The organism is Alkaliphilus transvaalensis ATCC 700919 (assembly GCF_000621485.1).
Lineage (GTDB): Bacteria > Bacillota > Clostridia > Peptostreptococcales > Natronincolaceae > Alkaliphilus > Alkaliphilus transvaalensis.
Map to the genome: position 1 here is coordinate 1 of NZ_JHYF01000021.1, position 40,523 is coordinate 40,523.

Sequence of the window (40,523 nt, forward strand, 5' to 3'; positions counted from 1 at the left end):
CTAAAATTAGCCTTTTGATAAGGGTCAAAAAAGGAAGTTAATCCTGCATAAAAGAGTAACTTCCGTGTAACTGGAATTTAGTTTTTCATTCAACGATATAAACTCAAAGGCATGGCTCCAATAGAAGATCAGATTCAGCCTTGGTCGCATAACTTTATGGTTTTTCCAAGGTCTACTTAACAGGGATGGTTCAAAGCAGAGTTTAATCCTTGTATTTTTTTATCAAGCCTACTTTACCGTTAGACTTATTAGATTTATTCTAAGATAATATTATTGGTTAAACTATTAATTCGTTTTTGTTTCTCTATTGTATTTATATATTTTTCTAAGTTTAATTCTATAGTTTTTTCGTAAACGACATTAGATACTTCTTCAAATTTTTCCTCGATTATTATTTCAATAGTCTCAGACTCAAATTTTTTATCAAACTTATGATTAGCTAAATAAATCACTATTTCACAAAACATATCCTTAGATTTTGGAGTAATATGGAATTTATTAAACTGAAAAAAGTTGCTTTTATTAATATTGTCTATCAATTCATTTTTAATAGATGAAGGGTACAATTTATTATTATAAATCGAAATACTCTTTTGCATATTTAAAAATCCATACGGTAAATTATACTTAGTAATGTATTTATAATAAAATCCTTCGGCCTTTATAAAAGTATTAATCATTTTACCAAATGCTTTCTCTGAAAAATCTATTCCAGTTATACTTCTAATCTCATTAAATAAAACTACAGGGTAAAACTTAATTAATGATACAATTTCGTTTCTTAATTTCTTATTCCTATGCTTCTCATTTCCTCCAAACTTGTTTGGATTAGCCATTGGACAATTATCATATGCTTCTTGTAAGTAATCAGCAACACCAATTACACTCCTTTTAACATGCTTTGCATATAACGGTAATTTATTATTATTCTCATCAAATTTTTTATCTACATAAAGATTAATTACTTGTATAGGATTTTTACAAGCAGGACAAATAGCATAGTATTTTAATTTATTATTCTCAATAATATAAAATGGATCTGATTTTTTTGTATATCTTTCGTAATTTTTAACATTTAGCTGTATAGGACGATCATCATCAATCTTTATTTGAAATACATCCATAAATAACCTCCTTACCAATAATAAATCATGATGCTAAAAGATTTGTCTTATTTTAGTTATTATAATCAATTAGCTTTTCATATGTTATCAATAAATAGAAACAGAAAGAACCCTTAATAGGGTTCAATAATAATTACTTACCTTGCTATAATACTTACAAATTGTTCATGAAGATTTCTTACTACATCAACACCTATCTGGTCAATGCTTTGTTCTTCATATTGATAGTTACTATCAATGAAAGTATCAATTAAAGTTCTTGTTTCTATACTTGCATTAGGATATATTGTTGCAAAACCAATTCTAAAAGCTTCTATAGGTCTGCTTTCTATACTATCAGAATTGACGTAACCCCCAAGTCCAAATCTTTCACATTGGAATAAATTACGTAATGTCAATTCTATGGATATTGCAAGTGAATGGCTTTCTGCTGACATTATCTCGCCCCCTTTCTATTCTTCATTATAACATTTCATCGTTTTTATCTCTTATTATATCTTGTAGAATCCCTAGAGACCACCCTATGAGTATACACAGTCCATTGTTTTCTATTCCCCATTTTCGATTTTCTTGCCCAACATAAGCACTCCAGAAACTTTCAAGTTCATCATGCAAAAATTTTCTTTCTGCCACACCAAACATACTAAAATCTATCCCATTATCACTCCCGAATGGGAATTCTGCTTCCAGCCAATCTATTACATCCTTCTTTTCTAAATGTTCGTTCACTTCATCTATTGAGTAGCAAGTCCCTTTATCTATCAAGAATGATATATCGTTAATAAAGTGTATCACTGTTGTACTTTTCTTCATTTTATCACCGCCTTCATTTTTTAGTTTTGTACTACATTCTAATAAACTGTTCCATCTCATATATTTTCAATATAATACATTGACAATCCTTTAAATCCTTTAAAATTTTTCTTGTTTTTTATCAACAATTTATGACATAAATTTTATAATTTCAACATATGTTCGTTTTGTGGTTACATTGGCATTTAAGTATACATGTCAATGCTCTCATTCTTTTTACCCTATCCCCCACTCCCTAACAACCCCTACCATACCATACCTCTACACCCCTTGCAACCACTAGCTTTTATTATCTACCCTTTATATAGCTTTACTATACACTCCACAGCCCTTAAGAGGGCAACAATTCCATATTCCCCCATACAACCCTACTCCTGTTTATTCATCTATGGCAACATATTTATCAACACATGAAACCTAGTATTTACAACCCTTCTAATCCCTTCTCAGCCCTACCACACACTCCACATGGCTCGAGAGGACAGAATGAATGTCTTTCTAACTGTCTGTTCTCGGAAACATATCCACGGCATTTTTATCGCTATCGGTAGGAGAGAACATATCGATATAAAAATATGCAAACATTTTCTTAGTATTTTGCCTAGATCAATCTTTCTCATCTTTTGTATTTGAGAGATTCCTATCTGAATATTTTTCTTCAAAAGTCTGCACAATCGTTTCACACAAGGGTGCTTTTAAAATCTATAAAGCAAGAAAAAATAGAGTTTGCTACACTATTTGCATTTAAGATTAGTGTTGTGTGGCTATCGTTATTAGAAGAGTATTTGCCAGCCTTGGCATTTGCAATAACTTTACTTGTTTTTACCGTATTTCTTTGCCCCAAGATCATCAAAAGTCATTTCAAATTGAATATTAAATTCTAGACTACTCCATTTGTCTTTCCATGTATCTCCGGTGAATGGTTTTTGTGTTAAGGTCTTTGTATAACGACCAATACCTAGACAATCGCTATTAGCCTTTTGAAGTTTTTTTATCAATTCTTTTGCTTCTTGTTCCCAGGAAGATTGAATTTTCTCTTCTAGTTTCAAATAATTCTCTTGTATATTAGATCTCACCCCATCTTTGTATTCTCCTAGATGCGACGATAATTTTACAGATATATCAACTTCGTCATATGAATCTGAGAACTCAATCTTTGTAGTAGTTACAGAGTCTAATAAGACTATGTCGGATATGTTAATGACGGGTAATACCTTATGATATTTTACTAAGGGATGTAATAACCTAAAAATCCGTTCCTCTTTAAGTGTTAATGTATCTGTCAATACATCATCATTAAATACTGCCATCCCCGAGTAAACCAATTTACTATTTTCTATTTTGTAGTAGGGCAGATAAGGGTCTTCATATGGTGAATAGTAAGTCCTTAGAAAAAAATGCATGTTTTGTGTTAAGATTTCTCCTTGAGATTCATTAAAACTCATTTTTTCATAGAGAAATATATCTATATTTTCCTTAAGTGTAGTATTCAAAAAACTTTCCATATCGCCCTCTACTACTGCTAAATAAAGTCTGTGAGAAATGGAAGGGTCTCTGAATAAAGGATTGATTATATCAAAGATTCCCTCTTCAGCTATCTTCTTATCAATAAATACTATTCTCAACTGACCAGTTTTTATCTCTCTAAAATAGCTTGTGCTTAAGTTTAATCTTGCACCTGTCAAGGTTCTGTCTTCTGCTTTTATAATTTTTCTTTCTTCTTTTTTTATGGGAGGTACGATTGTAATAACTTCGATATTGTCATTATCATCGGCGGGTCGAATATGAAATAAAACCGAAGGTGCTATATTCTCAATGTAGTTTTCGTTTGGTATCCTATGTTTTTTACAACCGGTCAAAAGTAAACACACTAACATAGTAAAAATTAAATATCGTTTTGCAAAAGACATTATTTTCCCCTCCGTGACTTACCTAAAAATGCAATGAGCATCATAGTAGGAATTATGGTATAAGTAAATATGGATACGTACAATAAAATCTGGTTCCAAAAGAGTGCTTGAATTTCAGTTGTAGCAACCTTTAGTACAAAAGAAATACAGGCTGATGCGAAAATAAGGCTTATTATTATAAATAAAGGTGTATTTTCTATTGGTTTATTTTTGCTGCTTATAATATACAGAACTGCTTTAAAAGAAGAAAGAAGAATGATCGCTAAAAAAAGTGCAAAGCTTACAATAAGAACTGGCAGTATTATCATATCAAGCCTTTGTATAGACCTAAACTGCAGATAGCCCATGGCACTAATATAAGAATGCTGTACATATGGTAAAAAATCTGCCCCATAAAAGATAAATGTACCCAAATAAAAAATTACATATTCAGTAACAGTTAATAAGTTTCCAATAAACATTGACTTTGGAATGTTAACATCGGAACGAATATAAGGGCCAATAAAAATAAGATATTCTGGACCGCTAAATATTCCCCATATTAATACTATGGAGATAAGAAAGTTAGAATTAAAGATGTTCCCGAATAATGGAAAAACATCTTGAACACTAACAAAAGAACTAATGATTAAAGATATGAACAAAAATAAAACCCCAATAGAAAAAACAAATGTAATAATAGTAAATTTTAATGTATTTGAGAAACCTTTACTTGCCAAATAGACGATTATCATGGTGAAAATAAGCATCAAAGTTGTTTTAGGGTGCTGCGTCATTAAGTATTTGTGTAACAGATAAATATAGGCTGAACTAATAGTAATGAATTTTATGAACATAAAGCACAACCAAACAAACAAAAAGATTTTAGAAAATACATCTCCAAACATGTCAAATATACCAACAATACCCTTTTTTCCCATATGACTTGAAAGCCATCTAGACAATATATAAATGTTAAGTTGTGAAATAACTCCACCAAGAATAATCAACCATACCATATGAGGATATTGTAATCTTTCAGTTGAAAATATAATTAAATGAATAACTTGGACTCTATTTATAAGCAAAGCTAGCATAACAGAATCAATTTTATGCTTACTTGAAAAATAAGATTTTTTTGAGTTGATAATGTTAACCCGATCCATCTATTTTATGTTCTCCTTTGTGCTAGAGGTTCTATTTTTATTTTGTGTTTGCAGATATTCAGGTCTTGTTTTCATAAGTTGTACAGGTGAGCGAATAATAACATCTTTCCAGTCTTTTAAGTAAAAGGGGGCTAGGGGAGCAATATACGAACGATCTAAGGAAGTAAGTGAATTCAAATGAATTGCCAAAAATACCAATCCAATAATCATACCAAAAGATCCCCACAAACCAGCTAATCCTATAAATATAAATTGAATTAGTTTACTAGAATTTGTCATTAAGTAGTTTGGAACAAGAAAGGAGGCCAATCCAGAAATAGCTATGCAAACAACCAAAACAGGACCAGCGATTCCACTGTCTATTGCAGCTTGACCTATTACTATACCCCCAACTACTCCAAGACTTGGCCCTATTTTTTGTGGCATCCTTAAACTAGCTTCTTTTAGTATTTCCAGTATTAAAGACATTGCAAAAGCTTCAATCATAGGGTTAAATGGTACATTACTACGGTAGGTTAGTACGATTATCAATGATTGGAGCGGTAGAATTTCGTAATTGTATGTAGCAATTGCTACATAAGCCGGAACTAATAGCAAAGTAATTAAAAAAGCAACAAAACGAATAGTTCTTAAAAAAGAACCTACTAGCCAGCGATGTACATAGTCTTCTGGAGATTGAAATAATTCAAAAAAAGTTATAGGTGCAGCTATAACAAAAGGAGTTCCGTCTAAGATAAGTGATATTTTACCCGATGAAAGAGCTGAAACAATAACATCAGGTCTATCACTTAACTGATATTGTGGAAAAAGACTGTTTTTATTATCATCTAAAAATGAAGTTATCTCAGATGAATTTAAAAAAACATCATAATCGATATTTCTAATTTTTTCTTCCATTGTTTTTAGTAATTCAGAATCTACTAGACCATCTATGTAAATTAAATAAAGCTTTGTTTTACTCATAGAACCTATTGTAAAGTCTTTGCATTTTAATTGTGCAATAGGTAGTCTTCTTCGAATAAGTGTTATATTTTGATCAATTTGTTCAACAAAGCTATCATTTGGCCCATATAAAATGCTTTCCTGCTGAGATGTATCAATAGAACGACTCAAATCCCTAGGAATTACTATACTCCAATACTTTTCTTGGACAATATCTTCAATCAATATTGAGCCAGTTAGTAAATTCTCCATTGCCTTATGTAAAGTATCTATTTCTGTTACTTCGATAGAACCAATGCTTGAAGGGACACTGCCTTTGTTTCCGTGTAATAATGGCAAAATCACAGTTAAATTTAATTGGTCAACATTGATTAAGGATTTTAAAAAGTAAAGAATATATTCGTTACCACCAGGTGTGTTTAAATTTATCTTGTTGAAATCAGCCATGTTAGAAAACAGGTTTTCTATTTTTTCAGCTGTTAGATTCTCAGTGACGTTATCTGAATTTAATTTTTTTTTTGAACTTTTATTATTTCTTCTAAAAAACATTTTCAAAGGCTCCTATTATTTGTATTTTTACTAACTATTTTTTAGGTTTTCCAATAAATTATAATATATTCTCCTAATTAGACTATAAAAAGACTCTCCATAAAGATGTTGTAAAAGTGTGATTTTAAACTTTTATAAAAAAAGATTTCCTGGTCTTAAGTTTTATTATTATACTTCAATTTGTTTTAAATATTTTTTCAAAAAAGTATTGACGTTAATACAATTCTATGATATATAATAATTAGCACTCATCATTAGAGAGTGCTAATAAAATAATACGAAAAGGAGTTGTTAATTATGGCTGGATTAGTACCTTTTAACAGAAAAAACAAAGAAATTTCAACCAATACTGGTATTGGGGACTTCTACAACTTGCTTGATGACTTTTTTTCAAATGATTGGCCATTTAGAAGAACCCTCTCTTATGATACTTTCAAAGTTGATGTAGAAGATAATGGCAAAGAATACCTTATTGAAGCTGAAATGCCAGGTGTAGATAAAAAAGACATCAACGTTGAACTCAATGATGGGAAGCTAACGATTTCTATTACTAGAGATGAAAGCAGCGAAACAAAGAAAAAGAATTTCATTCACAAGGAGAGACGTTATAATTCTATGAGCCGTTCTATTTACTTAGAAGATTCCAAACCCGATGCCATTAAAGCAAAACTTGAAAACGGGGTGCTAAAAATTATAGTTCCAAAAGTAGAAAAGCCAAACAATAGTATTACAATTAATGTTGAATAAGATAAACCAAAGCACATCGGGATAAAATGACCGATGTGCTTTGGTTTTCAAAATATTAATATTACTTATTTTTCTTGCTACTTTCTTGAATTTAATAAGATTAGTCCATAAAAATGCATCTCCTGATTGATGGTCGGTCAGAAAAGCTATGTCCATACATCTATTTCAACACCCGACTTAAACTCAACAGTAATTTTCTCTTCAAACACCGTAACCTTCTCAATAAGCCTCCTTACCAGCTGCTCATCATATTCATCCAACTCGTGGGACTGCTTATTCAAGAATTCTGTCATCTCATCAATCCTCTGCCTTCTTCCTTCACGTTCTGCGTTTTCTATCAGCACATTTTGCTTTAGTTCCCTTAGGCGGTATATCTCATCAGCCACATCGTTGTAGTCATTCTTGGATTTTGCTTGTTGAAGTAGCTGTTGCTGTAACTCTTCCAGTTTGCCATCGATATCAGTGATGGCTTTTTCATTTTCCTCATTAAGAACAGTAGTTATGTTTTTCTGTAGTACTTGGAGAAAAGGGTCTTTGTTAGCTAGGAGTTGGTTAATAGCTTTGATGACTGCTGTCTGCAATGTTTCTTCGTTTATGGTTGGGGAGGTGCAGTCAGACCCCTTTTCCTCCAAGCGACTAACACATCTCCATACAATGGATTTGCATCCCCTGTTATTCCAGTGGACTCTCCGATAAATATCACCACACTGTCCGCAGTATACTATGCTTGATAAAGCATACTTACTACTATAAACTCTCTTTTTACCGCTCTTGCCACTTCGGATGTTTGTCCTTCTCACCATTTCTTCTTGAACCTGCATAAAAAGGTCCCGTGGGATAATAGGTTCATGGCTGTTCTCTACATAATACTGAGGAACAATCCCGTTATTCTTGACTCTCTTTTTAGAAAGGAAATCTACTGTATAAGTCTTTTGCAGAAGGGCATCTCCGATGTACTTCTCATTCTGAAGTATCTTTTTCAGTGTTTCAGGTCTCCATTTTGCTTTTCCTGCTGCAGTTAGAATCCCATCTGCTTCTAAGCCTCTTGCTATCTGCAAAAGGCTGGCTCCCTCAAGGTATTCCCTATAAATCCGTTTTACTATCTCTGCGCCCTCTGGGTCAATCACCAGCCGCTTATCTTCATCCTTCGTGTACCCCAAGAATCGATTGTGGTTGACTTGGATTTCACCTTGTTGATATCGGTACTGGATGCCTAGCTTTACGTTTTGGCTTAAGGACTGACTCTCCTGTTGGGCAAGGGAAGCCATGATGGTAAGCATAATTTCTCCCTTAGAATCCATTGTATTAATGTTTTCCTTTTCAAAGAATACTGGGATGTTTTTATCTTTAAGCTGCCTGATATATTTCAAACAGTCTAAAGTGTTTCTAGCAAATCGGCTGATTGACTTGGTAATAATCATATCAATTTTACCTTCCATGCACTCTTCAATCATCCTATTAAATTCTTCACGTTTTTTTGTGTTGGTTCCTGAAATACCATCGTCAGCGAAAATACCTGCCAGTTCCCATTCTGGATTCTTCTTTATAAACTCTGTGTAATGAGAAATCTGAACTTCATAACTGTTGGCCTGTTCATCACTATCCGTAGATACACGGCAGTAGGCAGCTACTCGTGTTTTAACTTTGCTTTCATTTGTCTTTTGATTACCCACCCTCTTAAATGCTGGAATAACCGTGACATTTTTACTTACTCCCATTCGCTACACCTCACTTTCTATCAAGCTGTATGCATATTCTGCCTGTTTAAATGGGTTATCATATTTTTGCTCTAGGGGTTTTGCCTTAAACTTCATATCAAGATCCATTTTAGGTTCTTCTTTTGGTTCCCATACCCTGCCTAGCTTTTCAGCTCTTTTTTGTCTTTCAGTTTTAACTTTTTCAAAAGTCTCCTCATCCATAATCGGAGGATAGAATTCATCACCAAGGTAGTGCTTGTTCTGTAGCATTTTAGCCGCAGTGGCATGGTAGCAGTCTATTCCAGCTTTTTTAGTAGCATCCTTCAAAGATAGTCCTTCCAAATACCCTCTATATAAATTCTTTACTTGCTCTGCCTCTATTTCATCCACTACAGCCTTACCCTTTACAATTTTATAACCGTATGGCGTGTGAGCCATCTAGTTCACCATCCTTTCCCTTAGTGTAATTCCACACTTTAATGCAAAACCAATCTCCTCCCGTGAATAAACTATAATTCGGTCCACATAGCTTTCAAATAACTCATCCTCGTAAGTTGCGAGCATTTTAGATTTAGAAACAAACTTAAGTAGTTGATTGACTTTCTCTACTTTAGCAAGGTTACCATTAACTGAATGGGTAAGCTGCTCCTTTTCTGCTATAAGCCTCGTACTCTCTGCTTCAAGTGCATTCTTCTCTTTAGTAAATAAAGCAGGTTCTAGGTAGCCCTTAGTCATTAAACCAGTCAACATTTGGCTCTGCTCCATGTTTTTTTCAATCTTAGTTTCTAATTCTTCAATTCTAAGGAAATTATCTGCATTATTCTGATTACGTAGTCCATTAAGTAGTGGTCTTAATATGAATTTCTGACCGAAAATTAGTTTATTTATCATCGTAACAAATGTCATTTTTATATCTTCATCTCGTATGAACTGCATGGAACATTCAGTTATCTGCTTTATATGCTTATTGCAGCACCAAGCTATATATTTTCTTGCCCCTGATGAATGAATACGCCTTTTAAATGTGCTACCACATTCTGAGCAGATAATTTTACTTGAGAAAGCATATCTATTTTGATACTTATTGTTGTGCTTTTCTATGCCTTTTTCTTTTGCCCTTTGGCTCATAACAGTTTCTACTGCATCAAAAACTTCATGGGTTATAATTGGCTCGTGGTGGTTTTCAACCAAATACATATTTTTCTCACCGTAGTTGATGTGTCTATTAAAACTACTGTCTGTATAGGTCTTTTGCAAAAGAGCGTCACCTGTATATTTTTCATTTCTAAGGATCCCTCTAATTGTTGTAGAAGTCCACCTCCCACCTTTTTTTGAAGGGATGCCTTTAAAATTAAGGTCATCTGCAATTTTCTGTGTACCCTTACCCAATAATGCCTCTGCAAAAATATACTTTACAGCTTCTGCTTGTTTGGGGTTTATAACCATCTGTCCGTCAATGTTTTGATAACCATATGGTGGATATGAAATTTTGAAGGTTCCATTTTGGAATCGTCTTTGAATTGACCATTTATTATTTTCCGAAATGGAAATTGACTCACTTTCTGCAAGTCCACTTAGGATGGAGAGCATTAGTTCACTTTCCATTGATTGGGTGTTGATGTTTTCCTTCTCAAAATAGATGTAAACACCGAGGTCTACCAGCTTACGAACCATCTCCAAGCAGTCTGTAGTATTTCTGGCAAATCTGCTAATAGACTTTGTAATAATTAAATCGATTTTCCTGTTTTCACAATCTGATAACATTCTAAGCAGTTCAGATCGCTTTTCTTTTTTCGTTCCACTGATCCCCTCATCGTAATACAATCCTACATACTCCCATTCTGGGTTCCCCTTTATGTAGGTTTCGTAATGAGCCTTTTGTGCCTGCAAGCTGACCAGCTGTTCATTGCTATCTGTAGAAACACGGCAATAGGCAGCTACTCTTAACTTTGGCTTGATAAAAGCATCGGTATTATTTGCTTCTATTTTTGTTATCTTTTTCATCCTCTCACCTCCTTCTTTGTAGGTCACATATTACCTCTAAAACCTATATATATCAACGATTTTAGGGCATTATCTTTGCTAAAGATGGAGAGAAAGTTTGACGATTTAATTCATTTATTTTTTGGAGTTCACCTTCAGTAATTAACCCTTTCTCCTGCATTTTCCTGAGTAATTTTTCAGCCATTAAATAATCAAATTCACGCTGTAGCTGCTCAGTTGATATGGCTTTTAACTTAACTTTACCTTCTATGCTTTCATCCGTAAGCTTTGTAACTTTCTTTTCCTCATTATGATTCATAAATCATCACCTCCTACCTAATAGCCGTGGGAACAGGTCGAAGTTGAGGATTTGAAAAAATTAGTTTAAATCAGAACAAAAAAAAGCCTGCAGGAGAAGATTCCCCACAGGCTACATAATAGAAATAGATTAATATTTTATTTGTTGTTTAATCGTACCTAATAAATGCATCGGTAAAGCCTACTTTCTTTGCCCTCTCAAGTTGTGCCTCTGCATTAGCTTTTACAGAATATGCACCTATTTGAACACGATATAATTTTTGAGATGTTGAAGGGTTCGGTTGTTGATTCCCTTCCAGTGCTTTCTTAACAGCAGTTCTAAAGGTATCCATACTCTCTCCATGTTGTGGAAACCAATGATTGGGGTCTGCATGATTACTAGCAATCCCCTGTCTATGCCCCTCAGCATGACCGATGATATCCTTCTCCGTCAGACCATATTCCTTACAAAGAAAAACACATAGGTTTACTGCATTCTGCCAAACTGCTCGGAAGTAGGCTTCATTCTTTTTTACGTCATAGTTCACCATTGTAGACCCTCTATAAGAGTGCCCTCTCGGCTCACATATCTCAAAACCGATGTGGGTATTATTCGCAGCACCACCTGCATGCCAACCTCGATGATTCCAAGGTAGGTACTGCCAGATCTCTTTATCATCTAAAAAGGCATGAACACAAACCTGTCTGTTGATTTCTCCTGCTCTAAAGGACTTATTCCACCGACTAAACCAAGCTCCTGCCATAACTCCAGATGTTGCTGTGGAATGGACCATAATGCCTTTAGGAGTAATCTTCCGATTAGCTGTGTAACAATCATTTCTAGTCATATATTTCGTTTTCAAATTATCTAGTACCATCTTTATCTCCCCCATCTTTTAATTGTTCAAGTACATCCCTAAGCTTTGATGGAATCGGCAACCCAAGCCTTGTTGCATTTTCAATGATGCTGATTCCTTCATTAGAAAGATAAAAGAAAATTACAGCTGTGCGAATTGCACTACCACCACCGATAATATTCTGATCAATGATATGAGCAACACCTACTAGGGAGAAGATCACTACTTTTTTGAAAATGCCCCGAGCACCTATATCGCTAGATAAATGCTTCTCAACTACCGCACACATTACTCCCAGAACATAATCAACAACTACAAAAACAATCAGTGCATATAAAAAGCCATCTAGCGCACCTAAGAAATATCCTAGATAGCCGCCGATGGCTGTAAAAATAACTTTTAAAATATCTACCCAATCCTTCATCCATTTTCACCTTCCTTTAATATAAGTCATTTAAGTAATCAATTAAATCTATCTCAAACATGTACTGCACTTTCATGGTGTTAGCATCTGTCTTCTGTACAGGGTTGGCCAACTTTGTATGGGCTCCACTAGGTCTTGAAACTGAAGCAAAGTGGATACCGTAGTAGTATCGCTGCCATCCTGTTCCTGAACTATAACTTCTATACTGATAAAGCCATTTGTCGGTTCCTCTAATATTTAGAAAGTCAGATGAAATTCCTTTTGATCTATATGCTTCTAGTAGGTTACCTTCAGGTGTAATAACTTGATAAAAACTGCTACCACCACCAGTACCTACATAATAGAGGTATATCCTATTTTTAGATCTGTTAATAGAAGATAGATAACATCTTCTATCTATATTCCCACTATGCATGCCTCTGGAAGCAAACCATGTTGAACTGCCTATCCTTGGTTTTAAATCCATTACACTATGCACTGTAGCATCCACATTTAGACGTATGACTTTACTTGCATATAGTTGTTCATTACTAGCTAAATCTGTTCTGGTGTTGTGACCGTATATTTCAATAAGCCCTCCCCATAGAACTGGAGTTACTGCTATATCTCTATAAGTGAAATTTGCTCCATATTCATCTTGGAACTGAGTCTGCATGTTATCAATAGTTGACTCAGATATAAACACACCTACCCTCGTCCATCGATATAGTTTAAGGAGATTACTAGACCTATAGTAACCAAAAATATAATCAATTTCTCCATTTTCTTTGAGTACAGGAAAGGCACCAGAAAGCTGATTCGATGGAAAGCTATCCCCAGATGCATCTAAAAGAATTATAGCGTTATTCCATTCAATAAAACCTGTTTCTAATCTATTCATGTCAAAGGGAAGTATAAGTTGATGCCCTTTTAGATGCTCTGGAAACTGAATATGGGTTGAGTTGGTAGAACTTGAGTGAGTACCATCAAAGTTAACATATCCTCTAGTATAGTCAGTAAAAACTCTAAACTTCGCAGGACTGCTCCCACCCATTATGAAACTAATAGTCCAGTAAAGGGCCTTTTGGTTATCTGTTTCCGTTGTTCTTGCATGTATATAGCCATCTCCGTTATCAATCCCTCGTCCCAATATAGGTGGTCCGATATAACTCTCGTCCAAATCATCATAAGAGTCACTCCAGAATAGACTTTCAAACTCCCCGTTTGCCGCATGAGTGGGAAAGTCAAAAACAAAATTAGTCCTAATCTTATTATTTCTTATCTCCATCCTCGTTTCTGCAGTATTGATGGTCCCTCTTAAAGGATCAGTACCGGAATAGGTGCTGTTGCGGTGAGCATAACCGATAATGTTTCCAAATACTCTTTCAGTTGTCATCTGCTCGGGTTTCATAGAGTCTGTTAAATATAAATGGCTAAATAAATTTTTTGTGTGATTATGATTCGTATTACCAATTCCCATTACTTCTCCAGCAAAGTACCTTAGGAAAATATCTTTGAATATAACATCAGGGATGATGTTTTCAGTATATGCCTCTGTAACCTTCTCTGATGTCTTAGCATCGAAAAGCTCAATGAGCACTTTACCTTTAATACCAGTGTTTTCTTTTGATTTATTTTTGTTTACAGTCTCACCAGTTATTAGATTCTTATTGTAGCTTATGGTTTCTCTAATAGACAAAATCTCTCTCCCCCTCTCAAACTGTCATTTCTATGGAAGATACATAATTGACCCTTACAGCTTTAAACTTAGACTCATCAGTAAGTTCACTTTTGAAAAATCTAAAGGCTAAATAGAGATAGTCATTTTTATTAAATAATTCTTCATAATTTTCTTCCCCAATAAAGCTAAAATCAAGTTTCCTCATTCCTTTTTCAGCAAAATCAATATCACTTGAAATATCTACTTGCTCCCATTTCATATTTTCAATATCATATACAAACCAAGAACTTCTATCCTTACTTAGCGCATACTGTAAATCCCCTAGCCCAGTAACGACATCTTCTATATTTATAGAACTAATCTTTTCTTGAAGCTCTCTCCCTATATCTTCTACTGCAATTTTAGGTAAACTACTTACTGTCTCTGTAATTTTTAATTTAAGATTTTCTCTATCACTTACAATGTCCTCATCATTTGTATAATAAAGAATTTTAGGCTTTAAGTCATTAAGGCCAGCTTTACTTCTCGGCAATTCCTCCATACCAAAACTGAGAATCAAATCTTCTGATAAGTTATCAGGTGTTACATCAACTAACTCTCCATTAATTTCATCTTCTACCATGAGGGTCTGAAAGCAATTATCTTCATTGCTCCATATTTTTACATAGCCACTGTCGACTATTAAATATCTGTGTTCTCCTAAATTAATCACCAAACAATCAATATATGCCCTGTCATCTCCACGATCTACTGAACCATCTTTTGTATATCTCCACCTAAAGGTGTGCTCTCCCTTTGGTAGTCCTTTTGAAAACTTCGTCCAAGTATTATTAGTGCCTGATTCTCTGATTTCCCTTATTCCATCAATATAAAATTCAAACCAGTCATATCCACTTTCTGAACTAACAAACCAATAAAACTCAACATAATCTGTTGTTACAGTAAGGTAGGCATTGCTCTGTTGGTTATGGGATATGACTTTACTACCATAAGAAAAATTCCCTTCATAGGCTCTTTGATTAGTTCTAATCCAATCGCCCGTAAAGGAATATCTCAGTTCCTCCTGTTCAAAACTTTCTTTATTTGCCATATAGTCACTTCACCCCTTAACCCTCACTAACTTCTAGTTCAAAATCAATAAGTTCTCTGTATAGGTTTGGATCAGAAAAATTCACAGTAAATAAAACGCCTCCACCAATCGCCTCTCCACTACTTCCTATAGTTACTGGCCTTTTTTCTTGGATAGTAATGTACTGATCTGTTCCCCATATCCCAGGTGTTATCTCTTGAAATTCACTGAAGTGTTTTATCCATTCATCACAAATTAGATTATAAAAGAAAGATTCATCGGCTATCTGACTAATGCCTATAATCTTCATATTTATTTCTGTTATAGTATCTAAATCAATTGCCTTTCTTTGAAGCATTTCTTCATAAGTTGTGCTCTGAGAAAAGAAATTCATTTCTGGAGGTTTTGCTTCCAAAGTAACCGTTTCTTCTAGTCCACTTTTATAGCTTTTTATTTTATTTGAAAATAAAGAGTAGAGGATGAACTGCATTACTTCTGCTCGAGGTAGACTTGGACTAAGTCCCCCCTCTAAGTGTCTCCCCTCAATCATTACTTGAAGGTTATTCTTATCTATGTTAAGTACCCCATTTGATGTTTGAAGTTCTACTACAAAAGCATGCTGCCCTGCTGTCACTTGTGGCATTGGTATGGTAAGGCTAATGACATTTTCCCCTCTAGCTACATGTTGATTTGGCTGAAACTCATAATAATTCCCATCCAGCGAGAATTTCATATACAATGTTAAATCATCCGAAGCACTAGCATGGATTAAAAGGTTGCAAGTTAAGTTAGTATCAGCAAGAGCAGATATCCCTACAGCTATAGCTGCATAAAAAGATGTGGATGTAATCGTTAAAGCATCTGAATTTTTCTTTAGTATGACTGCATTTTGACTACCCTCAATTCGACTTTCTAACCTTTGAACAAGATGGCTAAAATCCAACTGATTGACGATGGTATTAAGAGAGTTTCCCAGTTCTATTATTGTGTGAATAGGCTGAAGAAGATCCTTTACAATCTTTATAACCCTTAACTTTGCATGTATTCCTAACCTTTCATGCTCCACTTTTACGGTGTCGCCAAGCTCAAGTTTGATAAGCTTATGATAGGCTGAATATTCATCTGTTTTACTTAGTTCTAGAAAATCTACTTTCACATTGACGAATGGATTGGAAATCTTCTTTATATATTCATTAGCTAGTTCCCTTAACTCATCTTGATCCTTTACACCAGAGAACTCCACTTTTCTAGTAACGGGATAGGGTAGTAAATTTATAACAGAGCTGTCGGCTTCAACATATCTTTCTGGAAGAATTAAATCGTTTTCTCCCATCGGATAAATTCTAGTAGCAAACTCCGAAGTGTCGATAATTGCTTTAAGACCCTTCAAGTTCTTTCCATACTTAACTGAAACTCCAGTTTCTCTTCCACGTTCTTCTACTACTTCTACATGATAATTATCCCTTATCAGTTCTCCACCATAAATTTCAAGAAGTCTAAATACACCTTCTAAGGCATTAAAGTTTCTAAAGCGAACAGGGTATATATTTTTCTCCGGTGCTTTGAAGGAAAATATAGCTTGTGCTTCAGGAGGAATCATGCCTTCCAAAGCTTCTTTCATATTGGCATTGATAAGGTTTACGGCTTCTATAAAATAAAAAGCAAGGTCATAAGAAATATGCCTCGCCCAAACTTTGATTTTTCTAGTCGTTTCCTGTTCCCTCTCTACCTTATAAATTCTAAAAAGCTGATTGTCTGCCTTTATAATATTAAATTCCATCAAGTGTTTTGCTTTTTGCAGGTCTGCTGGATACTCTAAATAAAGGCTGTACTCCCCATTTAATTCTTCCGTAGTTTCCGCCTTTATACATTCGTTTAATATCCCTAGACCGTTACTTTCGAAGTTTTCCAAGCCAACGTTACGTTTATCATAAACAATAATCACTACAACCACCTCCAGTTAGGCAAAATTTCAAGTTTATTAACATTGCCTGTGAACTGGATCTGATTCTGCCCTACCTTTAGCAATGGGAAAATACCTACCATTTTGTGATTTAAATTTTCAAATGCATCATTATAGCAGTCTTCTAGTGTTGAGTTTAAAATAATCTTTCCTCTTATATCTATTAAATTTATTTCATTGTCATTAATCTTGAGGGTTATATCTCCCTCCCCATAGACCTTTAGAATTGGTTCACTTTCAATACTGCCAGGGTTATTCATAAAAGTCGTAGGATTTGTTATTGTTACTTCTTGGTTATGGCTAGCATATTTAAAGGGTCTACAATTAAAAACTACAGGAAACCTCGAGGTATATTTAAAAGCTTGCGTAAAATCAATGGCATTTACCACTTGAGCAATGTATTTTTTATTCGGAGCAAAACTAAAAATTAAATCACTTTCTCCTGTGTTAAAAAGCCAAGCTTTAATCTCATCCATCTGATTTATCAAATCTCCTATTGACTTCACTCCACACTCTATTAAGAGAGTAATATCCTCATAGGTTTTTTCGTCATAACGTACACTTGAGTTTCTTCCAGGGGTTTCGATATATGAAACCCTTCTTTTAGGAGAGGGCAGATTAGGTCTTTTGGCAATAACTATCCCGTAATCTTCATAACTGTTCTTGCCACCAAATGTAAAACTTAACATTAACCTCTCCCCTTTCCTAAAGACATCCTTTGACGATAGAACTCAAGCTCATAAGCAAGCTGTTCAATATCTTTTTCACTGTTATTTACAAATTTATCGATATTAAGGGTAAGACCGCCACCCTTATCTCTATCCTTTTGCCCCATGATTTGATTGGTCTGATAGTCGTTATAAATCTTACTTCCTCTAGGAAGTTCTATAAGCTCGGGCCCGAGTTCCCCTACCATTGTAAGTCCTCCTTGAAAGAAGGATGTCCCTGAGAAGTTCTTCTTAAAAGGTGCTGTGATTGTACTAACGATGTTTTCTGTAATATTTTTTATACGATTGGTGAAAGTTGCTTCTTTGTTTTCCACCCTCTGATTATTCCATTCACGAAGTCTATTAATCCCATTTTGAATAGCATCTCTAACCTTTGAAAAGGCATTAGAAACTTTATCTGCCATGGCTGAAAACTTTCCACCTGTAATGCTATCCATGGTGTTTAGTGCTGTACTCCATACAGACTTATAGCCTTCGGTATAGGTGACAATAACACCTCTAATGCCTCCACCATTTTCCTCTATACGTCCTTTGATGTTGCTCCAAGCTGAAGCTGTGTTAGTCTTTAAAAAATCCCACGTTCCACTAGTTCTATTCTTTACGTTATCCCAACTGGAACTTATATTTTCCCTAATATTTCCTAGGGTCTGTGAAGTGTTATCCTTGATATTACCCCATCTCTCTGAAATGTTTCCACGGATAGACTGCCATCTTTCAGCTGTGGCGGTTTTTACATTGTCCCATCCATTACGGATAGATTCTCTCATGGAAGCTAAACTTTCACTGGTACTTTCTTTGATGCTAGACCATCTTTCACCGATCCCTTGTTTCACATTCTCCCAAGCCTCAGCTGTACTTTCTTTAATATTGCTCCATCTTTCGGAGATGGCGTCTTTCAGTTCTCCCGCCTTCTCTTTGATGGTATCCCAGTTTTTATAGAGAGCTACACCTACTGCGGTAATTCCAACAATAGCTGCAACGGCAATCCCAATCGGGCCAGTTAAGGCTGTAAAGGCAGCAGCTAGTACCCCTTTTATAGCAACCAATCCACCTGCAGCAGCAGAGGCCCCTCCAACAGCTGCGGTTTTTCCTGCAATGGCTAATGAAATCTTAGAGAAGGCTCCAATGATGGCTCCTGCTCCTGCAACAATTTTTCCTCCAATAATTAACACAGGTCCTAATGCTGCAGCTAGTGCCGCTACTTTTACAATGGTTTCTTGTGTAGCAGGACTAAGATTAGAAAACCACTCCACCGCCCTTTGAAGTCCTTCTACCAAAGTTTGAAGGTGAGGAACTAGTATTTCAAAGATCTCAATGGCTACACCTTCTATCTGTGATTTTAAAATGGTAAGTTGCCCCTGAAGATTGTCCTGCATGATGTCTGCCATTTCACCGGCAGCACCACTATATTCTCTCGTAGCATCCGTAAGCTTTTTATAATCCTCATCAGTGGCATTAATAACCGCCAGCATCCCACTCATGGCCTCTTTGCCAAATAGAGTAGCTGCATATTGGGCCTGTTGCTCTTGGGTAAGGTTTCCAAAGGAGCCTCTTAGTTGATCCATTACATCTTTAAAGGGAAGCATATTCCCTTGGGCATCCGTCATTTCTAAGCCTAACTGACTTATTATTTTACTTGTTTCTCCTGTAGGTTGGCTAAGTCTTGTTATAGCTCCTCTTAAGGTTGTACCTGCTTGACTTCCCTTAATACCTGCATTAGCCATAAGGCCTAGAGCTAGAGCGGCATCTTCAGCTGAGTAGCCTAGGGAACCAAAGAGAGGTGCCACATATTTAAAGGACTCCCCTAACATACCTACGTTGGTATTAGCATTACTTGAGGCACTAGCAAGTAGGTCTGCAAAACCACCAGCGTCAGAGGCCTTCATCCCAAAGGCAGTGAGGGCATCGGTTACAATGTCTGAAACTGTAGCTAGATTTTCACCACTTGCAGCAGCAAGCATCATAACTCCGTCCAAGCCATCTAGCATCTGATTGGTATCCCATCCAGCCATCGCCATATAATTTAGAGCTTGGACAGATTCACTAGCACTGAACTTTGTACTTGCTCCCATCTCTTTTGCTTTATCAGTTAGCTTTTGGAGATCATCCCCTGTTGCTCCTGAGATGGCTTGAACTTTACTCATTTCTGCTTGGAAGTCTGAACCTATCTTAACAGCTGCAGCTCCAATACCCACAATAGGTAGGGTGACTTTCTTCGTTAGATCCTTTCCTACGCTCTCCATCTTCTTACCGATGTCCTGCATAGACTGACCGATTGGCTCTAGGCTTTTGCCAAGCTTGTACCAACTGGAGGATTGGACTTCGATTTGTCTATTAATGCTAGTTAGGTCCTGCTCCATCTGAACGAGACTTGTCCTAGCTTGATTTAGTTTTATTTCTAAATCCCCAGTAGCTTTGGCATCTTTTCCTTTGGTTTCTACCGACTTTTGATGTGCCTTTTCTAAAGCCTCTACTTTTTGTCTTTGGAGTTCTTTTTGTTTGGTTAGGGAATCCGATTTAGTTCTTAGTTTGTCAAGCTCACTACCGTGTTTCCCAAGTTCAGTACTTGCAAGCTTAAACTCCGATTGAACTTTCTTCATCTCCTGATTAAGCTTTCCAATACCGTTTTGAAATCCAGTAGAGTCAAGACCTACCCTGACATTAAGTTGACCGATGTCTGCCATATCCCTCACCTCCTTTGGGCATAAAAAATACACCTATTAAAGGTGTTATAGAATTTCATCAATATAGGTTTGCTCCGTAGCAATCTTCCGTTTAAGAAGCTTTAGATAATAGATGATGTCCATATTATCTATCTCATGAAGCTTCCACCCTTTATCTAAAAGAGCCAAATAAAACTCATCAATAAAATCTTGGGGATCCATGAAATTCCCCTCTATTCGTTTTTTTCATCACCTGCTGTAGCTTCACTCATTCCCCCTACAACTTCATTGATACAATTCATCATAGTTGGAATCAGCTCTTTTGAAGATAGACCGTCATAAACATCATCGATGGTAAATTTATTACTAAAAAGTTCCACAACAAATCCCACCATCTGATCCAGTTCCTCTGGACTCATATCATTAAAATTAATCCCTTTAGAGACCTCAATGGTCCTTCTCACCATTCTTGCTGAAATAAAATCTGTTACAAATGTTTTGTTCTTCCCATCTATTTTTAAAGTAATCTGCACCGATTATCCTCCTCTCTATTCACCAAGTCCACCATCTGGTTCTTCACCGTTACCTTCATCCAACGCATCTCCTGGTACTTTCTGAAACCAACTTTCAGCTCCGGTAAACTCTGGTGTTCCTTCATCGGCAGTTCTTTTCCACTCTCCGTCATAGGCCCTTGGCATAAAAACAAACTTTAGCCTCGGTGTTTTATGTTCCACATTGTCTTTTTTTGTCGAATAGTCCTCTGCCATAGGTTGGGCCACACCTTTTAAGAGCCAAACATATCTATATTTCCCATCTGATTTTTGACTTTTAAAGCCTAGTGCCACATGGGGTGGCTTATCAGTGGCCTTTTCAATTAAAACCCCATCCTTAACCTCACTACCTGTAAGCTTTCCTCTAACGCTTAGTGGAATATCTGCGGTTTCAACTTCAACATCAATCTTTCCAAGGGCTGATACAGACTCCCATAGCTGATCATCTGCATAAAGTTCCTGAGTATTGACTGTAGGGTTAATGGTGGCATTCATGGCGCCAGCTAAAGGTTTAATTTCACCATAAAGCACGCCTTCCCTTGTATCTTCTTCTAAAACAGCAAAGTGTAAATCTTTAAGTCCTACTTGAGCCATTTACTTCTCCTCCCTTCGATATCGCATCACTTTGTGATACACTTTTAAATCCTTTTCATAAAGGTCATAAAAATTCAGTTTAATAAATCCTGCTTGTTTCATGCATGAATGCACCTCTGATACTAGATCCGTAAAATCTGACTTTGTCCATAGATCTAGTTGAATATAATGTCCTGCTATTTTTTCTTCATCATCAGCATAGAGCTCTGACTTCTCTAAATAGGTAAAGAAGGTGATGTAGGTTTCAGCTTTTCCGCTATAAGTTTGATAAGCTACTGGAATATTTAAAGGACTAAGAGCTGTTAGAATATCTTTATTTAGACTCATAGCCCCAGCCCCTTTCTAATTTCTTCTGATATCTTATTCATAGCTTCATTTTTGGATTTTTCATAGCCTCTACCCATAAAGGGATTGGCCTTCAACTTCACTGTGCCAAATTCCACGAATCTACTATAAAATGCGTCATTCCCTGGTCCAACTTCCACATGTTTCATTCCATCTTTGGTTTTTACACCAGAGGTTTTGATGCTTTTCTTAAGAGTACCTGAACGGACAGGTGTTTCATTCTTTATGGCTTCTTCAACTACACTTCCCGCTTCCCTTAGGGCCTTATTTTCAATACGCTTACTTTGTTCTCCTAGTCTTTGAAGTTCATCCAGTAGCTCTTGTATCCCTTCAATTTCCATCTTAGCCACTTGGCATCACCTCCTGGGCTCTAACCTCTATAAACCTATTTTTATATTTGATATTATCGATGGCAATGATGTTATAGCGTTTTCCATTAAAACGAATCTCCATAGAAGGGTCAATTCCTTTTAGGTATCGGAAGGTGAATTTTACAGTATGCTCTGCCTTAACCTGTGCGGCTTCATAAAACTCCCTGCCATGAAGATTGCTGGCAGCTGACCATATCGATTTTACATCCTCCCAAGTTTCTATTTCAAAACCATTATGGTTAATGGCTATTGTCTTTTTTTGAAAGGTAATCCTATGTCTTAAAGCACCAATTTCCATAGCATCACCAGCTTTCTTTTCTAAGGCTATTTAACATGAGTTTCATCATATTGATGGTTTCTAAAATTCCTCCACTTTCATTTTTCATGTAGTGATGAGTCCCTTCTCTTTTTTCATACATATTGGCGATGCAGTAAAGCATAGCTTGTTTTACTAATACTGGGACTTCTTCCAATTCTGAAAGTGGATATCTTAAAATATCTTCACAAATATTTCTAGCGATTTCTATAAAGGAAGAGATGAGGGCATTTTCCTCATCACCTTCAACTCTTAGATAAAGTTTCACTTCTTCTAAAGGGATCATACCCTCACCTACCTTTCTACTTCATCAGTCCTGCAGCTTTTAACTTGGAAAGAAGGGCATTAAAATCAGCCACAATCCCTGCTACATCTTCAGCGTTACTATTTGCTTGAAGACTTGCCGGCTTTAATTCCTGCCCATTAAAAATGAGCTTGCCACCATCAATGATTACAAGCTCACCTTCAATGATTGTTCTTTCTCCGCCCTGCTCTGTATAATTCTTTACATTACTCATCAGGAGTCACCTACGCTTTCATTTGTAAGGTTTTTACTGCTTCTGGAAGAATAAGTTTTCCATCCACTCGCTGTGTTGCTTTAAACCCTACTTGTCCTGTTGCTGCATAGAGCTCGTTTAATCTTTGGAAACTTCTACCTTGCCTATCTGCAATCCAATAATAGGAGATATCTCCAAAGGCGATAGGTTTTGCCCCTGCTTCAATTAGTGGAACGTAAGCAGATGTCTTCACTGGACGGTTGAGAATAGTATCTGGTTGACCTGCTTGTACAGATGGCTGCCATAAATACTGTCCGTTTCCGTCTTTTAGTTTTCGAATCTCTTTAATGGTAGCATCATTGGTAATGAAAGTGGCTTTCTTTCTATATGGTGACTTTAGGGAATAAAAGAGGTCCATCAAGTCATCAAACTTTAAAGCAGCTGCAGTCGTAGTGTGACCTAGCTGGGCACTTCCAAATAGTCCTGTTGGCTTTCCATTTCCATCACCAATAATAAAGGCCTCTTCTTCCCTTTGCCCGATTCGTCTAGCAAACTCTTTTGCGATATAGGTTCCAAGGTTAAAGACACTGTCTTGTAGAAGTTCTTCTGAAACCTTAATCATAGTAGCCAGCTTATATGCCCCAATAGACATAATGCCAAAGCTATCATCAGACTCTGGAATTGGACCTTCCTCATCTACCCAAGATGCAGTTCCTTTAGATGCTACAACTGGAATTTTGCGATCCCCAGAAGAAGTTTTGATAATCTTAGCCAGACTTCTCATAAGGTTTTCTTCTTCTAGTGCTTCAATTAAAGTTCTTTCAAACTCATCTGGTGCAAGGTATCCACCTTCTGAATCTTCCCCAATTCTTAGTGAGTTTCTTACCGATTCAGTTGTTTGTCGCCTCATAGCATTCCAGAAGGCACTTTCATATTCCCTTGAGGCTCTACCTGTTTTTTCTGGTGAATAATTATTATCTGGTGTATTCCTAATTGCATTGGTTGTAGCCTTTGATAGCTCTAAATCAAGGGCTGCTTGTCTTTCAAGTCTCTCTACTTCTTTCCCAAGTGCTACCACTTCTGCTTCCATCTTTTCATAGGTAGCAGTGTCTTGAGGCGACAAAAGACCATTATCACCCCGCTTTTCGTCTAAGAAAGCCTTAGCCTGATCCCACACTTTTGCACGTTTTTCTCTTAGTTCTAATATTTTACTCATCTAAATCCCTCCATTTATTTAATAAGTTCGAGCCTTTTTGCCAGTTGATTGTAATCTGTTCCTTCCTCTTTTTGCTTTGCTCCATTTTGGGTTTGTGATTTTGATTTATTTAATCGCCCTAAAAAGTGGTTAGTCACCGTCATTTTGTCAAAGAGAAAACCATTTATGACAGCCTCTGGTATCTTTTCTTCTGTATACAGCACTTCATCACAGAACCCAAGCTCTAAGGCCTTTCCAGCACTCATCCAGGTTTCCTTATCCATCATGGCAGCAATCTTACTTCTTGAAAGACCCGTCTTATTTTCATAAGCATTTATGATACTTTCTTTTACCTCTGATAAAATCTCAATCCCCCGCTTCATATCAGAAACTTCACCCCATACAATAGTGGCCGGATTATGGATCATCAGCATGGCAGTTGGTGACATTAAAACTTCATTACCTGCCATAGCAATGACCGATGCTGCACTGGCGGCAATACCATCAATTTTTACGGTAACCTTACCTTCATATTCTTTTAGCATGGTATATATTTGAGAAGCCGCAAAACAGTCTCCCCCAGGGGAATTGATCCAAAGGGTTATATCTCCAATTTCAGCTTCAAGTTCTGCTTTAAATGTCTTAGGTGTCACATCATCATCAAACCAGCTCTCTTGGGCGATGTAGCCGTCTAAATAAAGGGTTCTCCCTTCTTCTGTGCTTACAAAGTTCCAAAACTTCATCTACTCCTCACTTCCTTTCTCAATTGAGTCCTTTTTAGCGTAGGCTCCAATGTCCTCAAGTTTTAGCATATTACCATTAACTGCATAGACATCTCCATGCTCGATACGATTTAAGTTTTCCAGTTCCCGTACATCATTAGGACTTAAAAACCCGTTTTGAATCCCGATGCTATAACCTTCCATTCTTGTCTTATAATCGCCTCGAAGGAGCCCTTCCACATTGAGTTTAAAGAAATAATCCTTTTTTTCCGTAGGTGATAACAATGTCTTTTTCATAGCCATCTCCCATCGAGAAAGCCAAGGGGTTAAAGTGTATTTTACAAACTCAAGGCTTTGCTGCTCGATGTTTGAGAAACTGGACTTTTCTAGATCTCCAATCATATGGGGAGGAATACGAAATATCCTGGCAATTTCATTAAGTTGAAACTTCCTCGTCTGAAGAAACTGACTCTGCTCCGGTGGAATAGTTATTGGTTTAAAGGAAAGTCCCTCCTCCAAGACAGCCACTCGATTAGCATTGTTACTGCCACCATAGACACTGTTCCAACTATCCCGTACCTTTGTAGGGTCCTTTAAAATACCCGGATGTTCTAAAACTCCACCGGGATTTGCTCCATTTTTGAAGTAGGTAGCACCATATTCCTCTGTTGCAATAGCCATTCCAATGGCTTGTTTTGCCATAGCAATAGGCGAGTGTCCCACTAAACCATCAAAGCCAAGTCCTGGAATGTGAAGTACTTCAAAGTTTCTTAGAATGTGTTCTTCATCATTCTTTTGATAGCTATAATAAATCTCACCACCCTCGCTTCGCTTAACCTCCATCTTTTCCGGCATTAGTGGGTATAACGCTATAACTTTTCCTCTACCATCTCTGATGACTTGGGCATAAGCATTTCCCCATAATAAAAGATGACCCATCAGTGTTTCTCTGAACACAAATGAAGTCATCTCATCATTAGGTGAATCATGTAAAAGGTTATATAGAGGGTGATCTATTGCTTTTTCCTTTCCCCTTTCAGTTCGGATGTAGGTATGAAGAGGTAGTGATGCAAGTGTCTCTGCTAGAATTCTTACACAGGCATACACCGCAGAAGTTTGCATTGCTGTCCTTTCATCCACATGTTTTCCACTACTCGTAGGGCCAAAGAAAAAAGCATAGGTACTCTCCCACATGCTGTTCTTTGGGTCTGCTCTTGAGTTAAAGATTTTAGATAAGATTGGTATTTTCAAATGTTATCACCTCCTGACTTGTATTTTATCTATCATTAAAAACTGATAAGACCCCTTTCATCATAAACGCTACCCCCATCATCTTTATTTCTAATGCATCTATCTAGGGCCATAATGGTGGCAACTATACCATCTATTTTCTCCACAGATTTTTCCTTGTCCGGCTTAATGTTTCCTGCGGGGTCTTGCCTCATGACCACATTTTGTGCCATCCACTTAAGGACTGGATGTCCACCATGGTTTATAGACCCTCCCATTAAAAGTTTATATAGTTCTTTACTCGGTGGCGACATATCTTTATACCCTTGACCGAAGGGAACAACTGTAAACCCCATATCCTCTAGGTTTTGAACCATTTGAGTAGCATTCCATCTATCAAATGCAATTTCTCTTACGTGGTACTTCTCTCCCAAACTCTCAATAAATTTTTCTATGAAACCATAATGAATAACATTTCCCTCTGTCGTTTGAATATAGCCCTGTTTTTCCCAAACATCATATAAAACGTGGTCCCTTCTGCATCTTAGCTCTAAGGTGTCCTCCGGTAACCAGAAAAAAGGCAAGACGATGTACTTCTCGTCTTCAGTTCTGGGTGGGAATACAAGAACAAAAGCAGTTATATCAGATGTGCTTGAAAGGTCTAGTCCTCCATAGCACTCTCTTCCTTTAAGTAAATCTATATCAATAGAAAGATTTCCTCGATCATAAATATGGTCGGGTATCCAACATACAGTTGCCGATGTCCACATATTAAGCCTTAGCTGTTTAAACACATTCTCTTCGGCTGGATTCTCTAAGGCATTTTTGTATGCTTCCCTAACCCGGTCAATGGATATCGTATGCCCAAGCGAAGGGTTAGACTTATACCAGTTTGCTTCATCATTCCAATCATCTTCTTCTGTCAAACCATAAACTATTGGATAAAAAGAGTGGTCTTTCTTTCTCCCTGCTTTTATATCAAGGGCTTTGCTGTGCAGCTCATAGCAAATGCTGTTTTTATCGGTTCCAGCGGTTGTAATAATAAAAAACAGGGGTTGTTCTCTGGCATCGCCAGAACCCTTTGTCAGAACATCATAAAGCTTTCTATTAGGCTGGGCATGAATTTCATCAAATACAAGTCCCGATACATTAAGTCCATGCTTTGTGGCGGTTTCCGCAGATAGAACTTGATAAAACCCTGTATTAGAATAGTTAACTATCCGCTTTGTAGCGGCGGTTATTTTTGAACGCTTAAGTAATGCTGGTGACATCTGAACCATCTGCTTGGCCACATCAAATACAATAGAGGCCTGTGATCTGTCACAAGCAGCACCATAAACCTCTGCGCTAGGCTCATTATCAGCATACAAGAGATAAAGGGCAATTGCTGCTGCAAGTTCAGATTTACCCTGTTTCTTTGGTATCTCAACATAAGCTGTTCTAAACTGACGTCTTCCCTGTGAATCTACAATGCCAAATATATCTCTTATAATCTGCTCCTGCCATGGCAATAAGAGAAAATTCTTCCCTGCCCACTTCCCTTTGGTGTGTTTTAGGTTTTCTATAAACGCAACTGCCCTATCGGCCTTTGCTTTATCATAATGAGACGTTTCAAGCATAAAGGGTGATGGGGTATATTTAAAACTCATTAAATATCACCCCTTAATAGCTTCTCCATTTCATCTGTTGGCTCTACCGATCCTTCTCCCGCTGCAATTCGACTTCTTGCAGATGGTGTAAGTCCAAACTGTTCACAGAACTTCAACATTATTTTAAGATTAGTCTGGGCGATGGAAACCTGTGGCACCTGCTGCAAATAACCGTTAGGTGTTCGTATCATAGTGCCATGCTGGGTAATAAATTCTTCTGCTTCCTTCCACCTTGCATAAGCCTGACAATATCCTGCAAATGCCGCCATGTCCATCTCCGTTAAAATACCCATCTGCTCCAGTATTTTACCCATACGCCTCCATTCTTTTTTAGCTTCTGCCTCTAGCCATGAAGGACAGCGGGGAGCTTTCTTTGGCGGTTTAGGTTCATTTGTATTAAGTGGTCTTTTCCCTGGGTTTCCCTCTAACTCTTTAAGGGCTGTTGGTTTTGGTTTTCTTCCTCTCTGTGCCATAAGTTCCACCTCCTCTCATTGGCTTATAACAGGAAAAAAGACCTCAGTAGAAGTCTTTCACTTGGTTTAAATCTGTGTTTTTACTCCTCAACCTTTCTGCAGCTGTCCTCGCCGTAAACAACACTAAGGTTACTACCATTATCCCAAGAAACCATAATGCTTCCTATATCATCTACACCGATTACAGTTCCCTGTGTTCCAGTGGGTGGTGCTTGCTGATCATTCATTTTTATGAGCTCTACTCTGGTTCCTGGTGGGTACTGTTTCCTTAATCTCTCTAGGATTTCTTTTCTAATTAACATCTTCATCCCCCTCTACCGAAGAATCCTCCAGTGCTTTTTCTAAGATGGCCTTGTCAAAACCAAATTTCTCATAAGCATCTTCAAGGGTTTTATAGTAATGGTAACTGGGCTGTCCTAGCTTCCTGTCATGATCCATCATGTAGACCATGCCTTGAATCTTCTCTCCATCAAGGTCTAACTCCAACCACTGCTTGTAGTAGAAGGTTGGGAAGCCTTCATAACGGTCAAGGTTATGTTCGTCTGTCGGTTCAATCTCCCAAAGAACCACTGGCACCTTCTGCCCTTTTGCTTTTTCAATGGTAGCATAGGCACCTGTCTTAGAACCTTTGAAGATAAGCCTGCAGTCTTTTACTTCTGACACACCTTTAAGTTTGGCCTTCGGACACCTGAAGGCCATTTGACCTTCATCCATGTTACTGCCGTAGGCGATATACAGTTTTGTTTTCATTTCTTTTCATCCTTTCTTCAAGGGCCATTCTTCCCCGCCAGCTTGGCCTGTGTCGGCTTTTCAGCCGCTTAGGGAACCCTACTACCACCTTAGGGGCGGTTCTCCCGCCCCGGTGAGCCTGTGGCTATTCATTTCATGCTACCTGTCTGAATGCAGAGTTCCCTTCAAGGTATTTTAGAAAATGGAGCCTGCAGGTTTTGAACTCCTCCCCGATAAGGCCAAGTCTTAGCATCCAACATCTGAATGTGTATTTCTCGTTGTCCGTCATCGTTCTTCTGGCGGATGCTTTCTTCTGACTTAGGGCTTGGTGGCTCACTGCCAGGCAAAACTGAATGTATGCCTTTATCTCGCCTGCATGGGTCGTGGAGTTGAAAAGCCTAAATTCTACAGTGCCCTTGGTAAAGGTAGCGTGTAAGTTGAGTCCATAATATCTGGTGGCGTTATAATGTCTATCTCTTCCGTAGGGATCCTCCGCGTACCAAATGTCTGAAAGCTCGCTCATGGTTTTTGGCTTTTTCTTGTTTATGGTTTCCAGTAGCTTCTCATTGGTTTTCTTGCAGTACCGGATTCTTCCTCGGTCTATCTTAAGCGCCTTATAAAGGATGTCTTCCTTACTGGCGATGATGTTGACAATGTTTCTTAAGGTTTGAGGGGTAAAGCGTTCTGCTCCAACATGGACATGTATCCCGCAGGAGTTGTTTACAATGGCGCCCTTGCGTCTTAGCTGCCTAACCAGTTCCTGCAGATCTTCTATATCCTCGTAGGTGAGAATTGGGCTAACCACCTCTGTTTTGTATTCATCACCGGCTGAAACTCTGCTTCTTCCCTTTTTCTTTTGAGGAACAATGCTTGAGTCATACATGGACTTCCAGGTTCTACCTTTGGTATCCTTAACCTCATAGGTCCTGTAGGATCCCCCTACGTAGATGTTTCTTGTTCCAAAGTAGTCTGCAATGACCTGACCTGCCTGTTCTCTCGTAATCCCCGTTAGTTCAATTTCAATTCCGAAGGTTTGCTTTTTCATCTAGCTCTCATCCTTTCTATCACCTGTGTTTTAACCGTTTTGGTAGTACTATATATCACTCTAAACACAGGTAATAGCAAGCTAAATGTGCATATAAAACGCATATATTTTCTATTCTTCTAGGGCAGTATATCGGCAATAATCATAGCCTTCATTATTGATTAGGACTCGCTCCCCGGTATCAGTATTGATTACCCGGATACATCTGATTTCTCCATTTTCATTGGATCCCCCATCAGACTTTTCAATCCAAGGTTGTTCTTGAAAAAAATCTTTTGAGAACTCCTTGAACTCTTCATCATTTAAAAGTACTTCTTTAGTCACCTTGTAAAAACTTCCTTGCTGGCTGTTTTTATTTGCGTAGAAGGTAGCTTCCTTTAGTTCCTTCAGGTCATTAAGCTTTCTCCCAAACAAGGCTCTCGGTCTATTGCTCATGTCCATCACCTTCTTTTTTCTCAAGGAGTCTAGCTTTGTGTTTCTCTGCATCCTCAGGAGTACGGAAGGCTGTGTGCCCTTTTAAGCCTTCAAGTAGGGCTTTCCTTGAGCCCTTTGCGCCTTTGCCTCCTAGGCCAATCCTGACCAGCCATACCCGAAGGTAGTATTTTTCATTTTCAGGTTCGCTGGCTTTTGGGCTTATTCGCTTCGCTTCTCTTGCATGGGCAACCATCATGGCAACCAATTCAACATAGGCTCGATTCTTTTCTGGATTTTCAGATGCTGGAAAGCTGAAGGTCACTTTATCATCCTCAACCCTCAGGCCTGATATAACTTCAGTACCTTCTACCTGAAGAATCTCAATTATGGCTTCCTTACTTTCAGGCAAATTGGTCTGCAAGGTTTTAATGAAGTCATCATGGACAAAAAAATGTTCTCTTCCTACAATTCGGTTTAATAAATATTGTTTGCTTCGTAGCATGAATATTAAATTCTGAAGCCCTAGTCCTTCCATATCCTCTATGGGTACGCTGACCTCCAGGCTCTCTAGTTCAGTTTCTACATATCCAAGTTCCTCTAAATGCGCTCTCATCCTTTCACCTTCCATCTCTGATTCACAGATAACCAAACCATCTCGGTCAATGGTGATATCCCCAACTTTATAAGCGAAGCTCGGGGGGCCAACATAGGATGGTTTCTCGTTTAGAAACTCTCCGATTTTGCTGACCAGCTCTTTTCGATTTTTACATTTAGTTTTAATTTGCATTGACTTATACCTCCTTTATTTTTGGTACTACATACATCACTCTAAAAGGTATATAAGTCAAGCATTCTGTGATATCTAATGGGATTCTTTCTCTAAGGTTTTATAAATCTCAGCATAAGTAAATCTCTTCCCATCTCTTAATAAAAATACATTCGACGAGTCCCCGGTAGTTTCAATGAATCGATTAACAATTACATCTGCAAACTTCTCATCCAGTTCTATTCCGTAGCAAATACGTCCAGTTTGTTCACAGGCTATAAGGGTAGATCCACTTCCTAGAAATGGGTCTAAAACAATGCAATTGCTCATAGAAGAATTTTTAATCGGATAGGCCATTAATGCCACTGGCTTCATAGTTGGGTGTTCTTTAGATGATCTTGGTCGATCATATTCCCAAATGGTGGTCTGCTTTCTGTCCGAATACCATTGATGCCTACCGCCCTTCTTCCATCCAAAAAGACATGGTTCATGCTGCCATTGATAAGGAGAACGCCCCAGCACCAGTGAGTTCTTCTTCCAGATGCAGCAGCCTGATAGATAAAAACCTGCATCTGTGAAGGCTTTTCTAAAATTAAGCCCTTGGGTATCCGCATGGAACACATATATGGAAGCGTCTGTCTCCATACTTTGCTCCATATTCACAAAGGCTGAAAATAGAAATTTGTAAAAGTCTGCATCAGGCATATTATCGTTTTGAATCTTGCCTGCAGTTTCTTCCACATTCACATTGTAAGGAGGGTCTGTCACGACAATGTTGGCCTTATTCCCGTCCATTAAAGCTGTATAGGTTTCTGGTAAAGTTGAATCACCACAGATGACTCTATGCCTTCCTAGTAACCAAACGTCACCCTTTATTGTCATCGTGGGTTTCTTCAACGCTTCATCTACATCAAAATCATCTTCTTTGATATCTTTGTTATGAACTTTAGAAAAGAGTTGTTCTATCTCTGGTGCTTCAAAGCCCGTAAAATCAGTATTGAATTCTGCAGTCTGTAAATCTACAAGTAAATCTGCAAGAAGTTGTTCATTCCAAGCACCTGTGATTTTATTAAGGGCGATATTAAGGGCTTTTACTTTGTTCTCATCTTCAATTTCTACAACAACACACTGGACTTCTTCATAGCCTAAATCCCTTAAGACAGTCAGCCTTTGATGCCCGCCAATTACTGTCATATCGTAATTAACAATGATAGGCTCAACGTATCCAAATTCAAGGATGGAATTTTTGATTTTCTCGTATTCCTTATCTCCCGCTTTCAGCTTCTTCCTCGGATTATATTCTGCTGGTTTCAGTTCATCTACAGGTATCGATTTCCATTTCATTTGACTCATTTTTCTCCTCCTCACTTTTGGAAGGACTAACATAGGGTGCTCTTCCTTCCTCCTTTCTCCAAAACCTATCATGTACATAGCAGGTGTGGCTGCAATACTTTCTGTTCTTATTTCCATAGACGGTGAAGGTGTCACCACAATAGGCGCAATTTTTATCATAGAATGCTGTTTCCTTGCGCTGAATGCTATCAGAATGCTCAGCCCACCATTCGCGTCTACAACTATCTGAGCAAAACTTTCTCTTTCGTCCTGTAGCTGGCTGTTTAAGTTCTTTACCACAGCTAAGACAAGCTTTCCCCTGCTGCATTTGTTCCTTCATGTTTATAGTCAACTCTGAAGCTAAACCATCTAGTCCATGGGTTTTACAATAATTTCTTACAATATCTCTTGAAAGCCCGATAACTGAAGCAATGGCACGATATCCTACACCCCTCATTCGAAGTTCCCGTATTTGTTTAGCTTGAAAATCTGTCATTGCTTCACATCCTTTCGTTAATTAATTGCATAAAAAATGCCGCAAAACTCTGCGTTTAGCAGATGTTTTACAGCATTTAAGATAATCTTTTAGCGTAACTATCAAAATAATTCTACCTCTATCACCTTTGTCGTTTCGCTATTTCTTATAGTTTTTGTAGGCGTTTAAGCCCTTTTGGGGTATCCCCCCTATTTAATTCTGCGTTTTTTCACGCGAGAGGGGGCGGCGGTCTCCGTCTGAAAAGGCCCTAGAGATTCAACCTCCCCTAGGGGGGTATTTAGTACTTAAACTCCTGGTATCTATCTTCAGTCATCGTCTTTTTATCGTGACAGGACTTGCACAGTGCCTGCCAGTTACTTTCATCCCAGAATAATTTTTTATTTCCTCTATGAGGAACAATGTGATCGACTACAGCAGCTTTCTGATACTTCCCTTTCGCTACACACTTCACACAAAGTGGATGCGCCTTTAGGTATCTAGCCCTCGCTTTTCTCCACCGACCATCATAACCTTTCTCTTTAGTGGTCCTTGCATAGGATCGGTGTTGCATAGTGTGTTCTTCACAATACTTGGACCCGGCAGGAATAAGTCTGTTACAGCCTGGATGCTTACATGGTATATTAGGCCTTCTAGGCATAGTTTTCTCTCCTTTCATATGTACGGATGCGTGAAAGGATGAAAGACGCATCCGACCATAGAAAAAGAGCCCAGGGGAGAACCCAGACTCTCTATACTTCTTGGCAATTATAATTATATAGCAAAAGAAATGACATTACAGTACACCTTTAGTACACCTTTGGTAAACCATTTTGACAAAATAAAGCTATTAATTAAATTTATCAAATGCCCCAATTTGAATCTGAATAGCTTTAGTTATTTTCTTCATGATTGCTTTACTAGCTATATTACCCCGTTTTTCTAGTAATCTATTTTTATCAATGCTATCCACTTGTTCTGCAAGGGCCACGCTAGGAGATTTCAACCCGCTTCCAGATGAAGCTGGTATATATACATGTGTAGGTAAGAATTTCTTTTTAATTCTAGAAGTCAGCGGTACAATTGTTATAACTGGTGAATGGATATTTGCTTTGTTGTTGCTGACTATAACTACAGGTCGGACTCCTAATTGTTTCTTAGATTTTTTATTATCTCCAAAGTCTACAAAATAGACATCTCCTCGCTTACACATCCAATCACCTCAACTCAATATATACTCTGCCATCTCCTTTTCGTTAATGGCATACAGGATTTCAAGTTCGCGGATGGCTTTCTTACGATATTTAGCTACCATGGTTCTGCTTATGTGATACTTGCAGGCAAGATCATCCCAGGTTAAACCACCTATAACCATATCCCATATAAACTCTGATAAATTTCCGCTTAATGCTGCAATAGCCGATTCAAAGAAGATGATCTCCTCAGAAATAATGGCATATTTCTTTTCAAGATGCTCCTGCCATTCTTGATTCATCTTCTGCATTTTATCCTTATAGGTTATGGCAATATTGGCGGTCTTTTCAGAAACTCCACTGGTTTGAACACGTTCACCTTCAGGATGATTAAAATACATGGACTCAATCATTTCTGTTTCTGTTATGCCAGTAAAATTTCGAAGCTGATGCTCTAGACATGTCCGCTCCATAATCAGTTGCGGGTAATCTCTTATTATCTTCTCTATCCTTTCGCTCATATTAGCTCCCTCCAATTCTGGCTTTTACAGCTGCAATTAAAGCGGACTGTTTCATATCCTTGTTTTCTAGTACTTTCATCACATCTTCATCATGGGTATCTTTTGTAACGATATGTTGAATTACCACCGTATGTTTTTGACCTTGCCGCCAAAGCCTAGCATTAAGTTGCTGATAGAGCTCCAAGGACCAAGTCAGTCCAAACCAAATGACAGTGGATCCACCCTCTTGAAGGTTTAGTCCATGTCCTGCAGATGCTGGATGAATTAGGGCCACTGGGATTTCTCCTGCATTCCAATCATCAATGTCCCTTGAAGTTTGAATGGTCCTCACATCAAAACGCTTTGAGATTCTCTCCAAATCATGCTTGTACCAATAAGCAACCAACAGAGGTTTGCCGTTTGCTGCTTCAATTAAATCCTCTAAAACGTCCAGTTTTTTATCATGAATCGGAACAACCTTCTTGTTTTCTCCATAAACCGCTCCATTAGCCATTTGTAAAAGTTTATTTGAAAGCCCCGCTGCATTTATTGCATCTATTTCTTCACCTTGAAGTGTTATAATCATGTCTCGCTTGAATTCCTCATACAGTTCTTTTTCCTTCTTATCCATGGACACTTCAATTCGATTACTGATCTTATCAGGCATATCAAGAAAATCTACCGCTTTCATGGAAATACAAATATCGTTAATTAATCTGTAGATACTTTCTTCTGCTCCATCACGTGGTTTGTAAGAATAAATAATTTCTTTGTTTCGTTTATCAGGTTTAAAAAAACGATCACGATAACCTCCAATAAATCTTCCTAGTCTTTCCCCCTTATCTAAAAGATACATCTGTGGCCAAAGGTCCAATAGTGAATTTGGTGCCGGAGTTCCCGTTAAGCCGATGACTCTTTGCACTATCGGTCTTACTTTCTTCAGGGCTTTGAACCTTTGAGCTTTATTAGATTTAAAGCTTGATAGTTCATCGATTACCAGAGTGTCAAAATCCCATTTATAGTTTTCAACAAGCCATGCAACATTTTCTCTGTTGATGATATAGATGGCAGCTTTTTTCTCTAGGGCTTCTTCTCTCTGCTTCTTACTTCCTAACACCAGTGAATGTGTTAGTCCCGTTAAATGTTCCCATTTTTTCAGTTCCTTTGGCCATGTGTCTTCAGCTACCCGTTTTGGTGCAATCACCAGAATCTTACCGATATCAAAACTGTCCAGTGCCAATAACCACAGGGCAGTAAGGGTTACCACCGTCTTGCCTAAACCCATATCCAACATCAAACAACAGATGGGATGATTCAAAATAAAGTCTCTAGCATATTCCTGATAATTATGAGGTTTGTATTTCATCTAAAACACCTCCAATCATTTTAGGATCATCAATGCAGTACACCCTAAATCCTAATGCTCTCAACTGCTTTGCTCTTTTTGTTTGAAGCGGTCTCATCTTCTTCCCAGGTGCTTTTAATTCCACAAATGCTAACCTTCCACCCGGGAAAAGTACCAAGCGGTCCGGCACCCCAGCTAGACCGGGTGATACGAATTTAACCGCCAACCCTCCACGCTTTTTTACCTCAGTTACAAGCTTTCTCTCAACCATACTTTCTAGCAAAAGACCAACTCCCCTCTCTACTCTTGCCCACGTGCCATGCCTATCCCCTTTTTCTCCTTACGCGCGTATACGTGTATATACGTGCTTATTACCTATAATTACCATACTCTTAATGCTCATCATAGTTTTTTATAGGCACGATAGGCACAGCACCACCCTAGCACCCAGTTTTACTACCGTCTTGGCTGTGCCTTTCTCCGTGCCTTCTATTTTCAAGGCAATCTGGGCATGTGCCTAACTCGTGCCCTCGTGCCTATCCACTCTTTCTAATAAATGTCTTTTGAGGACCATAGAGGGGGTAATAAGCTTTCCCTGTTTTATTAGAATCGAGTTTTTGCCACCCACCTATTCGGTTCAAAATACCTTCAATTTCATAGGAGTCGGTCCGTTTAAGATTCTGTCTTTCTTTACCAAAGCACTCGCACCAAATTTCCATAATACACACCTTGTCTCGCTTCTCTACTCCAGTGGACACACCACCATCAAACTCACTGCCTGATAGGAAACTCCTTCTCTGATAAAGATCCATCTTGGACCAATCCTCCGGTAGCAACTTCTCAAGGTACTCGATGATAATCCCTTCCCTATCATCTGCTTCCATGGATTGTTGTTGTGCTTCATAAGCCTGAAGTGCCACATCACCTTTTAAGAACAGTTCTTCGCCTTCCTTATAGCGTTCAATAGCTTCAGCCCAAACCTGGTCCACATCCTTTAGATCCCAAGCGTTGTACTTTCCTTTTCCTGTCACATACACTGGCCAAAATCTTCTATTACCGGTGATGTCTCTGAGGAAGCCACTTTCTGAATTTGTCGAACCAACGATAATGTTTGCTCTCGGATGACTTTCAACATTGACACCATAAGATTGTCTGAATTTATCATCAGTCCTTGTAATAAAGGATTTGACTGTTTCAACATCTACTTTCTTAATACCAGCAAGCTCCCCTAGTTCAAGAATCCAGTATCCTTGAAGCTTCTCGGCAGCAGTCTTATCCTTCATATCTGCAATGGATAAACTATCTGAATACCACTCTTTACCCAGTATTGAAAAGATTGTAGACTTGCCTATACCTTGTGGTCCATTAAGAACCAAGATAGAATCAAACTTCTTACCTGGCTCATATACTCTGGCTACCGCAGCACATAGAGTCTTTCTTGTTACAGCCCTTACAAAAGCAGTATCTTCTGCTCCAAGATAATCAATTAAAATTGTATCAAGCCTTTCCACACCATCCCACTCTAAGGTTTCAAAGTAATTCTTTATGGGATGGTAGGTTCGCTCCGCTGATGCAACTGCCAATAACGCATCCTTAAATTTGGTAGGTGACCAAATACCATATACCCTTTCAAAATACACTTTGGCACAGGCCAAATCTGCATCTCCCCAGCCGGATTTAACCTGTTTCCAAGGAAGCTCACCTACTACATCTAGAATACTTTTAAATTCGTTATAGACGATAGGCTTTAGATTTACATCATGACGGATAATCTGCACGATATTCGTAAGAGTATCTTTGACCTTCCCTTGCTTGTCTAACTCCAGTAGAGTTTGCCAATTACCCTCATCGACATCTTCAAATTCCTCTCTGACCAGCTGATCCCGCTCTTCTGCCAGCTGCACCTTCACCTTTTCATCTGCTACCGCAAATTCCTGCATAGCCTTAAAGGAGGGAAGCTTAACAGGATCTGTTCCTTCAGATGAACGTTCATCTAAATGTCCAAATTGGTGTATCCTCACCACATCAAATGCGTTCATAAGCTTACCGCAAGCTGGGTCTGTTGCATGATGGCTATAGGCATACTTGTCATCGTAAATCACCACTCCAGCTTGAGAATCAGCTGGGATATAGTCATAGCGCTCCGGCATGGCACTTTTCTTATAAACATCCGTTAGGAATGTATCGAGGGCTTCTGTCACAGAGTAGGTTCTACAAAACGCTCCAATGGTCCCCGGCTTTTCAAGAGGATCTGCTTGTTTCTTTACTTCCCTTTGTACTACAGCATGCTGTCTTTTGGAAACAGGCCACTCCGAGGAATCTCGCCAATTCTTATACCTTGAAAGAATGGTATCTGGATCAAGCAGTTCTCCTTCGATTTCTTTAAAGACAAACTCACCATCTGCAGATGTTGATGGCCAATACATCAATCTACTTGGCTCATAGGTAGTGTCATCAAAGAGTTCAATCCCTATATCGTCTGCAACTTTTCTGGCTACCGCAGAGTATTCATCTGGTGAAACTTCCCTTGTCAGCGGAATAATTAATCGCAGCCTTGGCTTTTCAGGAGTGTGCTTATGTGTAGAATAGAGCCAACACTTAAAGGAAAAGAACATCTCAATCTGGTCCATAATATCTGTTTCAGCATAGTCCATATCAAGACAAAGCCCTGAACGGGAGAGGACATGATCTTTCTTCCTTCTCCCATTCTTTAAGGTCCCCAGGACAAAGCCACCAACATCCTTGATATCATCCTGCTTGGCCTTACTAAGCTTTTTATATTGAGCCACAGTTTCAGCGGTTCTTTTGGTTGTTGCTATCCGATCACGAAACTCATCTAGATCCATTTCTGTTAGGTTCCACTTTTTATCCATACGGGAGTTACCCGTACACAATCGGATTCTCATCGACTATCCCTCCCCATCTCAAATATCTCTCTGTTCCTTTTGATGCGCTGGTGCAATCGCCTCGCTTCTTTAAACTTGGAAAGGTACTCTCGATGCTCCTTAGAGTTTTCCGGATAAGAAGAAGCTTTGTCGGCATATTTACTCATTTTGGAGTAATACATCCTCTCCTTACCCTGAAGGTACTTTTGCAATCTATCTTTATCTGACTCAGTTGAGTAACGATGGATAAGGGAACATACCTTTCTTGCCTTATCCAAAGTGCATGGAAAAAAGTAATCCAGATTGATTTCCATGTAACCTGTTGGATAGACTATCTTCAACACCTTCATACTTTCTTCAGCTCTACGCACTCCCTCATATGCGGTCGGGTCATAGTACCCTTCCGCATTGTATTTGCTTATCCCCAATTGGAACACCTCCTATGCGCTCTGCTTTCTTTCAATTACCGGTAGAAGGTTTCTCTTATTTTTCAGCAAGTCATAAAGGAACAAGCGTCCTTTCTGCGTCCAGTAGGTATGCATCCTGCTTCTCTCAGCATCTATGGCAAAGGTTCTTGACTGGGTGTATCCTTGGTCTGCATAACCTTGATACAATAACCAGGTATTTCCCTGTTTATATTGAACCCCCAGCTCATGAAGCATTTTATTGAAGGCTTTTCCTGACATGCCATAGTCCTTCGCAATCTGAGAGATAGGCATAAGACTCTTGTTTTGAAGAATCAAATCATAGTAGCTAGCTTTTGGCTTAAGCTCTCCGATAATTTGTTTACTCTTGGCATTTTCAAGTTCAAGCCTTTTGATTCTTTCCCTCTCAGCTTTTAGTTCCTCTAGCGCTGATATAAATAAGTCTGGGTTGTTGAGTAATTCATCCTTAGCATAAAGCCCATGCTTTCTAACAGTTGGAATCACTTCATCAAACACCCAACGCTCAAACTTCTCAGCTGATGGCAACTTGCTGTTTACAATTAAGCGATAAAGATCTCCTTCCGGGATGAAAAGCATCTGTTGAGTACCACCATTCGTAGGTACTTCCATTTTGGAAACCCCTTTGCAGTGTGTATTAACAGCCTTACTGGGAATCACATATCCCAGGGCTTTAGCCACATCACTTCCACAAAAAAGAGTCTTTCCTTCATGTTCTAAAGTTCTTACTTCACCAAAATCATTATTTTTGAAAATAGTTATATTTGTCATAAGGGCATTCCTCCTAATCTTTTTTATATTATCATCAGGTTTACATTATCCTCAACAAATACAAAATTCTTTGAAATTCCAAATGTTTTTCTGCAAATGTTGAGGATAAAAAAT

The 40,523-nt window shown here is 38.0% G+C and carries 46 protein-coding genes; 1 reads left to right on the forward strand and 45 read right to left on the reverse strand.

The genetic code is table 11. The annotated features are described in order from the left end of the window. Nucleotides 1-254: 254 nt before the first annotated feature. From T335_RS20860 to T335_RS0114310, 6 genes are all read right to left on the reverse strand, one after another. Nucleotides 255-1,124, reverse strand: coding sequence for a hypothetical protein (locus T335_RS20860; RefSeq protein WP_051569337.1), 870 nt, complete (start codon nucleotides 1,122-1,124; stop codon nucleotides 255-257). A gap of 137 nt (nucleotides 1,125-1,261) precedes the next feature. Continuing rightward, complete coding sequence (locus T335_RS0114290; protein ID WP_026478150.1) at nucleotides 1,262-1,561, reverse strand: hypothetical protein; 300 nt, start codon at nucleotides 1,559-1,561, stop codon at nucleotides 1,262-1,264. 25 nt (nucleotides 1,562-1,586) lie between these two features. After that, on the reverse strand, nucleotides 1,587-1,937 hold the full coding sequence (locus tag T335_RS0114295; protein WP_026478151.1) for a hypothetical protein: 351 nt from the start codon (nucleotides 1,935-1,937) through the stop codon (nucleotides 1,587-1,589). Between the two features lie 812 nt (nucleotides 1,938-2,749). Further along, nucleotides 2,750-3,847 (reverse strand): Ger(x)C family spore germination protein, encoded by a 1,098-nt coding sequence (locus T335_RS0114300; RefSeq protein WP_026478152.1) that lies wholly within the window; start codon nucleotides 3,845-3,847, stop codon nucleotides 2,750-2,752. Continuing rightward, the gene (locus tag T335_RS0114305; RefSeq protein WP_026478153.1) at nucleotides 3,847-4,992 is read right to left on the reverse strand and encodes a GerAB/ArcD/ProY family transporter; all 1,146 of its coding nucleotides are present in this window, start codon (nucleotides 4,990-4,992) and stop codon (nucleotides 3,847-3,849) included. The genes T335_RS0114300 and T335_RS0114305 overlap by 1 nt, the downstream gene beginning before the upstream one ends. After that, nucleotides 4,993-6,483, reverse strand: a complete 1,491-nt coding sequence (locus T335_RS0114310) for a spore germination protein (protein WP_026478154.1) — start codon at nucleotides 6,481-6,483, stop codon at nucleotides 4,993-4,995. A 297-nt stretch (nucleotides 6,484-6,780) separates the two neighbouring features. Here T335_RS0114310 and T335_RS0114315 point away from each other — a divergent pair, with 297 nt between their 5' ends. Continuing rightward, nucleotides 6,781-7,230: an Hsp20/alpha crystallin family protein gene (locus T335_RS0114315; RefSeq protein WP_026478155.1), complete on the forward strand. Its 450-nt coding sequence runs from the start codon at nucleotides 6,781-6,783 to the stop codon at nucleotides 7,228-7,230. Nucleotides 7,231-7,376: 146 nt separating this feature from the next. Here T335_RS0114315 and T335_RS0114320 read toward each other — a convergent pair whose 3' ends face one another. From T335_RS0114320 to T335_RS0114510, 39 genes are all read right to left on the reverse strand, one after another. Next, complete coding sequence (locus T335_RS0114320; protein WP_026478156.1) at nucleotides 7,377-8,948, reverse strand: recombinase family protein; 1,572 nt, start codon at nucleotides 8,946-8,948, stop codon at nucleotides 7,377-7,379. Nucleotides 8,949-8,951: 3 nt separating this feature from the next. Then, nucleotides 8,952-9,365, reverse strand: a complete 414-nt coding sequence (locus tag T335_RS0114325) for a recombinase family protein (RefSeq protein WP_026478157.1) — start codon at nucleotides 9,363-9,365, stop codon at nucleotides 8,952-8,954. Next, nucleotides 9,366-10,931: a recombinase family protein gene (locus tag T335_RS0114330; RefSeq protein WP_026478158.1), complete on the reverse strand. Its 1,566-nt coding sequence runs from the start codon at nucleotides 10,929-10,931 to the stop codon at nucleotides 9,366-9,368. It lies immediately after the preceding gene. Between the two features lie 61 nt (nucleotides 10,932-10,992). Next, nucleotides 10,993-11,229, reverse strand: coding sequence for an SHOCT domain-containing protein (locus T335_RS0114335; protein ID WP_084281383.1), 237 nt, complete (start codon nucleotides 11,227-11,229; stop codon nucleotides 10,993-10,995). 148 nt (nucleotides 11,230-11,377) lie between these two features. Next, nucleotides 11,378-12,085, reverse strand: a complete 708-nt coding sequence (locus T335_RS0114340) for an N-acetylmuramoyl-L-alanine amidase (protein ID WP_026478160.1) — start codon at nucleotides 12,083-12,085, stop codon at nucleotides 11,378-11,380. Beyond that, nucleotides 12,072-12,488 carry a phage holin family protein gene (locus T335_RS0114345; RefSeq protein WP_026478161.1) on the reverse strand — a complete coding sequence of 139 codons (417 nt, stop codon included), beginning with the start codon at nucleotides 12,486-12,488 and terminating at the stop codon, nucleotides 12,072-12,074. The genes T335_RS0114340 and T335_RS0114345 overlap by 14 nt, the downstream gene beginning before the upstream one ends. A gap of 16 nt (nucleotides 12,489-12,504) precedes the next feature. Further along, entirely contained in the window at nucleotides 12,505-14,166 is a 1,662-nt protein-coding gene (locus T335_RS0114350) for a hypothetical protein (RefSeq protein ID WP_051569338.1), read from the reverse strand. A 16-nt stretch (nucleotides 14,167-14,182) separates the two neighbouring features. Beyond that, nucleotides 14,183-15,238 (reverse strand): hypothetical protein, encoded by a 1,056-nt coding sequence (locus T335_RS0114355; RefSeq protein WP_026478163.1) that lies wholly within the window; start codon nucleotides 15,236-15,238, stop codon nucleotides 14,183-14,185. 16 nt (nucleotides 15,239-15,254) lie between these two features. After that, the gene (locus tag T335_RS20865; RefSeq protein WP_051569339.1) at nucleotides 15,255-17,162 is read right to left on the reverse strand and encodes a phage tail spike protein; all 1,908 of its coding nucleotides are present in this window, start codon (nucleotides 17,160-17,162) and stop codon (nucleotides 15,255-15,257) included. Continuing rightward, complete coding sequence (locus T335_RS0114365) at nucleotides 17,162-17,869, reverse strand: distal tail protein Dit (protein WP_026478164.1); 708 nt, start codon at nucleotides 17,867-17,869, stop codon at nucleotides 17,162-17,164. Before T335_RS0114365 ends, T335_RS20865 begins: the two co-directional genes overlap by 1 nt. Next, entirely contained in the window at nucleotides 17,869-20,592 is a 2,724-nt protein-coding gene (locus T335_RS22045) for a phage tail tape measure protein (protein WP_084281393.1), read from the reverse strand. The genes T335_RS0114365 and T335_RS22045 overlap by 1 nt, the downstream gene beginning before the upstream one ends. Nucleotides 20,593-20,637: 45 nt before the next feature. Further along, a complete protein-coding gene (locus T335_RS22520; RefSeq protein WP_169735938.1) occupies nucleotides 20,638-20,793 on the reverse strand; it encodes a hypothetical protein in 156 nt (51 codons plus the stop codon). Between the two features lie 11 nt (nucleotides 20,794-20,804). Continuing rightward, the gene (gene gpG / locus T335_RS0114380) at nucleotides 20,805-21,104 is read right to left on the reverse strand and encodes a phage tail assembly chaperone G (protein WP_026478165.1); all 300 of its coding nucleotides are present in this window, start codon (nucleotides 21,102-21,104) and stop codon (nucleotides 20,805-20,807) included. A gap of 15 nt (nucleotides 21,105-21,119) precedes the next feature. After that, a complete protein-coding gene (locus T335_RS0114385; protein ID WP_026478166.1) occupies nucleotides 21,120-21,716 on the reverse strand; it encodes a major tail protein in 597 nt (198 codons plus the stop codon). Beyond that, complete coding sequence (locus T335_RS0114390) at nucleotides 21,717-22,043, reverse strand: hypothetical protein (protein ID WP_026478167.1); 327 nt, start codon at nucleotides 22,041-22,043, stop codon at nucleotides 21,717-21,719. After that, on the reverse strand, nucleotides 22,040-22,402 hold the full coding sequence (locus T335_RS0114395; RefSeq protein ID WP_242837308.1) for an HK97-gp10 family putative phage morphogenesis protein: 363 nt from the start codon (nucleotides 22,400-22,402) through the stop codon (nucleotides 22,040-22,042). Before T335_RS0114395 ends, T335_RS0114390 begins: the two co-directional genes overlap by 4 nt. 1 nt (nucleotide 22,403) lies before the next feature. Beyond that, entirely contained in the window at nucleotides 22,404-22,730 is a 327-nt protein-coding gene (locus tag T335_RS0114400; RefSeq protein ID WP_026478169.1) for a phage head closure protein, read from the reverse strand. Between the two features lie 4 nt (nucleotides 22,731-22,734). Continuing rightward, nucleotides 22,735-23,034 (reverse strand): head-tail connector protein, encoded by a 300-nt coding sequence (locus T335_RS0114405; RefSeq protein ID WP_026478170.1) that lies wholly within the window; start codon nucleotides 23,032-23,034, stop codon nucleotides 22,735-22,737. A gap of 16 nt (nucleotides 23,035-23,050) precedes the next feature. Next, nucleotides 23,051-23,266, reverse strand: a complete 216-nt coding sequence (locus T335_RS0114410; RefSeq protein WP_026478171.1) for a Head fiber protein — start codon at nucleotides 23,264-23,266, stop codon at nucleotides 23,051-23,053. Between the two features lie 10 nt (nucleotides 23,267-23,276). Further along, nucleotides 23,277-24,461: a phage major capsid protein gene (locus tag T335_RS0114415; RefSeq protein ID WP_026478172.1), complete on the reverse strand. Its 1,185-nt coding sequence runs from the start codon at nucleotides 24,459-24,461 to the stop codon at nucleotides 23,277-23,279. A gap of 14 nt (nucleotides 24,462-24,475) precedes the next feature. Continuing rightward, on the reverse strand, nucleotides 24,476-25,183 hold the full coding sequence (locus T335_RS0114420; RefSeq protein ID WP_026478173.1) for a head maturation protease, ClpP-related: 708 nt from the start codon (nucleotides 25,181-25,183) through the stop codon (nucleotides 24,476-24,478). After that, nucleotides 25,184-26,413: a phage portal protein gene (locus tag T335_RS0114425; protein WP_026478174.1), complete on the reverse strand. Its 1,230-nt coding sequence runs from the start codon at nucleotides 26,411-26,413 to the stop codon at nucleotides 25,184-25,186. Between the two features lie 35 nt (nucleotides 26,414-26,448). Beyond that, entirely contained in the window at nucleotides 26,449-28,041 is a 1,593-nt protein-coding gene (locus T335_RS0114430; protein ID WP_026478175.1) for a terminase large subunit, read from the reverse strand. Then, the gene (locus T335_RS0114435; protein WP_026478176.1) at nucleotides 28,041-28,514 is read right to left on the reverse strand and encodes a phage terminase small subunit P27 family; all 474 of its coding nucleotides are present in this window, start codon (nucleotides 28,512-28,514) and stop codon (nucleotides 28,041-28,043) included. The genes T335_RS0114430 and T335_RS0114435 overlap by 1 nt, the downstream gene beginning before the upstream one ends. Before the next feature lie 80 nt (nucleotides 28,515-28,594). Beyond that, nucleotides 28,595-28,816 (reverse strand): DUF4314 domain-containing protein, encoded by a 222-nt coding sequence (locus T335_RS0114440; RefSeq protein WP_026478177.1) that lies wholly within the window; start codon nucleotides 28,814-28,816, stop codon nucleotides 28,595-28,597. Next, a complete protein-coding gene (locus tag T335_RS0114445) occupies nucleotides 28,806-29,264 on the reverse strand; it encodes a gamma-glutamylcyclotransferase family protein (RefSeq protein WP_026478178.1) in 459 nt (152 codons plus the stop codon). Before T335_RS0114445 ends, T335_RS0114440 begins: the two co-directional genes overlap by 11 nt. Nucleotides 29,265-29,397: 133 nt before the next feature. Continuing rightward, entirely contained in the window at nucleotides 29,398-30,288 is an 891-nt protein-coding gene (locus T335_RS0114450; RefSeq protein WP_026478179.1) for an amidoligase family protein, read from the reverse strand. 111 nt (nucleotides 30,289-30,399) lie between these two features. After that, complete coding sequence (locus tag T335_RS0114455; RefSeq protein WP_034328623.1) at nucleotides 30,400-30,723, reverse strand: DUF6329 domain-containing protein; 324 nt, start codon at nucleotides 30,721-30,723, stop codon at nucleotides 30,400-30,402. Further along, a complete protein-coding gene (locus T335_RS20875; RefSeq protein WP_242837307.1) occupies nucleotides 30,713-31,315 on the reverse strand; it encodes a phage terminase small subunit P27 family in 603 nt (200 codons plus the stop codon). The genes T335_RS0114455 and T335_RS20875 overlap by 11 nt, the downstream gene beginning before the upstream one ends. A 249-nt stretch (nucleotides 31,316-31,564) precedes the next feature. Further along, on the reverse strand, nucleotides 31,565-32,821 hold the full coding sequence (locus T335_RS0114465; RefSeq protein ID WP_330371245.1) for a site-specific DNA-methyltransferase: 1,257 nt from the start codon (nucleotides 32,819-32,821) through the stop codon (nucleotides 31,565-31,567). Then, nucleotides 32,784-33,296, reverse strand: coding sequence for a hypothetical protein (locus tag T335_RS20880; RefSeq protein WP_051569340.1), 513 nt, complete (start codon nucleotides 33,294-33,296; stop codon nucleotides 32,784-32,786). Before T335_RS20880 ends, T335_RS0114465 begins: the two co-directional genes overlap by 38 nt. Before the next feature lie 277 nt (nucleotides 33,297-33,573). After that, on the reverse strand, nucleotides 33,574-33,984 hold the full coding sequence (locus T335_RS22955) for an HNH endonuclease (RefSeq protein WP_334291174.1): 411 nt from the start codon (nucleotides 33,982-33,984) through the stop codon (nucleotides 33,574-33,576). Nucleotides 33,985-34,122: 138 nt separating this feature from the next. Further along, on the reverse strand, nucleotides 34,123-34,485 hold the full coding sequence (locus T335_RS0114480) for a type II toxin-antitoxin system PemK/MazF family toxin (protein ID WP_026478183.1): 363 nt from the start codon (nucleotides 34,483-34,485) through the stop codon (nucleotides 34,123-34,125). 9 nt (nucleotides 34,486-34,494) lie between these two features. Beyond that, the gene (locus T335_RS0114485; protein ID WP_026478184.1) at nucleotides 34,495-34,986 is read right to left on the reverse strand and encodes a hypothetical protein; all 492 of its coding nucleotides are present in this window, start codon (nucleotides 34,984-34,986) and stop codon (nucleotides 34,495-34,497) included. A 1-nt stretch (nucleotide 34,987) separates the two neighbouring features. Beyond that, nucleotides 34,988-36,331, reverse strand: a complete 1,344-nt coding sequence (locus T335_RS0114490; protein WP_026478185.1) for a DEAD/DEAH box helicase — start codon at nucleotides 36,329-36,331, stop codon at nucleotides 34,988-34,990. Further along, entirely contained in the window at nucleotides 36,312-36,593 is a 282-nt protein-coding gene (locus T335_RS0114495) for a VRR-NUC domain-containing protein (RefSeq protein ID WP_026478186.1), read from the reverse strand. Before T335_RS0114495 ends, T335_RS0114490 begins: the two co-directional genes overlap by 20 nt. 253 nt (nucleotides 36,594-36,846) lie before the next feature. Beyond that, nucleotides 36,847-39,216, reverse strand: a complete 2,370-nt coding sequence (locus T335_RS0114500; protein ID WP_026478187.1) for a virulence-associated E family protein — start codon at nucleotides 39,214-39,216, stop codon at nucleotides 36,847-36,849. After that, nucleotides 39,213-39,623: a hypothetical protein gene (locus T335_RS0114505; protein ID WP_026478188.1), complete on the reverse strand. Its 411-nt coding sequence runs from the start codon at nucleotides 39,621-39,623 to the stop codon at nucleotides 39,213-39,215. Before T335_RS0114505 ends, T335_RS0114500 begins: the two co-directional genes overlap by 4 nt. Nucleotides 39,624-39,635: 12 nt before the next feature. Continuing rightward, entirely contained in the window at nucleotides 39,636-40,409 is a 774-nt protein-coding gene (locus T335_RS0114510; protein ID WP_026478189.1) for a phage antirepressor, read from the reverse strand. Nucleotides 40,410-40,523: the final 114 nt, after the last annotated feature.

Bases quoted from the DNA above. Each gene is read 5' to 3' on its own strand.
- T335_RS20860 (WP_051569337.1), bottom strand. From the start codon at position 1,124: ATGGATGTATTTCAAATAAAGATTGATGATGATCGTCCTATACAGCTA.
- T335_RS0114290 (WP_026478150.1), bottom strand. From the start codon at position 1,561: ATGTCAGCAGAAAGCCATTCACTTGCAATATCCATAGAATTGACATTA.
- T335_RS0114295 (WP_026478151.1), bottom strand. From the start codon at position 1,937: ATGAAGAAAAGTACAACAGTGATACACTTTATTAACGATATATCATTC.
- T335_RS0114300 (WP_026478152.1), bottom strand. From the start codon at position 3,847: ATGTCTTTTGCAAAACGATATTTAATTTTTACTATGTTAGTGTGTTTA.
- T335_RS0114305 (WP_026478153.1), bottom strand. From the start codon at position 4,992: ATGGATCGGGTTAACATTATCAACTCAAAAAAATCTTATTTTTCAAGT.
- T335_RS0114310 (WP_026478154.1), bottom strand. From the start codon at position 6,483: ATGTTTTTTAGAAGAAATAATAAAAGTTCAAAAAAAAAATTAAATTCA.
- T335_RS0114315 (WP_026478155.1), top strand. From the start codon at position 6,781: ATGGCTGGATTAGTACCTTTTAACAGAAAAAACAAAGAAATTTCAACC.
- T335_RS0114320 (WP_026478156.1), bottom strand. From the start codon at position 8,948: ATGGGAGTAAGTAAAAATGTCACGGTTATTCCAGCATTTAAGAGGGTG.
- T335_RS0114325 (WP_026478157.1), bottom strand. From the start codon at position 9,365: ATGGCTCACACGCCATACGGTTATAAAATTGTAAAGGGTAAGGCTGTA.
- T335_RS0114330 (WP_026478158.1), bottom strand. From the start codon at position 10,931: ATGAAAAAGATAACAAAAATAGAAGCAAATAATACCGATGCTTTTATC.
- T335_RS0114335 (WP_084281383.1), bottom strand. From the start codon at position 11,229: ATGAATCATAATGAGGAAAAGAAAGTTACAAAGCTTACGGATGAAAGC.
- T335_RS0114340 (WP_026478160.1), bottom strand. From the start codon at position 12,085: ATGGTACTAGATAATTTGAAAACGAAATATATGACTAGAAATGATTGT.
- T335_RS0114345 (WP_026478161.1), bottom strand. From the start codon at position 12,488: ATGAAGGATTGGGTAGATATTTTAAAAGTTATTTTTACAGCCATCGGC.
- T335_RS0114355 (WP_026478163.1), bottom strand. From the start codon at position 15,238: ATGGCAAATAAAGAAAGTTTTGAACAGGAGGAACTGAGATATTCCTTT.
- T335_RS0114365 (WP_026478164.1), bottom strand. From the start codon at position 17,869: ATGTTAAGTTTTACATTTGGTGGCAAGAACAGTTATGAAGATTACGGG.
- T335_RS22045 (WP_084281393.1), bottom strand. From the start codon at position 20,592: ATGGCAGACATCGGTCAACTTAATGTCAGGGTAGGTCTTGACTCTACT.
- T335_RS22520 (WP_169735938.1), bottom strand. From the start codon at position 20,793: ATGGATCCCCAAGATTTTATTGATGAGTTTTATTTGGCTCTTTTAGAT.
- T335_RS0114385 (WP_026478166.1), bottom strand. From the start codon at position 21,716: ATGGCTCAAGTAGGACTTAAAGATTTACACTTTGCTGTTTTAGAAGAA.
- T335_RS0114390 (WP_026478167.1), bottom strand. From the start codon at position 22,043: ATGAGTCTAAATAAAGATATTCTAACAGCTCTTAGTCCTTTAAATATT.
- T335_RS0114395 (WP_242837308.1), bottom strand. From the start codon at position 22,402: ATGGAAATTGAAGGGATACAAGAGCTACTGGATGAACTTCAAAGACTA.
- T335_RS0114400 (WP_026478169.1), bottom strand. From the start codon at position 22,730: ATGGAAATTGGTGCTTTAAGACATAGGATTACCTTTCAAAAAAAGACA.
- T335_RS0114405 (WP_026478170.1), bottom strand. From the start codon at position 23,034: ATGATCCCTTTAGAAGAAGTGAAACTTTATCTAAGAGTTGAAGGTGAT.
- T335_RS0114410 (WP_026478171.1), bottom strand. From the start codon at position 23,266: ATGAGTAATGTAAAGAATTATACAGAGCAGGGCGGAGAAAGAACAATC.
- T335_RS0114415 (WP_026478172.1), bottom strand. From the start codon at position 24,461: ATGAGTAAAATATTAGAACTAAGAGAAAAACGTGCAAAAGTGTGGGAT.
- T335_RS0114420 (WP_026478173.1), bottom strand. From the start codon at position 25,183: ATGAAGTTTTGGAACTTTGTAAGCACAGAAGAAGGGAGAACCCTTTAT.
- T335_RS0114430 (WP_026478175.1), bottom strand. From the start codon at position 28,041: ATGAGTTTTAAATATACCCCATCACCCTTTATGCTTGAAACGTCTCAT.
- T335_RS0114435 (WP_026478176.1), bottom strand. From the start codon at position 28,514: ATGGCACAGAGAGGAAGAAAACCAAAACCAACAGCCCTTAAAGAGTTA.
- T335_RS0114440 (WP_026478177.1), bottom strand. From the start codon at position 28,816: ATGTTAATTAGAAAAGAAATCCTAGAGAGATTAAGGAAACAGTACCCA.
- T335_RS0114445 (WP_026478178.1), bottom strand. From the start codon at position 29,264: ATGAAAACAAAACTGTATATCGCCTACGGCAGTAACATGGATGAAGGT.
- T335_RS0114450 (WP_026478179.1), bottom strand. From the start codon at position 30,288: ATGAAAAAGCAAACCTTCGGAATTGAAATTGAACTAACGGGGATTACG.
- T335_RS0114455 (WP_034328623.1), bottom strand. From the start codon at position 30,723: ATGAGCAATAGACCGAGAGCCTTGTTTGGGAGAAAGCTTAATGACCTG.
- T335_RS20875 (WP_242837307.1), bottom strand. From the start codon at position 31,315: ATGAGAGCGCATTTAGAGGAACTTGGATATGTAGAAACTGAACTAGAG.
- T335_RS0114465 (WP_330371245.1), bottom strand. From the start codon at position 32,821: ATGAGTCAAATGAAATGGAAATCGATACCTGTAGATGAACTGAAACCA.
- T335_RS20880 (WP_051569340.1), bottom strand. From the start codon at position 33,296: ATGACAGATTTTCAAGCTAAACAAATACGGGAACTTCGAATGAGGGGT.
- T335_RS22955 (WP_334291174.1), bottom strand. From the start codon at position 33,984: ATGCGTCTTTCATCCTTTCACGCATCCGTACATATGAAAGGAGAGAAA.
- T335_RS0114480 (WP_026478183.1), bottom strand. From the start codon at position 34,485: ATGTGTAAGCGAGGAGATGTCTATTTTGTAGACTTTGGAGATAATAAA.
- T335_RS0114485 (WP_026478184.1), bottom strand. From the start codon at position 34,986: ATGAGCGAAAGGATAGAGAAGATAATAAGAGATTACCCGCAACTGATT.
- T335_RS0114490 (WP_026478185.1), bottom strand. From the start codon at position 36,331: ATGAAATACAAACCTCATAATTATCAGGAATATGCTAGAGACTTTATT.
- T335_RS0114500 (WP_026478187.1), bottom strand. From the start codon at position 39,216: ATGAGAATCCGATTGTGTACGGGTAACTCCCGTATGGATAAAAAGTGG.
- T335_RS0114510 (WP_026478189.1), bottom strand. From the start codon at position 40,409: ATGACAAATATAACTATTTTCAAAAATAATGATTTTGGTGAAGTAAGA.